The sequence below is a fragment of the Ruegeria sp. CH6 genome (assembly GCF_056537005.1).
In genome coordinates, this window is sequence record NZ_JBQFQS010000008.1 from 115,343 (window position 1) to 170,919 (window position 55,577).

Genomic DNA, 55,577 nt, shown 5'->3' on the forward strand with positions numbered 1-55,577 from the left:
ACTGATCCATGGCCAACCGTTCTCAGATACAGGCCCGCGCCGCGATGATGCGCGTCCGGTTCGAGGCCGCTGGTGCGCAGGTTGTCGATACGCCTTTGCTGCAACCGGCGGAAACGTTGCTTGATCTTTACGGCGAGGATATCCGCGCCCGGGCGTATGTGACCTCAGACGCTCTGCGCGGCGAACAGATGCTGCGCCCTGACTTTACGCTGCCCGTTGTGCAGATGCACATGACAGAAGGGGCCGAGCCGGCACGATATACCTATTCCGGTGAAGTGTTTCGCCGTCAGGAGCATGATCCGGACCGGGCCAACGAGTACATTCAGGTCGGGTATGAGGTCTTTGACCGCGATGATCCTGCAGGGGCAGACGCTGAGGTCTTTTCGCTCTTTGCTCTGCAATTGCGTGGATTGCCTTTGCGTGCGGCTACCGGGGACATTGGTATTCTGATCGCTGCGGTACAGGGCCTGCGCACGACTGACCGTCGTAAGTCCGCTCTGATGCGGCACTTGTGGCGACCCCGCCGGTTCCGCATTCTGCTGGATCGATTTGCTGGACGTAAGCCTGAACCGGAATTGCGCAGCGAATTGCTATCGGCGGCTAATCCAATGGCTTTCGAGGCTCCGATGATCGGAAAGCGACGTGCATCAGAGATCGAGGCACGCATTGAAGCGTTGCGCGAAGATCGGGACACGCCACCCATTTCCGACAACGAACTTGCGGGTCTTGAGTCGCTGTTAACCGTGCGCGAGACAATGCCTTTTGCGCTTGAACAATTGCGCGATGTAGCCGTCGATCTTCCTCAGATCACACCAGCCCTGGACCGGTTGGAGACGCGGATCGCTTCACTGCAGGCGCGCGGTGTCGATGTAGAAAAGTTGGATTTCGAGGCTGCCTATGGGCGTACGTCGATGGAATACTATGACGGGTTTGTCTTTGGTTTCTATGCCGAGGGTCGCCCTGATCTGCCTCCTATCGCCACGGGGGGACGGTATGACGCCCTGACTCGGCAGCTGGGTAACGGCGCGGAAATACCTGCGGTTGGTGGTGTGCTGAGACCGGACCTGATGCTCGAGATCGAGGAGGCGGCGCAATGAGCCTGAAACTGGGTGTGCCCTCGAAGGGCCGGTTGATGGAAAAAACCTTCTCATGGTTTGAAAAACGCGGGATTATCCTGTCCCGCAGCGGATCTGACCGCGAGTATGCCGGCAAAGTCGAAGGGATAGACGGCGTCTCGCTGGTCCTGCTTTCCGCTGGTGAAATCCCGCGCGAGCTAGCGGCGGGGCGCATCCACATGGGTGTAACGGGTACTGACCTTGTGCATGAGAAATTACCCCGATGGGAGCAGCAAGTCGAAGAAGTATCCCTTTTGGGCTTCGGTCAGGCTGACCTGATCATTGCCACCCCAGCCTGTTGGGTGGATGTCGATACGCTGGACGATCTGGATGGTGCTGCGGCTGCATTTCGCAGAACCCACGGGCACCGGCTGCGCATTGCAACAAAGTACCACAGGCTGGTGCGGGAATTCCTGACCGATGCAGGGGTGGCCGACTACACATTGGTGGATAGTCAGGGGGCAACGGAAGGCACGGTGGTCAATGAAACCGCCGAAGCCATCGCTGACATCACCTCAACCGGTGAAACGTTGCGGGCCAATCACCTGAAGATCCTGTCTGATGGTTTGATCCTGAAGTCGCAGGCGACCCTGTGGCGCAGCCGAGAAGCCAGCTATAGCCCGGCTGATAAAGCGGTACTGTCTGAGTTGATGGATCGGCTGAGCTGATCTTAAAGGACGCCGATCTCAGCCAGCGCCCGGTTTAGATCTTCGGGCAGAGCATCATCCTGCGACTTGCCTTTGGGCAGGTCTGCGGGGGTATCTTCGGGCTTTAGATAACGCCAACCCTGAAACGGTCGTTTCTGGGCGTTTTGGGTGCGATGCACTTCGGATTCCAACACGATAGCGCAACGGCGAATGCCATCGTCGCCGATAACCTCATCCAGTCTCAGGATACGCTGTCGGCACTGCACGACGCCTTTGATCACCCAGTAGATCGACCCGCCGTTCAGAATCTCTGCCTCGCGCTTGGGCCACATACGGGTGACATGGCGGGGCAAGCTGTCCTCGAACCGCTGGCGGTAGGTATCCTGCCACGCGATCAGGGTGTCGACGCTTTCCGATCCGACCGAAAGTTTTATGAGGTTTACGTACTTATCCACAGCTTTCCCACAGAGTCGTCCCTAGGCCCACCTTTATATTGTAGCTCATGCGCGATTGTCATCAAGCTGTTGTAGTCGGGCGTTGAAATGGTCTAATCTGGGTGCCTCTTTCAAGACAGGGAATCACCAATGAGCCGCTTTGCCGCCCCCATCGCCGAGCAGATCTGGGACATGAAATACCGCTTTAAACAGGCGGATGGCACACCCATCGACCAGACGGTCGAGGATTCGTGGCGTCGCATCGCGCGCGATCTGGCTCAGGTCGAAAATGACCCCGCACATTGGGAGCAGAAGTTTTTCGAGGCTCTGGAAGATTTCAAATATCTTCCTGCAGGGCGCATTACCGCCGGAGCGGGGACCGCGCGGCGCGTTACCCTGTTCAACTGCTTTGTCATGGGGACGGTTCCGGACAGCATGGGTGGCATCTTTGACATGTTGAAAGAGGCCGCATTGACGATGCAGCAGGGCGGCGGAATCGGTTACGATTTCTCAACCATTCGTCCGCGCGGCGCGGATGTGCATGGCGTGGCCGCTGATGCCTCGGGGCCGTTGTCGTTCATGGATGTCTGGGACGCCATGTGCCGCACGATCATGTCGGCTGGTTCACGCCGGGGTGCGATGATGGCGACCATGCGCTGCGACCATCCGGATATCGAGCACTTCATTACCGCCAAATCCGACCCTGCGCGCCTGCGTATGTTTAACATGTCGGTGCTGGTGACAGACGCCTTCATGGAGGCAGTCAAGGCTGACGGCCCATGGGAGCTGGTGTTCGGCGACAAGGTCTATCACACCGTTCAGGCGCGTGATCTTTGGAACAAGATCATGCAGGCAACCTACGATTATGCGGAGCCGGGTGTAATCTTCATTGATCGGATCAATCAGGCCAACAACCTGAGCTATGTCGAGACAATCGCGGCAACAAACCCCTGCGGTGAGCAACCTTTGCCGCCCTATGGTGCTTGTCTTTTAGGTTCGGTCAATCTGGCACGTCTGGTTGCGGATCCGTTCGAAAAAGACGCTCATCTTGATGAGGCGGCTATGCAAGAGCTGGTCGCAACCGCCGTTCGGATGATGGACAACGTGGTGGATGCGTCGAAGTTCCCGTTGCCGGAGCAAGCAGCGGAAGCCCAGGCCAAGCGCCGGATCGGTCTGGGTGTCACCGGACTGGCCGATGCCCTGCTGATGCTGGGCCTGCGCTATGGCTCGGACGAAGCGGCGCGCCAGACCGAGCGCTGGCTGCACGCAATCGCTCGCGCCGCTTATCTGGCGTCAGTAGACTTGGCCAAGGAAAAAGGCGCCTTCCCCCTGTTTGACGCTGAGAAGTATCTGGACAGCGGCACGATGCTGCAGATGGATGACGACGTACGCGATGCGATCCGCGAGCATGGCATTCGCAACGCCTTGCTAACATCAATCGCGCCAACCGGGACGATCTCGCTCTATGCTGGGAACGTGTCGTCTGGGATCGAACCGGTCTTCGCATATGCCTATACCCGCAAGGTTCTGCAGAAAGATGGTTCACGTACCGAAGAAGAGGTTGTGGATTACGCGGTACAGATGTGGCGCGACAAGTTTGGGGATGTTGAATTGCCGGACTACTTCGTCAACGCTCAAACGCTGTCTCCGTCTGATCACGTAAAGATGCAGGCCGCTGCACAGAAATGGATCGACAGTTCGATCTCCAAAACCATCAACTGCCCCGAAGATATCAGCTTTGACGCGTTCAAAGACGTTTACATGCAAGCATGGGATCTGGGGTGCAAGGGTTGCACCACCTACAGACCGAATGATGTAACGGGTTCTGTCCTGACGGTTTCTGAAAGTTCGGACAAAGTGCCCGGCGAAAGCGCGGATGCGCCTCATGAAGTTGATGGTGGCGATGTCATCTACATGTCCGAGCCACTGGATCGACCACAATCGCTTGAGGGGTCGACATATAAACTGAAATGGCCCGACAGCGAGCACGCGATCTATCTGACCATCAACGACATCGTGATAGGCGGGCGTCGCAGACCATTCGAGGTTTTCATCAACTCGAAGAACATGGAGCATTATGCCTGGACGCTGGCCCTGACGCGTATGATCTCGGCAGTGTTCCGTCGTGGTGGTGACGTGTCATTTGTGGTTGAGGAACTGAAAGCGGTGTTCGACCCGCGTGGTGGTGCCTGGGTTCAGGGCAAGTACATCCCATCAATTCTGGCCGCAATTGGTGGTGTGATTGAACAGCACATGGTCGCCATCGGTTTTCTCGAAGGAGAAGGGATGGGGCTGAAATCCGATCCGCAGGCGCAGGTGGTCAATATGGATGCTCGGCGTGGCAAGGCATGCCCATCCTGCGGACAATACGACATGGTCATGATCGAAGGGTGTATGACTTGCCGAAGCTGTGGTCACTCCAAGTGCGGTTAACCGTCAGCCTGATTTGAATTTGTGAAAGCCTGCATCAGTTTGCAATTTAACCAGCCAAAACTGCAACTTTGACCATAAAAACTTTGCCACCGCTTTTGAGGCGGTGGCAATTTCAATTGAGATGGGATGCCTTAGGAATGGTTAGCGCCTTGGCGCGCGCGCTCCCCAAAAAGCTGGCGTGTGCCAAGGCGCATCGGCCCGTTTGGGCCGATAACCTCATTGCTTACGTTCAAAACCGTGCGTTAGGTAGTTGAGCCTGGGTGTGCCCGTGGTCGCTTGCGAACGCTGAGTCCGCTTCGGTTAAGGAAAAAACTCCGAAACCTTCAACACAAGGCACAGTTCTTTGGAGCAGATCGTCGGTGCAATTGCTCAGAGAAAAACTCACACTTTGGAAGTTGGTTTCACGCCGCTATTGCCGGATCTTGCTGATAATTAAACTCTTTGGGTTCAACAATTGTGTCTCCAGCGAAATTCTTTGAAATTTCCACTGCTATAAGCCTGTCGCCTTCAAAGGAAGGGCTGAGCTCGAGTGTCAAATAATCGAAGAGGGCTCTTTCGTGAACTGCCACAACGATTTGGCGGTTCATACCTTTGGAAAGGGTCCGTAGCAGTGCAGCCAATTGGGTTATGTGTACGTCATCCATCGACTGCACAGGATCGTCAAGGACCAGCCATGGTTGCTTGATAGGCACGGAAAGGTGCAGTGCCAAAAACAGTGTCAAAGCTGCGGTGTTAAGATTGCCTTGACTCAGCATTGCTCCAGGAGATCCCGATGCCTCTCCAGATCGATGCAAGGTCTGTAAAACGGCCTCAACCTCTCCTTTGTCGTCAGTGGGCAACTTGAACGCAGGAACAAATTGCTCAGACGGGGCTAACCTTAAAAATAGATCTCGCCAGAGTGTGTTCAGTGAACTGCTGAAAACCCGTTTGACTATTGAGGAGCGCACTACGCTGGCAGCGGTAGATACTTTCTTTGCGTCTTGTCGAATGTCGGACACTCTCTGGTCTGCGGTCTCGATTAGCTCCAAGCGTTGCGAAAGCTGGCGATCTTCCGCTTCAAGTCTTGAGACTGATGCGTGCAGTTCTTCATAAGCATCTATGGTCTTTAGACATACGATCCTCATTGAATTGAATGCCTCAATTTCTTCGACTTTTTGCTCGATTTTGAGCTCGGCAAATTTCAATGCCTCGTCTACATCTTGGAAATCTGCAGGTAATTTCTGTGAAATTTTCAAAATCAGGTCCCATGCTTCATCAAGCAGTGTTGACGACAACTCTCTATCCTGCTGTGCTCTTCTAAGTTGAACGCGCGCGAGAGATGCCTGTTCCATCAGTTCGGTTCCCAGTTGAGCTTCCGGTTTCATTGAGGCCAAGGTAATTGAAAACTGTTGCATCGCCGCCTTTTGCGACCGCCACTGCACAACTTCTGCGGCGTCAACTAAAGCCTGTTCTACACTCAGTATTTCTCGTTGCGCGGTAGACAGAAGTTGACTCTCTGCAGCTCGTTCTTCAGCGACGGCCTGTAGTCGACCGGCTTCAGTTGTTAGCGTCCCAATTTTACTTGCTACATGTGACGCCAAGGAACCTGAGTTAAGTTCTGAGTAATCGCGATCGCAAACAGGGCAATTCTCACCGGAAATGTGTGGGGTCACACCTGCGAGAGCTCGTGCAAGCGCCTGAACGTCTCCTATCCCAGAATTAACTTGCTGATTAAGCTCACTTATCTTGGCGGTCGCACGCTCTATCTTAGAAGTCAAATTGTTGAAATTTGCTTCAACTTCGGCCGCACTTTGAATCAACGCTTCTAAGCGCTTCACTTCGTTAACAGCTTGTTCTTCAGCATGTGCTCTTGCCCGTTCGGGGCCTCGATCATAGGGTAAAATATCCGGAAAAATACCTTTCATGTCTTCGAGCACGTCGTCGAGTGCATTTCCTGGGCCATCTGACCAAGCCCGGTAGCGTTCGGTCGCCTTTCGTTCGTCGCTTGACAAACTCGAGACATTCTTCATGTCAGTCGAATCCGGCAGTTCTTCCCAGTTCTTTTGTAATGAAAGTAGCTTCGAGCGCAGTTTATGGGAATTTTGCAGTCGAGAGTTGTCATCCTGACTGAGCTGGATGATCTTCCGAGCTTCTCCGAGGTCAAGCTGCTCTTCTATGTTTACACCAAGTTCAGGAAGCACTTTCGCAAAAGAATCATTCAGATCGCTGCCGACATTGCTGAGCTCAGTTCTTCGGGCATTCAATTTTGTTTGCAATTCATCCTGTTGAGTTTGAAGGGACTTTTTCAAGTCTTCAACTCGTCGGTATTCTGGGACTAAATTCTTTAACCTTGAAACGTGAAGCGCTGGATGCAACCCATCCACCAAAGCGTCCAAAGGATCAAGGCCCAGAAGTTCTTTGACGAATAGGGTTAGAGGTGAGTTTGTTGAGGCTTTCTTTTCATCGTAGATTTCAAGTAGCCGCCCAAGTGTGGACTGCGGTAGAAAGCAACGCTCAGAAAAAAATCGTGCTTCGTCTTCTGAAAGCACCGCGTTGGCAGAAAAACTTGTGTTAGAAAACTCGACACCTCCACGGGTTTTGGTCTGACCATCAAGTGGAGAGGCCAAGTTCAGTTCGATCTTGCCAGACTCTGCCCCAAAATTCGTTAGGAACTTTCGATAGCCAAATTTGTCATCTCCAAGGTGAGCGAGGTGACCCGTCAATCCTAACTCGAGTGCTGAAAGAACGCTGGTTTTGCCCATGCCGTTCGAACCGTGGATTAGAACGACCTGCGCATTCATAGGAATTGCAATCTTTCCCCGAATGCTGCGGAAGTTCTCGATGACTATGGATTGCAGTTTAGGCGACATCAATCGTTCTCCTGCTCCTCGGCGAGCGGTTCTCGTACAGCTTCAAATATTGCTTCTCTCAGAATTTGTTTTATTGCAGCTTCACCACTTTCGGATCGACTGAGTAATCCTTGTACAAAGATTTCATCGTTCGGGTTGGTGATCTTCTCACCGACTTCGGCTTGCCAGTTTTCGATATCGCCAACAGGTGGGGGAAGCTTGAGGGGCAACAAAACCGACAACCAATCACGCAATTCTTGTTCGGCATCCGGGCCACTTGGTGCGCCAACTGAAAGCACACGGCAAACAGTTCCGAGAGATCTTATTATTTCCGGGTTAGCCTGCCCCAACGTCAAAACAACCGTAACAGAGCGTCGTGACTGCAAAACATCTAACGCTCTCGTGAGAGCAAATATCTTTCTGACGACTTCTGCATCATCAGAGGCGCTATTCAGCTCGATCACGATCACGAGATCGTTTGACTTTTCGCCGCCGACCAAAGCTCGCCCAAAATTAAAGGAAAGCGATCCAACCTTAAGCGGGCTCGGTAGCTCGCGGAAACCTCCTTCTTGAATCAGAATTTCCCGCACTTTTTCAGACGTCGTCATATGGCCACCTCCATGCGGAACTCACCATAGAGGTCATCGATACTATCACACTCCTTTAGCAACGGACCAAAAGCAACGTATCGCGGCTGATTGCGTGCACCTCTTAAGTTCGCGCTTGGGCTTCTCTGCTGCCGAGGGCTGACGCGTTTAGAACAAATAACTACGGCGTCCGGATCATCTTCATTGAATGCTCCGCAGTCGATGAGATCAGTGATCACATCATCATTGGCTGCAAAAAACACTCGTGCTTCTGCGTTCTGCGAGGATAGTTTGAGAACACCAGAGTTAGCTTCCAGTGGATCACCTATTGAAGTGACCCATTTTTGCTCCTTGTCGCCAACCCCGATTATTCCAAGTGCCGCAGAAGCTTCACGTAATCCAGTTGAAGCAAGCTGTTGTTTACCTTTCATCAAGTGAACCGGATCATTGTCTAAAGGATAGTAGCGCAATCGACCAGGTTCGCTAACGCCATCTTGAAGTTGGTGCCTTGCTCGAGCAATTGTCAGTGCAATGTTCCTAACGAGATTCATTCTGTTACTGTCACCTGCTTGTGCAACTTGACCTTTTAGATGTTGGAGCCCCTGATTGATCTTTTCAAAATCCTGTTCCTGAAAGCTTGGGGCCTTCACATCCTCTGACAGAGTGACAAGTTTCTTAGTTAAAACATCGAGTAAAAGCGCAGTTAGAAACGATTTGGAATAAGCAGGAAACTTGGCCCGATCCAATATCTCGTCTTGGTTGGCACCAAAAGCTTCTTCACCATAAGTTACGCCCAGTAAAGTTTGTTGGTGTGAACCGATGTTGAGAGAAGAAAATACTATCGGCGTCGGGTGGTTGTCCCACTGCCAAACTTTTCCTTCCCCATTTCCCCCGAACAGGTTTTTGATATTTGGATCTTGAGCCGACAGCCCTATCATTAGAGTTTTCTTCCGCTGGATAAGTGCATGAAGTTGTTCCCGGACCATTCTAAAGGACTCGTTGGTCATCCAGCCAATGATTTGAAGATCCCGGGCTACAAGTAGAGGCCTATACACGTCTTCATTCTCGATAGAGCGCAGTGCGCAACCGTGGAATTTGTAAAGTGTGGCGCAAGCCTCAGGTCCTTGAAAGTCCTTTCCCGTAACGGTGACCCGGTAACCTGTTCCATTGTGTCCGAGTTCTTCCATTGCTGCTTCAAGGAGCCCATCCCAGTTGGCGGTTGAGACGTCCTTAACAACGCCTTCGAGAACAAGCATACCAATTGCCAAGTGCTCTAAGTCTGGCTCTTGGTTAGCGAAAGTGGTCTTGAAATCTAAACCTTCCCAAAGAAGGTAATCCATTGGCTTTCCCGAAACTCTAACTGACAGGACTTCCGAGTAACTATTCCATAACTTGTCGACTATTGAGTCGATACAAGGCCATTCGGAAGCTGGTTTCGAAAAATCGATCTGATCTTGCTCTGCTTTAGATAGTTTTGCGATTTCCAAGACGTCGTTGAGGGCGCGCTGAAATGGACAGGCTTCTTCTTGTGTTGAATGTTCCCGCAGAAATTCAATTAGCTTACTCAGTACCCCGTCGAGGCCAATCACTCGTTCTTTAGAGATCGCTGAGCCTAACCAGAACGCATATTCCCCTTGGGCAAAATGCTCGGAAAGCTCTGAGAACTTGCCATTTAGTAGCTCAAGCGCGTCCAGCAGTGATATTTCATTTTTTTTCAATCTGTACTTCTCTTAAATCTAATTTCAAATCACACGGTTGGGTTGTGCTCGTCTCTTTGTGCTGGTTTTAGCCCTACCTCTGCAAGACCAAATATTGAGAAGTTGGGACCGATTCCGCACCTTTCGGTTTCACTTTTCCACTCAATAGCACAACTGATAGTGGAACGCTGAAATCCGGAACAAACTGCGAACCTCGCCGAACGGGTGTTATGTGAGCCGATCTCTGGTTGTATCTGCCTGTCAAAGGGCTGACCACCATTGTAACGGGCAGGGGCGTGGGTTGACCGCCAAGGACGCCCCGGGTTGATGTCGATGATCCATCGGGTCGAGTTTGAATGTTAAACGACTACCTTTGCGGAGTTGTTTGAAGGTTCACGTGAGTACGAGGAAGAGGTCACCGACCTTTTTCAAGAGCGTTTAGCGCCGGAACGGCTGTGCACGTTCGATCCGGACAACGGTTGGATGTTGACGGCCTTAAACTCGCCGACCCGCTATGAACGAGATGAAACTGCTGCCTAAGCTTGCCACATGACAATAGGTCGGACACCGTGAGTGAGAGAAGGGCGAAGGTCGAAAGAGCAGGCGAAACGGACTTTCATCCGGTTGCCTGCGTCTGGTCATCTACAACTGGAACAGATGCAAGGCGCTTATCACTTCCCGCCTTGTCGCCTCGGTGCGCTCTCGCGCCCGTTCCGTGCCTTCTTTGATCACATCAAGAATGTATCCCCGGTCCTCGGAGAGCTGTGCCCTACGCTCGCGAATTGGGGCGATGAGCTCCTGAAGGATAGCTTCCAGACGCGCCTTGATCTTGCTGTCGCCAAGCCCGCCTCTCCGATACTGAGCCTTGAGCTCGGCAAGCCCTTCCTGGTCCGGATCGAAGGCGTCGAGATAGGTAAAGACGACATTGCCCTCGATGCAGCCCGGGTCTTCGACACGCAGGTGGTTCGGATCGGTGAACATCGCCCTGACAGCATTTCGGATCTCCTCGGAAGACGCGGACAACGCAATGGCGTTGCCGCCGGATTTCGACATCTTGGCCTTGCCGTCGATACCGGGCAACCGGCCCGCCCGGGGGATGATCGCCCGCACCTCGGGCAAGACGGCGCCGCCTGCGGTTGCGTTGATGCGCCGCACGATCTCGTTCGTTTGCTCGATCAGCGGGGCTTGATCCTCACCGACGGGCACGACCGTCGCCTTGAAAGCGGTGATGTCCGCCGCCTGTGCCGCCGGGTAACATAGAAATCCGGCGGGAATATGCCGTCCGAACCCGCGCACGCGAATTTCGTCCTTGATCGTCGGGTTCCGTTCGAGTCGCGCGACCGTGACGAAGTTCAGGTAGAGCATCGACAACTCCGCCAACGCCGGAAGATGCGATTGCAGGCAGATGGTGGTGCGACAGGGATCAATGCCCACGGCCAAATAGTCCAGCGCGACCTCCATCACGCTGCGCCGCACCTTTTCCGGGTCGTGGGCGTTGTCGGTTAGGGCTTGGGTATCCGCCAGCAGCAGAAATTGTTCATGACTGTCCTGATAGCGCAGCCGGTTTGCAAGCGAGCCTGCATAGTGTCCGATGTGAAGCGGCCCCGTGGTGCGGTCACCTGTTAGAATGGTTGGTTTATTCATTTGCGTCTTCTCATGAAAAGGGAGGCGGCGCATCGGGAAGCTCGGAAAACAATAGGCCGCCCATGCGGCGGCCTCGGAATACGTTTGGTCATCCGGCCACCCCGTCAGGAGGCCAGCCACCAAGTCATTACGATGATCGTAGTGTTTTCCATGGAACACTGACTATCGTCTGCAAGACTACTGGTCAATCAAATGGTGGAAAGGGCTCGAGGCTGAACACAGATGCAGTTCAGCACGTTCGCGATCGGGGTCGCTATGCGATGCAGGGACGGCCCTTAGCTGCCCTTTGGCCCTTACACCTCATGCGGCTGTGCGTCCCTTCAGAGGAGACATTCGCCGCGAGCGCTATATCCACTTCAACCTGAACTCGTGGATTGCGGGGCTTTTGCCTGTCGTCGTATTGAGAACAGACACGCATTTGGCGACATATTTAAATGAAACGATGACCTCTGCTGAAACCATACCTCAATCTCCGGATCGCACCCTTGTCGGCGTCGCGCTGATGCTGGGGTTTTGCCTAACCGCTCCTTTGCTGGATGTGTCTGCGAAACTCGCGTCGACCAGTGTGCCGGTTGGGCAGATTACGGCTGCGCGGTTTGTGGTGCAATGCGCGTTGATGGCGCCTTTCATCTGGATAATGGGACTGTCGTTGCGCGTGGCGAAAGATCAGGTGATGGTGCTGGTTTTCCGCTCATTGCTGCTGGTGTTCGCAACATTTTGCTTCATTGCCGCAATCCGGGTGATGCCCCTTGCCGATGCGCTGGCAATCGTGTTCGTTGCCCCTTTCATCGTCTTGTTGGTCGGCAAGTTTTATTTTGGTGAAGATGTCGGCCCGCGTCGCGTCGGCGCGGCGCTTGTGGGGTTTGTCGGGGTGTTGTTCGTCATCCAGCCCAGTTTCGCAGCTTTCGGCGCGGTTGCCATTATTCCGCTTGGCACAGCAGTTGCCTTCGCTTTCTACATTCTTTTGACCCGGGAGTTGTCGCGTCGGGTGCACCCTGTGACCCTGCAATTCCACACCGGCCTGATCGCCAGCCTGTTTTGCATTCCAGCTCTAATTGTTGCGCAAGGTTCCGGCTCTAATTTGTTTGATCCCGTTTGGCCGACAGACATCGCGTTGTTGTGGCTTTTGGGCGCTGGCTTTTTCGCAACGGTGAGTCACATGATGATGACGTATGCGCTGTCTTTTGCGCCTTCCGTCACGCTGGCACCGCTGCAGTATTTTGAGCTGCCGGTCGCGACCTTGTTCGGCTATCTTGTCTTCAATGACTTCCCGAACACACTTAGCCTGCTTGGCATTGCCATCATAATCAGTGCGGGGCTGTATATGATACATCGCGAAAGGGTCGCGGCCAGACAGCTGGTTACAGTGCGTGCGGTACCTCCAATCTAAGGCTATACACTCGGCCCGGAGCTTACAATCGCGGCATGCATAGCGCATGTCGGCTTTAAGCTCAAAGCAGACATTGGTTGGGTTTGCGCTCGGTGCCGACGGAAATGTTTAGTTCCTCTTCTTTTTTGAGGTACTACCCCTCCAGCAATTTCACCGTCCCCGATGTTCCGTCCACCTCGACCAGTTGCCCATCTTTCAATTCGCGCGTGACGCCTTGTATGCCTACAACACAGGGTTTGCCGTACTCGCGGGCCACGACTCCGCCATGTTGCAGCATCCCGCCGATCTCCAAAACCACCGCTTCGGCATTGACGAATAATGGCGTCCAACCGGGATCGGTGGTGAACGTGACCAGGATGTCACCTTTTTCAACTGGTTTTTCACGCGGCTTCAACAGAACCTTCACACGCCCCTTGGCTTTGCCGCTGCTAATTCCGGTGCCAACCAGAGTGTTTGGATCACCTTCGGGGCGTTTCACTTGGCCAATCCGACCGCGTGAATCTATCAGATGCGGGAAGGTCACTACATGATTAAGCTTTTGGTAGTAGGGCTGTTTAGCATCTCTTAAGGCGCGCATGTCCAATTCTGGATCAGCATCGGCGGAGTCGATTTCGTCCAGCGTCAGCCAGAATATGTCTTCAGCTGAGTCCAATCGGCCGACCTCAACATAGTTTTTTCCTTCGCTCAAAGCGCGTCGCCGAACGGCGTAATTATTCAGCACCCAAAGGTATTTGGGCGTATCCCGCGCAGGTCCATAAATATCCATAAGCTTGTAGGATTTCTCGATTTTTCTCCGTGTTCGGCCGCTGGTCATTTGCAACAGTTTTTCATAAGCCAACTTACGCGCTGCCACATTGCGGTTCTGCATTGCTTCCGGGTTGGTTGAACTATTGGCCATGTAGGACATCTGTTCCAGCGCGAGACGCGGCTCATCGCCATAGCGCGGATTGGATAGTTCCAGCTCACTTGGGCCACGCGCGCCGAATTCGTCGATGAAGGCGTCCCACGCTGACATGAAGTTGTCGGGCAGTTTGCGCGACTTGATCCGAGCCGCCAATGCATCAAGATCGCCCATGTCATCGGGGGACAGCATTTTCGACATGCGATAGAGTTGTATGCCGATGTTGGCGGCTTCATTGCCTTCAAACCCGGTTGTTAGTGCCTGCACCATCTGCCTGCCCTCAACGCTGGTGGTGTCGACAACCTTATTCAGCAATTTCATAAACTTGCCCACAGCCATCAAGTAGGCCTGCCCGGGCGGGGCCGCGACGCCACCGATGATTGGCGTCTGATCCTTGTCCATCTGGGCGATCATCTTCCGCAATGATAAATGTTCATAGTTGGAGTTCTTTATGTCCCGTATGGCCTTTGCGATATCCGTGTCATAGTGGCCTCGGAATTTTTCCGGGTTACGTGTGGCAGCCAACACTTTGAGGCCAAACCGGCCCATCGAGATCATCGAGCGCGGGACGTGGAGCAGTAGGGACCCCCAGCGCAAACCGGGAATTTTTGATTCAGCCTTGTAGCGATCCACATCGATATTCGCGAACAGGCGCGCGGTGATATCGTCCATCATTGAAGTTGTTCCGCCGGATCCCGAAAAGCGGCGCACGTCCACCAATTTCAGAACTTGCGAAAAGTTGATGAAGGGGCGCCCGCCCGCGCCAAAAGCAAAACTTTCAGCAGGAGCGCCGTCTGCGCGTAGTTCGACCGGGCCAATATAGGGGGTCAGCCATTGGCCAAGAGATCCGAACATCCAGTCGATTGTCAGCGGGGTCATGGGCTGATTGATAGTCATCACGTCCACAAGACCGAAATCGAAATATAGCCGGCGTCTGGCGCCGGGTTCGGTCAGCATCTCTGGCGGAAGTGGAATTTGCGAAGTAATTGGACGGGCTTGCAGGAGATAGAGTTCTCCTTCGGAATAGGCCCATTCGATATCCATGGGCATTTCATAGTAAGCTTCGATCTTGCCCAGCATTTCAGTGATTGCGAGGACCTGATCGTCGGATAAGCAATAGTCGGCAGCATTCGGGTTCGGGCGTTCTTCGACACCTCCATCTGGCTTGAGGTAAACACCCAGTTGCTTGCTGCCTTTTTGACGTTCGACGATTTCGGACGAATAGCGGTTCACCACGAACTGATCGGGTGTCACCATGCCGGAAACCACAGATTCGCCAAGCCCGACATTCGCGTTGATAACCGCTTCATCATAGTCGTTGTTGAAGGGGTTTAGCGAAAACCCAACACCGGCCATCTCTGAAGCAATCTGCATTTGAACGGCAACGGCGATGCGTGGTGCATCCAAGGCAAACCCATGCTGTTGTTTGTATACAAAAACCCGTTCGTCAAAAGCCGAGGAAAAAGCGTCCTGTAACGCCTTGTGCAAGGTGGAGCGATTTACGCCCAAGTAAGTCTCGTACACCCCCGCAAAGGACGCCCCCGCCAAATCTTCTTCCGGCGAGGAAGAGCGGACCGCAAAGAGACAATCAACTGGGAACTCACGAAGGGCAGTTTCAAGCTGATTGCTCTGATCATCAGTCAAAGGCAAGCTTGAACAAATACCCTTTAGCGCCTCTGTGGGATCGTGAAGCGCCATGCCATTTTGGATCGCGGATTTAGTTGCAGCCCATTCTTCCGAAGCCATCATAACGTCCAGCCAAGGCTTGAAGAAATTGACGGAGCAAGTGAACCCGGGAGGAACCGGCAATCCAGCTTGTGTCATACGTGACAGGGAAAGCGCTTTGCCTCCTACCTGGACGAGTTCGGGAATTGGGGTTTCTGAAAACAGATGAACGGTATGAGTTGACATAAAGGGAAATCTCCAAAAACAACTGAAAGTTTGCGGCCTATTCTAAGTCAGATCAAGAATTTCAGTGGTCGCTTGGTTACATGGCGTTAGTCACTCGACGTGATCTGACATGACCTCTCTTGAGGAACGCTATGTGTGGCTGTTGCTGAGGGGGAGTGTTCTGGGTTTCAAAGTCCGCATTCCGCGCATCTCGGTCATTCATGCCGTAAGCAGCGAACGGCAGCTCTGAGCCCATTTTGCCCGATGCTGTGCTTTGCACATTTTGAAGCGATGTGCCGAAAGCCGTCTTTGCTTCACATCTGGATAGAAACCTTGGAATGATAGCCCCGTGAATACCGCATGTTTCGGGTCGAAGTGCCAATTCAGTGTGGGTAGTTTCACACTGAACAATCACAGGATTTCCCGATGCACGGACGCGACGCACTCTTCCCGGATTTTGATCAGTTAACGGATGCGGAAAACGCGTTGACTGAACGTTTGAGCCAGGCACGCCGCAACTATGCCAGTCGCAAGGCCACCTCGGCTGAGTTGACGCCTGACTGGTTGGAAGAGCTGCAGTCCAAACGGTTTGACCACGCAGAAGACCTTGAACCGCTGATGGACTGGGTGATTGATGCGCTCGACACTGGCAGCGTGCAGATGACGCATCCGGGGTATCTCGGCCTGTTCAATCCGGCACCTACGTTTGCCGCAGAATGTGCGGATCGGATTGCATCAGCCTTCAATCCGCAAATCTGCGTGTATTCTCATGCGCCTGCTGCTGTCGAAATCGAACAACATGTCATCAATGAACTGGCCCGGCGCGCCGGGTTTCCCAAGGGGGCCGGGGGGCATTTCACCAGTGGTGGGGCCGAGGCCAATTCGACGGCTGTTTTATGTGCCTTGCAGGCCAAATGCCCGGAGTACAGCGACAAGGGCATCTATGCGTTCGGTGGTCAGCCGACGATTTACGTCTCGAAGGAAAGCCACCTTGCATGGTTGAAGATGGCGCATTCAGCGGGCATTGGACGCAACGCCGTTCGATTGATCGCGACCGACGGTCAAGGGCAGATGGACGCGGGTTGTTTGGCGGCCGCCATTGATGAGGATCTGAAAAGCGGATGCGTCCCGGTCCTGATCGTGGCCACGGCTGGCACTACGAATGCCGGGATGATCGACCCACTCAAGGATTGCAGCACTCTGGCGCAAGAGCATGACATGTGGTTTCACGTCGATGCGGCCTGGGGTGGCGCGATGATTGCCAGCACGGCAGGACGGTCGGTGTTGAACGGCATTGAACAGGCGGATTCAATCACGATTGACGCCCATAAATGGTTCGCCACCACGATGGGGGCTGGCATGTTCCTGACCTCACGCCCCGACATACCGGCCCAAGTTTTCCGGATTTCGGCCAGCTACATGCCGGAAAGCGAGGCGGCCAAGGATTTCTATGTGAATTCCAACCAGTGGTCGCGCCGCTTCGTGGGGTTGCGCCTGTTCCTCGCCCTTGGTGCTGCCGGATGGGACGGCTACGGAGACCATGTTGAACGCTCAATTCGCCTGACCAACCGGTTCACGGAAAACCTTAGAAAGGCAGGTTGGACGGAGGCAAACCGGTCTCTCATGGGGGTGAGTTGCATGGTTCCGCCGGAAGGGAACGACGCTGTACAACGTTATGTCGATGCAGTTCATGAAGATGGCCGGTTCTGGATTTCCAAGGCGGTGTTCGAGGGAAAACCGGTTTTGCGGGCCTGCGTTACCAATGGACGCACGGATGAAGCGACCATTGATCAGTTGACGGCTTTCCTGACGACACTTTGAGGCAAGGAAATGCGCGCCCACCGCAAGTACCGCGGGCGCCTATCCAATTGGTCAACCGGCGCGCAGATGCGTAGTTGTCATGTCGATCAACAGCCGCCCCGTGTCGCCGCGAACATCGGTGCGAATGACAATGAGCTTGCCGCCGCGTTTGACCGTTGTGGAGGTTGCAATCAGATCGCCCGCCTTTTCGTTACCCGACAAGACCGTATGAAGATCAACGGCGAGCGGGAAACCTGACCCGTCTTCACCAATGCTGTCCAGGTCGCCGATGGCACACAAGGTTGCTGCGATATCGGCAAACCAGATCAGGGCGCCAGCGTGCATCGTCCCAAACGGATTCTTTGCGGCTTCGGTTACCGGCATTCTGGCAACCATGCGTTCCGGCTCGCGGCTTTCGATGGTAAAGCCGATTTCGCCCTTCCACTTGTTCTCAGCCAGTTTTTGTCTGATGTTCGTTTCCATACTCTCAGCTTTCAGTGGCAAGAGCGTGCTCGCATCTGAAAAACCTGAATTCGACCCAGAACTTGCGCATTTGGCCTTACCGGGGCGTGGTGATGAAAAGCGCTGCAACCGGACATTCGAGCCACTGCCGTGAATGTCCGGAAGGTCCGCAAAACAGACCTTGGTGCCGAGTGCAGCGAAGGTCTGCTCTCCCCCCTACTTGCCGTTCTGGTGCTTTCCGAAAACCCTTTCAGCCCCCTTGACCTCTTCGAAGACAAGTTCAGGCACAACGACTTCCCAATTAGCGCGTTTCATCAGGTGATGAAAACGCTCATCTGCATCTTCCTTACGCCAGTGAATGATGGCCGCGATCTCGCCGGTGACAAATTTCGTGCCCTTCGGGGGCGCGAATGCTTTTGCCATCCGCCCGAGGGCCCGCCCTTGAAGATCTTCGATCTGCCAACGATCTCCGACGCTGGAGAGCTTGATTGGCGCGCCGACCCGTGCTTCGGCGATCGCGTCACGAACAATGTGCCGATCATCTTGGCGTCCTGCAAATGACAGGTCGACCATCTTCATTTCGGGCGATTGAAAGAACCGGCGTGGGCCAGGGACTGTCGCCAAGTTGGGTACCACGTGCCGCGTGACGACGGAAGGTGACTCGGTGGGAAGGTATTCGTGATTGTCGTTGCTCATGACGATCAAATTTCGCCGTGCACGTGTCATAGCGACATAGAACAATCGCCTCGGCGCGTCCTGATCTTCGTTTCGCGAGGGCCGTTCCCAACCGCCATCGAGGATCACGACATCGTCGAATTCGAGGCCTTTCGCGCGGTGCGCCGTCAATAATTTGAGGCCGCGCTGCTCGCCCCATGAATCCTTCGACCATTCAGCAAACCATTCGATCACGTCAGGGCTCGGGAGCGCTTTACCATCAACTTCACGCGCAAGTTGGCCAAGTCCCTCGCCGATCCGGTCAGTCCAACGGCTTGAGGGTATCGTGTTCAGGATTTCGGTCAGGTCGCTCAAGCTGACCAAGGCTGCGCGCCTCTCGCGTAGGCCGTCGATGAATCTCCGCATCTCACGGGTACGCCAAACACTTGGCAAGTTTTCGTTCGCCATTTCGACTGGAATTCCATGCGCCTCGGCAAAGTCGCGGACTGGCATAAGCTTGCGCCAATCACGAGAAATGATTGCCGCGCCCTTCCAGCTCCAATCCGGGATCAGTTTTGACAGGCGGATCATCTCGTTGACCGCCGCAAGGGCCTGAGCGTCATTTCCGGCCGGGCAGCCAAGGATTTGAACCCGCCCCTGCGCAACCGGGTCGAGGCTTTCCATGATACCCCCGGCCGGGTCCTTTTGCCGCGATTTGTCGACGGTAATCCCATGCCCTGTTTTCATACGTTCCCGAGATCCTTCGATCACGGCGTTCGCGGCGCTGATGACGTTTTTCGACGAGCGGTAATTGTCGGTTAGAAAGACCGGCTTGGCTGAATAGTCCTGTTCGAATTGCCGGATGTGCCGCACCGATGCGCCGGCAAACGCATAGATATTCTGGTCGTCATCGCCGACCGCAAACAGGCTGATCCGTTGATCGGGGTCGTCGATACTGCGACCGGCCACCGCTGCGATCAAGGCGTATTCCTCGGGCCCAACGTCCTGATATTCGTCCACGAGAATCCATCGAAAACCTTGAATTAATGTCTCTCGCAAGGCTTCGGACTCGATTTTGTCCAGCCCGTCGCCACGCAAGAGACGTGCCGCATCGATCAGAAGCGTCTCGAAATCAGGTTCATCGGCCGCCACCCGTCCGGCGAAACTCGCGCCAACCAAACGCATGGCTAAGGCATGGATGGTCAAGACCGTCACGAAGCGAGCATCTTCGCCAATCAGTTGACGCAGGCGTTCCCGGATCTCGGCGGCCGCGTGACGATTGTAGGCGAGCACCAGTATACCGTTTGGATCTTCGCGCTTGATCCTGACCAGATAGGCGACGCGATGGACCAGCACACGTGTCTTGCCAGATCCCGGTCCCGCAAGCACAAGCACATTGGTCTGTTCGCGGTCGTCACGCACGATCTGCTCTTGCGTCAAATTCCCCAGATTGTTGACGATCTCGGCAAAGGACTGGGGCGTTGCCTGCCGTCTGAACTCCGAAATTTTTCCCGGCATCCAAGCTTTCATGAAGTCGGACTGCTCCATTGCGAAATAGTCATGCGCGAGCCGCTGAGCCTGATCGATATCGCCGATGCCTTTGTTCGCATAAGCCGCCATCACGTGGGTCTGGACGGTCTGTTCGGTGTAGTGGTCTTCGAGCGGCGCGAAATGTTGGGTGGTGAAACCGCCGCCTTTCGGATTGATATGCAACGTCATGGCGGAGCGGAACACGGACAATCCCTTACCCAGAGTCACCACCTGCTGTTCGTGCAGCCATAGAAGCGACCGGTCCATCAGTTTGGTTGGATCATTGACAGATGCCCTCAACAGCGCATCGCTGTTAATCGCTGCAAGAAGGTCGCCAAGCGTGGTCTCGACGGGAACATCTTTCCCACGTAGGCCGGCCTGAACCTTGTTGATCAAGTATGAAACCAAACGCTCTGCGGCCTGCCTGCGAAGTTGAGCGGTCTGTTCGATTATCCCCCATGATCTTTGGATTCGCACCATGATACTGCCTTTGGACACCTTGCGCAGGCCAATGTTGCCTTTTCCGCCGTCCATGTCGCGGCCATCCTGCGCAATCCCACGAAGCAACCCCTCGACAATATCGGGCCGCACGGAGGCGTGTCCCCGCTCCCGCAGGGCCTGCGCCACAGAGGCCAGATGGCAGGGCACAGCCTCATTGATGTCCGCGTCTGGCGCGTGCTCTCTAAGGATCGCAATCAGGTCTGCTTCCAACCGGGATGCTGCTTGGAATCGTTTCGGTGAGGCATTCTCGACGCGCACATGCACGAAGATGGTGATGTTGGTATCATCCTTTGCAATCCCCAAGGCCTCGAGATCCGCCAAAGCTTTGCGAACGCCCGACATCGTCAGCCCACTGACCCCGCAGAGCTCGTCCGTGGTGATGCCCTCTTCCTGCGGCGCGTTGATGATATGCTGCACGATGGCGGCCAGATCCTCGCGCCGCCGCTCGGTGATCTCAGCGGAGGCAAGGATTTCACGGACCTCCTTCATGCTTCTTACTCGGAGCGAGGCGGGGAACACCTGCACCCGGTTTTCTTCGCGATTCAGAAGATGTGCTTCTTCCAGCCAGGCGACGGCCGTCTTCACTCGCGTATCGTCGGTATTGCTGTCCCGCTGGAAATCTCGCTCTTTCTCCTCATGAACGATCTCACCGGGTGTAGCGACAATTTCACCGCCTTTTCCGGTCCGAGCATCAAGGCGCCGAAGCGCCTTCAGGATCGCGCCGATTTCGTGCCGCGCGAGTCGAGAACGCGCGCTGAGGCTGAACTGACGATCAACGTCTTCGGTATTGAACAACAGGACGCAGTTTGCAGGTTCGCGGTCTCGCCCGGCGCGACCCGCCTCTTGCAGGTAGTTTTCCAGCGACCCCGGCACGTCCCCGTGAACCACCAGACGGATGTCCGGCTTGTCGACCCCCATTCCAAAGGCATTGGTGGCCGCGATCACGCGCAGATTGCCGACGCGGAAGTCCTCCTGAATCTCACGTTTGTCATCGGGGCTGAGGCCTGCGTGATACCGTTCAGCGGCGATGCCCTGTTGTTTTAAGAACTCCGCCACGCGCTCGGTAGTGTTTTGGGTCGCACAATAGACGACCGCTCCCGACACGCCCTCACGCGGAAGCTTGGCCTCGATCGCGTCGAGGATATCGGTCATCTTGGTGGCCCGCTGCGTTGGCAGCACCTGGAAGCTCAGGTTCGACCGTGATGCGCCACCGTCGATCAACACCAGTTCGGACCCTAAACGCTCTTTGAAATGACTGCGGATGTCCTGCACGACGTCCGGCTTCGCTGTTGCGGTCAAGCAAAGCACCGGAGCCGGTTCGTCGCCTGAGCTCTCCTTTATAAACCGCGAAACGTAGCGATAGTCGGGCCGGAAATCGTGTCCCCATTTAGACACGCAGTGCGCCTCGTCCAACACCCACAGCCCTATCTCGCGCTGTGCCAGAACGGACCGAACTGTTGTGCTGCGCAGTTGTTCGGGCGAAATCAAAAGGATCGCAGCATCCCCAAGCCGCACCTTGTCGAGCGCATCCTGACGCTCGGGCAAAGACAATAACCCGTTAATCGTAACCGCCGAGGAAATTCCGGCCCGTACCAAGCCCTGAACCTGGTCCGCCATCAGCGCCACAAGCGGCGATATAACAACGGTCAATGCCCCGGTCTTGTCGAACCGAGACAGCGCAGGGATCTGATAACAGATTGATTTACCCGTGCCCGTCGGCAGAATGCCCAACAAATTGTCGCCTTCCATGGCCGTCGCCACGATCTTTTCTTGAAGCGGGCGTCCGTCCTCGTCGACTGGTTCCGGGCGGAAACTTGGAAAGCCGAACCAACGTTCGAGCGCACGGGTGGGATCGTTGTGCTCTGCGCAATAGGCACAGTTCGGATCACGACAATTCGTATCTCTCAGGTCTTTGACGAGCCGTGCTGCGTCACGGAATTGCGCCCGCACCCAAGGCGGCATGACAGAATCCCCACCAGCAACCGAAATCCAGGCAAGGGCATATGCCATCGGCCAACCCAGTCCAGTGTCCGAGAGCCGCTTGAGCAGAGCGTCCACCTGCGCGCCGCAGGCCAAGTCTTTTAGCAACTTCTGAATGGCCTCATGCGCCTCCGCCTCTGTCGGGATGGGCGCCCCGCGCACGTCACTGAATAACCGATCAAATCCGACGCTACCGGGACCTCGGCAGCACAGCCAGTGATAGGACATCATCGTTTCTGGCGACAACGTGTTCAGCGATACGAAGGCGTCGATCTGGTTGCGAAGCACCTCGAACACAAGACGCGCGTCGAGCTCGGGATCGTTTACGTGACCACTTTGAAGCCGCCCATCGCGGTAGTGTTTGACCAGATGATGGTAGGGATTGCGCGGGAACGCCAAGGGGTTGAGCCACAGCGTGTCAATCGGTCCGTCCGCGAGCTTAGCGAAGCGCGGCGAGACCGCCATGAGATGCGGCAGGTCATGGCGCAGAATATTGTGCCCAATGACATGCGCGAAACCGGCGCAAAACAAGTCGAGCTTTTCAAGCGCGGCCTTCGGATCACCTTTCCGATGAACGATCCCATCTCCATCGCCTTCTGGGACGGCAGCAAAGGCGAAAACCTGGGCTTCCTTGGGATCAACTTCCAAATCAATCGACAGGCAGCGCGACAAGATTTTGGATTGTTCCCGTGGCATTTGAGTACTCTTAATTTCCTCCGGAATAGCCCCTGAGTTTTCAAGTGGCTGTGGTCTGCCACGGCCAAGGGCCTTCGATATGCCGCGGGAAATTAAGTTTTTCATATTCGCAAGTTAATAATTATTCCCAAGGAGCGGAACCTTCGGCGGCCATTTGACAAAATATGTTGTCCCGATGCCATGCCAGTATCGCGGGGTGCAGCTTTTTTTCTTCGGGCTTCCAGATTTTCCTATCCGGTCCCAACATACGGTCGACGACATCACTCGACACCTCGTTGCAAGGCTGGAACTGGCAGGATCCAGACGGCTCTGTTGATCAAATTTCGCTTGTTCTCCGGTCCGTCGGTCTGTTGCGAACGCGGTGAACTACCGGTTTCCGCCCAAACTGCAGATCGGTATGTTTGCTTGGCGTTGTGGGACCTGAGAAGAGCTTGCAGAGATACAGTTCTTGAGCGGGATTGGTTTCAATTCACCGAATGCACTTGCGCTGTTCTAATCAGCTTTCCATAATCTGAGATCGTAAATCGCTTCTTGTCGTTTTCTTCGACAATCCTGTACAGCATCTTCGATGCTCAGCCGGGTGCCAGCGCGGTTCATGCCTTAGTATCTTCGCCAGTGTTTTGCTCGGTTTCGACATTTGCTTCTTCTGATTGCGGACCCACGATCATCTCAGCAAGCGGGTGCGTGTGCTGATTATGCAATTCCCCTCGCGTGGCAAAGGTGAAACGGTTTTCCTCGAGCCAAGCTTTTCGATATCGCTCAAGCCACGGGCCATTCTCATTGAGACGTCGGCGCTCTTCTTCAACGCCGATTCCGGCCGCTTAAATCCATTCTTTCTGATTGTTCATTGATTTGAGGCGTGAACGATACTTCCGCCTTCATCATGCCCGACACCAAGGCCTTTGCGACGCCTTTCAGCAAAGAAAGCCCCCTCTGCAGGGGTTGGATTCGCCATCTGTTGCATGAAAACGTCTGCCCAAATCCCATGTTCCTCGTCAGTGAGGTCGCTTGGTGCAAGGTGGCCCTCGAGGGCGGCCATCACACGTTTGTTTGTTTCTTCACGCATCAAACGATCCTCCGCTTGTTTTCTTTGGCGGAACTTTCCGAGCGCACACACGCGTTGGTTCTGTATACGCTCTCTAACAATCCATCTATGATATACAGAATTGAGTTGTCTGCATACCACGGGCGCAGGCTTTGTCGATTTCATGGACTCCGACTTTATGAACATCTTCATCGATTTTGAGGCGTCGTCTCTGAGTTCTCAAAGCTGGCCAATCGAGGTCGGAATGGCATGGCTCGAAGGCAGAAAAGTCGTCGTCAAAAGCCGATTGATCATCCCGCGCGTGGAGTGGGATCCAAACGATTGGGATCCGAAGTCAGAAATGGTGCATGGCTTGCAGTACTCAGCCGTTACTACCACCGGATCAGACGCGGATGAGGTGTCCGACTGGCTGCTGGATATCGTTCAGGAAAACACTCTGATCTCCGACGCTCCAGACTTCGATCAGAGATGGCTTGATCGTCTGCTCAGCCGATCCGGGCCACGGATCGGGGATTTCGACCAAGCGGCCTGGAATACGTTCTCAGACAGAGGCAATCGAGCATCCTCGGTGTTGTCTCGCGTCTACAAAACGAAATCGAACCGACCAACAACTCACCGGGCAGGACCTGATGCGGCTGATCTTGCATATGCATGGCGCGCCGGGATGGCGAAAGGGTAACGGAAAGACTACACCTGCGGCTAAGTCATATAGGCTTCACTACTGAACGAAAAAGCTCAGTAAAGTTTTCAACTTGGCTGCTTTCCGGTCCGGTTCAACAGGAAATCCATGAGAACCCGAACGTTAGCGGACAAGACGTTCGCTTTCGGTTAGACAGCGCGATGCGCAGATTTTCGGTAAAGGCGATGCTCAAGGTAGTCGAACAGAACCCAGTTGGTTGCCGCCGTCAGGGAAAGGCGTTGAGGCAATTCAGGTTGAGTTTTTTAAAAGGGGCGAGATGCCCGCGATAATAGAGATTGTTCGAGTTCGGAACCTGCGAAACCCAGGCGCCACGGGTGTCTGTGTGATACGGATCCCACAATTTGACTTGGGACTTCCCTATCTCAAGCCTTGACCGAAAAAAAACTGCGCAAGGCCTAACATGGGTCCCTGTCCAACATTCAAAATGCACCGGATAGCACGTGGATCTAAGTGTCTGTCTGCTGAACTTTAGCGGATCTGGCCTGAAGGGTTACTTGGTTAAGTAATGGTAAGAACAATTCTTTAAAGTCGACTGCTCAATCGGCTCTTGTGCGAGGCCATTACATTCCCAAGTGTTTGTACCTTGGAACTTCGCTGTGACAGGCAGGCGAAGAGAGACTTTTGACTTAAGTCAGTGTTTTCCGCTTGCGGAAAACCCCTATCAAAAATTTGATTTTTTATGGTTTTTCCGTACGTTTTTCTCGATTTGTGTGGTTCAAGCAACAATTGCGTCGGTAACATTATTGCTTTTTTTGCCCCGTCCAGAGTTGAAATGAATATTATGAACAAATCAGCTCAAAACATGCGTTTCAATGAGTAGCTATTTTAACCCATCTAAAGCTGGGAATAACGCTTTGATTTTTATTTGTTAAATTCCCCAGGGTGAGGTTGCGAGACCGCGCGAATCCCTGTCAAGGGGGGGATTCAAACCAAACTTATAAAGTCTTGAGATCACGGGGCGGTTCTGGGAATTTCTCCACGAACAACGGCTGCACGGAGAGCTTCAAGCAAATACAAAAAAACGCGTGAATTGCGCCAACAATCCACGCGTCTTTCGATCCGCCGAGGGCGTCTCATTGAGTGAAATCTGTGTGCCAATTGGGCTCCGGATGTTCAAGCGTCATCGGTATTCCAATTCAAATTTGTGATCCAAGCACCGCACCTCCAGTGCGGCGTAGGGATTTCTGTTACCAAAAGGAACGCACTGGTGCACACAGTAACAAAGGCATGCATGCCGGCGCCCTCATCGGCAGAACGCATGCCGCCAATTTCGTCTCGCGGTCACGCTTCTGGTCATCTCGTTGTCGCATGCGATGATGGTCAACGAGTGGTCGTTGTTGAATCAGATCTCGAATACAAGTGGGCAATAATCCTGGACGCCGATCCTAATGTACGGGAACTCAAAGAACAGGTCCGATTTGATTGGCGTGATAACGGGCGCACTCGCACCCACTTTTTTGACTTTGTCATTGGTTTGCAAAGTGGCAAGACCTCGGCATTGATCGTAAAGCCAGCCAAGCGAGCGCGACAACACAAGTTTCTATTAGAAACGCAAAAACTTGCGAGTCAGGCCATAAACTTTGGTTTCGTCGACGAGGTGCGAGTTTTAACTGACGAGTGCATAGACATCGTTGATCTACGGAATGCCAGGCTCTTTAGGAGTGTGCGAGAAGTAGACGATGCTGCCGATGCCGCAGCGTTAGAACTGGCAACTCAGTTGATTGGGGCTGTGGAGATGTCAGAGCTTGCATCACGCATTGGTCTCGGGCCACGGGGTTTTCGAGCATTGGTCCGCTTGATCATGGCTGGCGTTCTGGAGCGCGTCGACCATGCGGTAATTTCTCCCTCGTCCCTGGTGAAAGTGGGGCGAATTCAATGATTGCTGAAAGACAAGGCGAGCGCAGTAGTAAAGTTTTTTTGGCCCTCATGATCGCGTTCACATCGGCAGTGAGCCCCAATCTGCCGTTGGTCCTATTTCCACCTTTCGCACATGCAGCGGACAGCAAACCGCACATTCCGGACATTCAAAACCAAGTTTCAGATGGCTGGTGAGCGGACAAAGCGACTGTTCGAAGAGAGTGTTGCTCGAGAATTGAGATGTTCATTCTGGTTGCTTTTCGTCTAAGATGAGTTCTTGGCTTTCACAATGAACTTTGAAGCTGAAACAATGAGAATCCTAAGAGAGCGATTTGGACCACAGCCAGTATCGCAATTGCAATATTCCAATTTCTGTTGTTGTTGATCTCAGTCAGAAACGTACGGTGAAGTAGTACTGCGCTCGCCAATGCCCCTAGCGGGACTATCAAAAGTGGAGCGTTAACCAAAGATGGTATAAGCTGCTGAATAACTGCACTTAAAATCACAGCCGGTACGAAGCCCAATAGCATTGCCTTGAAAACGGGCCAAATTAATTTCATGGCTTTCCCTGGGTTGAATACTAGCCCATGCTGTCGGAATAAGTTCACAAAATAACACATCAAAACTGCGTTGAAGTATGCACCGGGAACTGACCCTAGAAATACACCTGCCATCAACTGTCCTTCTTAAATTTTCGCCGAAGTTATGTTGGTAGCTTATGGAGCACAAGCTGTGCCAAACCCACTTACATCGAATTTCTGATCGTGCACTTTGGGCTGATTTCGTAGCCGCCTATACAGCGCAAGCAGCGAACGCCCGCTTTGGTCCGCCCACCTGCCATCTAACACCGGAATTTGAACGTCCGGAATGTGCGGTTCGCGACTTGCTGCATGAGCGAAAGACGGAAGCTCGCTAAACGGCAGGAATGGGCTCAAACCACCTATCTGAACCCACAGCAGAGAATGTCCGCATGCGGTGATCTTGGATTGAAGGCAAAGGAGTTTTAGCCTACCTCAGTTGCAATGAGACCGATACCATTACTGCCAGGTCAGCCGATGAAAAGTCACCTTGAAACTCTCGCTCAATACTGCGCGAAGCTTTGTGTGATTGAATGCTGCGGATTGGACGCTTGCGACTTCTCTCCGATACACATTGCCTCCTATTGTCTAAGCCGCGAGCCTCGCTACCCATCACGCATTGCGAAGGAGATTATTGAACAAGCCAAGACATTGAAGGCTAATTACGGATCAAATGGCGCGAGCGCGCGTGGCATTACTATTAACGAAATCAATGAACGGCTGTCAGGTCAAAGAGTCGACAAATTGGCAGAAATACTTGAGCAACAGACAACTCTAGCTATTGCTGTTCTCGACACAGAGAAGGTGGATGACCGCCATCCAGTATTCGTTTGGGATAGGCTGCGGAATTCCTAGCTGCTTCTTTCAAACACTGAACAAAACAGCCATTCGCGCAATCGCAGCGAATTGGCGCTTTGTCCCGCTCACCAGCCATCTGAAACTTGGTTTGAACATCCGGAATGAGCGGTTCGCGACTTGCTGCACGAGCGAGACTTTGGGTGCTGTCAAAGGTCAGGTAAGGGCTCGGCGCTGCCATTCTCTGCTGGAGGTGTCGATAGAAGGATAGAGCCCTTAGCAGCCCCTTGTTCACCAAGATTTTTCGAGAACTTTTCGTCTTTCTCAGCACCGTAGACAACCTACAATGAGTCACTTGCAAGACGGTACTCAGGCCGAATCTCTCAATTTCATTTGGGGCTGCACTGAACTTGCGGAATATGTTCCACCCGTGAAGAGCCAACGGGGACCATTCGCACGACCTCGTCACAGGGGTCATACAAAACATACAAATCCGCGTTGCCGCCAAGATATAGCGCCTCCATCGGGTCAAATGTCCCATTCAAGTCCGTCAAAACGACCGGTCGTGCGGAAAGATCAAGCACTTTCGGAGCAAGAAACCCGTGCAATCCATCCTGCCGCAGATCTGGGCCCAAAAGAAAAACTTCGGCGCTCAATATAAGCAACAAAACTAGGAATAACATACCGTCGATAAACAGTGCCTTACCGATATGTTGTTTGGATGGGCGCAGCCAATCAGGTAGATAGTCGTCCAGCGAGAATAGATTTGCGAGCAACACCAGCGCAACGACTGCTCCTATGATGATGGTCAGGATTCTACCGCCAGAAAAATCCAGTGGAATTGTGATTGCAAGAACCACGGCAGCAATCGCCAACCACTGGACTCTTTCGTTCGCAGCGATGCTTCCGATCGTCGTTCGACCAATCTTTATGGGCTTCAGGTCTTTGCCCAACTTACGAAGTCGGGCGCGACGGTTTGCCCATGAACTTAATGCATCTTTCCAGTTGTTGACAAAATGGAGCGGCCCGAGGATTCCCAGTAGTACGAGAAATGTGAGTACAAACTCGGTTACGCGGGTGCTGGCATCCACACCGATGTCCACCACACGAACACCGATCTGCCCCCAATACTCGCGCCACAGGAAACCGGTAACTGCCGCGATAAGCCCTGCGGCGGGAATGAACCCGAGCAACGCCTGGAACATGAAGTTCAATCGCTCTTTGGCGGAAGCCGCGAGCTCGGGAGCAACGTCCTTAAAAACATCCATTGTGGTATCGGTGGGAAGATAAGGCTCGCCTTTGAGCACTTCAGCCACGGCCCCTTGAATTTCATCGGCTTCAGCATTCCTACACACATACCCAAGAGCACCTGCTTGAATGGCTAAGATGACACGATCATGAGGTGGATCAGCCGGACTAAGCGCGAGTATCTTGAGATCTGGCAGTGTTGTGGAGGCGTAAGAAATCACGTCGATACTGCGAAGTCCTTGAAGCATGACATCCACCAGAAGTAAGTCGGGCTGTGTGCGGTCAAGGATCTGCTTGGCTGTTCTCAAATTGTACGCGACGCCAACGATTTCAATTCCTTTGAGCTGCGACGCAAGTTCTTGAATGGTCGATCGCGCCTCATCCGGTGCAACAATTAGGGCACGAATTGGGTTCATGGGTTCGAGCTTTCTTTCAACGCCGTGCGAGATGTCGGTGACGGGCATGTTCATTTTAGTTGCTCCCAAGACACTCCAAGTGTCGGTCCTTCCCGAAACTGGACTGCTGTTTGAATTGCATAGGGTGAGATGGAAGGTTTCGGACGGGCTTGCAAAAGTCGCCATCGAACCAGCAAGAACGCGCAGCCAAAGGCCAATCCCAAAGCGACAGCATTGGCGAAGAAGATACCGCCAACTAAAGTCGCAGCCGTACTTCCGACCTGTTCAATGACCATTCCGTCAGCGAGTGATACCCAGTCTTGAAGGTACAATACGAACAGGACAGACAGGCCTACGGGCGACACAATGAGCGCTGTGCTAAGACAGGCCAACCCTCGCCCAATAACGGCCCTCCAAGTCGATCCTCTCAATACAATTGCCGCTGCGGCGGAGAATACGACTAGTGCCGTGAAAAACACTAACCACACATCCAAAAGTGGCGTGAGGTCATTTGTAAAGGCATCAGGCAAGGCCGACGTGAAGGGCAACAGAACCAAGGTCACAAGTCCGGCAGACAGCAGCCCGGCAGATAACCTTGGTAATCGGCCCGGCGAACGGCTGTGGCTCTGGTTTTGTTCATTGAGCGCCGAGAGCGTTTCAGGAACAATCTGATTCCAGTGCTCTGACAAGTTGTTTGGACGAGAAAGCACAAGAGCCCCCAATTGTTGTTTACGAAGAGACGACCCAGCGGGTCGACTATCCTTAGGAATTGGGCGGACAGGGGTCGGGTTTCTTTTGACGCTTGGACAAATACTTGTGGGAGCTGGACAAGCTAGGACATGAGAACTGGCTCCCGTAAGTTCCCTTGAAATGAATAATCTGATTGTGTGTGCGACGAAATCTGGGGACAAAACGCTGCAAACATGACCTTGGTGCGGCCGCAGCGAAATGGTGCTTTTGTCCCGCACTACCAACTTTCAAGAACGCTGCGGCGAACGGTGGCTCGCCGGATCATTGATACGCCGCTTCTATTCAGATTGTTGGTTCGGACTCTAGCAAAGCCTAGAGCAACCGAGTGACGATTTGCTGTTCAAGGAGGGGCGGCGAAGCCTTCGATCGCTTCACTAAATGAAGGTAATTCATTCTGAAATTTTTGGTTAGTTTACCGCGCCAATGTGATAATAGTGTGTTGATACAAAAAGGTTTTTCATGTGCGGATAGGTAATGTCAGATGGAACGCCACATGACCTAAACGTTTTAATAGGTCATTTGGGCTGGTGATATGAGAAACGGCCTCGGATTTCTTCCGGGGCAGTTCGCAAGTCTGACGCAGACGATTTGGCTTGCGCTGGGCTGAAGACACTTTCAGGTGTTGATACGGAGCGCAAAGCCGACTTTTGCTGCAAAAGGGATCAAGGTTCTTTTTTTTGCTAAACTACACGGTTGGTTTGCTTACAAGCTTAGTCTACCTGCCGTCGACTAGGCTTCTATTCTTCGCATATGCGGCGCGCTGTAGACCACGCAAATCGGACATTGGACATACTGACGACGAAAGGCGAGTGCGCGCAACAAAGCTGCCATTTGGAAAATCAGGTCGCTTCCCTATCTACTGATATCCGTCTGGGTCGTTAGGGGTGTGTAGCAATGTGCCTTCAAACGCGTCGAGTTCATCAGTCATTTGCAGCCAAGGCAACTTGCTTTGCTTGTTGACGTGAAAAGTCGGTTTGAAATCTTCCGGATTTTCGAGCGACGCAGCGTAGAGGTGCATACCGCCCGGATAGTGATCAGCTTCAAATCCAATGGGTGATCCGCACGTCCCGCAAAAGTGCCTGAAAACGCCTTTGGAACTTTCATAAGTATGAGGTTTATCGCCGGTCCATTCAAAGGCCTCTATTGGCACACCGAACCACGCAACCACCGGCGCGGCACAATTCCGGCGGCAGTCATCGCAGTGGCAATAGCATGCCCATGTTTGATCACCCCGGTAGATCCAGCTTGTTTTTTTACACAGACAATACCCACGCGTCGCCATTCGATTTTCCTCCAAACCTCCGGAAATATAGGACGCAGGCGGTTTTTGAGATGGATATTTTGGGACGTTTCATCAGCGGAAAACGTCGGAATTTAAGGTCGATTTGGGCTCGACGCCGCTGCTATCTGCAATGCGCCCTGACTGGCCGAAAGAGCCCAAAGTCGCCTTTGATCAAGCTTCGGTCTTTCGCGCGTGCAGCAAGTCGCGAACCGCAGATTCCGAACCTTCACTTCCGCCAGGTGAAGGTCGACTTTGCGGGATGTCGCCGTCGTTGAAGCTTTGTTCTCAATGGTGGCTTTGCACGCTTCGCGGCACCAGCTAACAACAGAAAAGATGAATTTCAGAATCTTGCTTGAACAGGTGCGCGTATGATTGCCAAATTCCAAACGGTCGTGATTGACGGAGTGTTTTTAGGAAAGGTTCGAGAACGTTGGCAGGGCCGGCCACCTTCCGCCATTGGCAAATCTACTGTCCATGGGCGGCAGAAGATCGACGAATTAGGTTTCACGGGCGATGCGCAAGCAGATCTAAAACACCACGGCGGCCGCGATAAAGCTATTCATCACTATGCAACAGATCATTATCCGCTCTGGATTGCGGAAGGAGAGATTCCCGATGGCACAATTCCAGCAGCGTTCGGCGAGAACATTGCGACCCATGGCCTGACGGAAGACATCCTCTGCATAGGCGATATATTGAAGCTGGGAAGCGCAACCGTTCAGATTAGCCAGGGCCGTCAACCTTGTTGGAAAGTGTCCGAATATACCAATAACAAGCGCATGGCCTATCGGTTTCAAAAGACCGGCCGCACGGGTTGGTACTACCGGGTTTTGGATCACGGTGCGGCGGGTGCTGGCGACGAGGTGACAGTTTTGGAGCGCCCTCAACCTGATTGGACCGTAAAGCGAGTTACTTTGGCACGATTATCCAGACAGACCTCACAAGGCGAAGCGGAAACCCTGGCTTTGATGCCAGAACTGGCGGATGGATGGCGCCAAGCATTTGCGAAAATGGCATCGGGAAACCTGCTGGAAGATCAGAGCAAACGGCTGGAAGGATGAAAGACGGAGTAGGAGGAGTTGAACTATACACGCCAGCTGGCGATCGCTCTCTCTCGTTGCGATGTGAAGCGAGGATGATCAGGATATTTGAGCGATAAGCCTCACATTCAATATCCGATTTCTGTACTTCCCCGCTATTTGTTCCACCTACTGCATTGGGTACGTCGGGGCTCAGAGCGGACGTTTTGTGCAGCAGGTATAGACGGGTAATTTAAGCCCTTTTGCTAACCTCCATTAAACCTTGAGAATTCGCGAATGCAGCAAGTTGCGAACTGCGTATTCCTGGCGGTAGGACCGCGGTCCGCCAATTCTATTCAAGTGCCATATGGACTAAGCCGCTACTAAACACTAGCAGCGGCTCAGTCCAACCATTCTTGGGGTGACCCCAGAAAGGCCGTTTGAGCCCTTACATGACTTTCGTCTATCAAGCCGCTTGGGTAGTGCGGCAATTGACGACCAGTCCACTTTGACTGGCGCTCCGGATGCCGCGGTCGCAACCCACATCGCTCCCGTTTGCGGACACGAGTATGGGGTTGGAAATCGCTCCACAAACAGAGGAAGGCGTTTTGCAGAGTTCAGATTTCAATCTGGCTTATGATCTGAGCAAATGATGCCCCGTGCATATCCCGGTCATATACGGTCCCCTGAATTGCGGGGCGGGGTATGCTGATCTTCACTACATTCAGATCAGCTATGTCGAAACGCTTCAGGGTATCGGCGTCAGATTGCAGACAGGATGCCAGTACATCGGTGTCGAGACCGTTGCTGACACGCTGGAACACCTCAGGCGAACCACAGAAAACATCTATGGTCAGCCAGAACGGACCCGCGTTTTTGGACCGTACCTTGTAAACGATGTCTCCAAGCTTGCTCATCCGCCGATCTCCTCGACTTGAAGGCTGAATGCCTGCATCGGGTCGTCCAGATTTAGAACGTGATTGATGCAGAATTCGTAGATTTTGCCACGTGACATTTCGGCAGGTGAAAAGGGAAATGCGAAGGTTGGCATTTCTTCCTGTTCAGTCAGCGGGTGATGCAAAAGATATGGGTTCAGCATCTTGGCGACTTCGCGGCTCAGGGTCTCTGACTCTGCGGTTACAATGCCCAGAACTCCTACTTCAGTTCCTGCTACACCGTCGGGCTCCAACTCACCCAGTGTTGCGTTTTCCCCGATACGCCGAAGTTCGATAGTGAAATCTCCGTCCAGACGCTCTTTGGCCTTTGAGGTGCAGCGCGATTGAATATCGTTACACCACTGTTGGATATGGGCAACGTATCGCGGGTCACGCACTAGTGCGAGAGAAACGGTCTGATAACCGGCCAGTTTCGCGCCCTCCAGCTTGACCGTGTAGTCGGGGCTTTCGACCCAGATGCTGCCTTCGACCCTTACCTGACGGTCATCGATCGCGTCGTACTTTGCTTTCGTCACATCGAGATAGCCGCCGGGTTCATGAAGGATGTAGGGGTCCGAGTTTTCATAGAGCATATGGGCGGAAACCGTGTGCGGCGTAGCACGTGCCTCGGCACCCATTGGTGTTACCGTAAATCCGGACGCGTCGAACTCGATCAGGATGGTGCCTGAATTCGGGCTGGTTGTGGCCAGCGCACCGCATTCGCCGATCTTGGCGCCGTGCCATGCGCCTCCGGCGTGGCAACCACGTGCCAATGGCAGCGCCGAGATTATCGCGGTGTCTGTCGTGCGACCGGCGATAATAATATCGGCCCCTGTGTCCAGAGCGGCCTGAACCTGCTCGGCCCCTGCAAGTGCCACAATGTTACTGCACGCGGCAAAGGTTTTCTCGTCAATTTCCGGCGCGGCGGGAAGGGCGCTGATCCGACCTTCGCGGAAGGCCTGTGACATCTCTTGCGGATTTTGCCCACTCTTTAGGATGGCCAGATTAAGATGTTCGCCGGTCTCCGCTGCGATCTCGCGCGTAATATCGACCAGCCAATCTACTGCGTCATCTGCACCGCATGTCCCTGCAGTGCCAATGACCAGCGGCACGCCGGCCGTGGCCCGAGCCGCCATGAGCTCTCGCCATTCAGCCTTGGTGGACCCGCGCGAATACTTCGACGTCCCCGTTCCAAGGTAGTGGGGTCCACTGTCAGTGGACCCCCCATCGATTGCAATGATATCAGGTTTCTGAGTGATGCCCCGAGCAAGTGCAGCCGGATCATAACCAAGCCCAAGCGCACCGCAGGGGATGAGAACCTTAACCATTAGTCGGTGATCCTTTGTGGTTTCTTCAGAACATTGCGCAGGAACATCGGGGCAACGAAACCAAGCACGGCCACAACCCATAGCGTGATCGCGATGCCCGAGCTGAACAGATAGGTCCAGTCACCATCCGACAGCACCATGGCGCGGCGTAGGCTATCTTCCATATGACCACCGAGCAGGATGCCCAGAATGATCGGCACCGTGGGCACATCCAGCTTTCGCAGGATCCAGCCCAACACACCAAAACCCACCATCAGCAACAGATCGAAATAGCTGCCGGACAGCGAGTAGATGCCTACAAAGCTGACCATGGTGACACCCGGCAGCAGAATCCAGGGCGGAACGCTCAGGATCTTTACGAAGATCTTCACCATAGGAACGTTCATCAACAACAGCACAAAGTTGGCAATCAAAAGTGAGGCGATCAGCCCCCAGACCACTTCGGGCCGTTCTGTGAACAAGGTCGGACCTGGTGTGATGTTGAGTGTCATCAAAAGCGCCAGCAGAACAGCGGTGGTTCCGGACCCGGGAACGCCCAGGGTCAGCATCGGAACCAGAGCGCCACCCGCAGCGGCATTGTTGCCCGCCTCAGGTGCCGCAACACCTCTGGCAACGCCTGTTCCGAACTTGCCCTCTTCGCCGGCTACCGACTTTTCGGTCATGTAGGCAAGGAATGAGCCAAGCGAGGCACCTGCACCGGGCAAGATGCCGGCAATAAACCCGATCACTGATCCGCGAAGCTGGGTCATCTTGGTGGACCAGATTTCCTTCCACGGAACCGTAACCTTGTCGAGCTTCACGCCGATTGAGGTGTTTTTGCCATGGCTTTCGATAAAGAAGAACACCTCGGCAATGGCGAACAGACCAACGATGGCGACCAGAAAGTCGATGCCATCAAACAGGTGCATATTGCCAAAAGACAGGCGCGGCAGGCCGGAGTTGTTGTCCACTCCGATCATGGCGATGCCCAGACCAATGCACGACGCAATCGCCGCCTTGGCCTGATTGTTCGAGGCGATGCCGCCAAGGGTTGCGAAGGCCAGAAGGTATAGAGCAAAGTACTCTGCCGGTCCGAATTTGAAGGCGACTTGCGCCAGCATAGGGGCCAGCAGCATCAAGCCGATGGTCGACAGAAAAGCGCCGGTGAACGAAGCCACACCGGATATGACCAGCGCGTCGCCCGCCCGTCCGGCCTTGGCCATCGGATAACCATCAAGCGTCGTCATCAGCGCCGGTTCGTCGCCCGGAATGTTCAGCAAGATCGAACTGATCCGGCCACCATACATGGCGCCATAGTAAACTGCGGTCATCAGCACCAGTGCACTGGTGGCATCCAGTCCCATTGAGAACGTAAGCGGGATCAGGATCGCAACGCCATTTGACGGACCAAGGCCCGGAAGCGCTCCGATAATGGTTCCGATGAAACAGCCGAAAACGGCCAGCATCAGGGTGAATGGGCTTAGGGCTATGCCAAAGCCCGTTGCGAGATTTGTAAAGAGATCCATGGGGTAACCTCAGCCGTGCATCACGGCAGGCAGGGCGACAAGGCCAAGGCCAAGCGCGAACTTGAATATTGCGAACAGTCCGACTGACAGACCGACACCGGCTATCGCTGCAGGGCCAATACGCGGGCTGATCTGATAGCTCAGGATCGCAGCCGTGATTGCTGTTGGCAGCAGAAAGCCCAGCGGTTTCAGTGCGTAGGCATAGCCGACCAGAACCGCGACGGCGATGGCCAGGGCCCCAAGGGTTTGCAACGCGGGCCACTCGGGGTCTTCATCCGGGCGTAGCGCCACTAGAATTCCACAAAAGGCGGCGATCGAGCCGACGAGGATCGGGAAAGTGCGGGGGCCGACAGGATCGGCCAAGAAGCTGGTCTGGATCTGAGTGGCGCTGGCAACATATGCCAGCGACACCAGGGTCACGACCGCTCCGAAGATGCGGTCAGATACCATTATTGAATTACCCCGATTTCCTTGGACAGGGTATTGATTTCCGCAACCACGTCATTCACGTAGTTCTGGAAGTCGGCGCCGACCAGAGTAAACGGTGCAAGGCCGTTGGCAGCCATGGCTTCGCTCCACTCGGGGCTGTCAGCAACCTGCTGCAGGCGTTCAGCCCACATGTCAAAGGTCTCGTCGCTGACACCTTTGGGCACATACATGCCACGCCAGTTTACGGCGACCACATCGATCCCCTGTTCCTTGGCTGTCGGAATGTCGTCAAAGCCGGGCACGCGTTCTTCGGTCAGAACCGCTAGGGCGCGCACGTCACCAGATTTCAGGAAGCCAACAATCTCGGACATATCGCCGGACATTGCTGCGGTAAATCCACCAACCGTCTGGGTGATCGCGTCTGCGCCCCCGTCCACACCTATGTATTTGATAGCCTGAACATCATCGACCCCAGAACGCTGCAGGATCATCAACGGCTTCAGATGGTCAAAGCCGCCGACGGCCGAACCACCTGCAAAGGCCAGCTCGCCCGGGTTGGCTTTGATCGCGTCAACCAGATCATTCAGCGACTGATAGGGGCTGTCGTTGGCAACAACGATCACGCCCGGATCAGCGCCGATAGCTCCGACAAACCGAACCTGATCCGCTGTCATCCCGGCATAGGCATTCTGAGCCAGACGTGTGGTTGTGGCCGAAGAGGCCGCGACGATGAGGTCATCGTCATCGTTCCGCTCAGATACGACATGGTTATAGGCCAGACCACCACCAGCACCGGCCATGTTGGTCACCTGGATAGGTTTATCAACTGCACCGATATCGTGCATGATCTTGCCAATTTGACGGCAGGTGAAGTCCCAGCCACCACCAGGGTTGGCCGGTGCGATGCATTCAGCGGCGTGTCCAGCCGTGACGCTCACACCCAAAAAGACGCTGGCAGCCAGCGCCTTGAACATACGATTTGTCATGTTTTCCTCCCGTTTGACACATCGATTTGTCTCGTTCATGCTCAATCGAAACGCTCAAACCTGACACCAACCTGTCATGCTTTAAAAAAGGTCGCCGATGCGGCTCCTTCTGATCGAGGACAATCTGAAACTGGCACATGCCATCGCAGAGCGGCTGCATCTGGATGGTCATGCCGTCGATCATGCTGAGTCGCTGGATGATGCTTCAACATGTATTGCGGTTGCAGATTACGATTTGATTTTATTGGATATTATGCTGCCAGATGGTGACGGTCGCGATTTTCTTGCCCAGCATCGCAAGGCCGCAAATCGAACCCCGGTCATCGTGATAACTGCGCGTTCAGCGGTGTCCGACCGGGTCGGATTGCTGGACCTCGGTGCCGATGACTACATCACAAAACCCTTCGATTTTTCCGAGCTTCAGGCCCGCTGCCGCGCCGTTCTTCGACGGCAGGGTGGCGTAGCGGTCAACCAACGAAGCTTTGAAAGCACAGTGCTTGATTCTACCGCCGGCGAGTTGCGGTTCGCGGGTAAATCTGTGGCTTTAAGAAATCGAGAGCTTCGCCTGTTGGAGGTGTTCTTCAATGCCCCGGGTCAGGTGTTTTCCAAGTCCTATCTGCTGGACCGGCTGTTTTCACTGTCTGACGAAGCCAGCGAGAATGCGATCGAAGTCTATGTGGGCCGATTGCGCAAGCGGTTGGAAGGTTCGGGTGCAACAATTGAAACGGTGCGGGGTCTTGGCTATCGGATCGTAGCTGCGTGAAGTTTCATGCCTCGATACGCCGCCGCCTGTTCTTTCAGCTTGCAGGTGTTGCTGCGCTGCTGTCGCTGACTTTCTTTTTTGTCGTCCGCGGTGTTGCCGAACGCGCGGCGGAGGGAACTCAAGATCAGGTTCTTGCAGCTTCGGCGATCGCGATGGCCGACAGCCTGCGGAACGAGGGTGGGGGCGTCACGCTGGATTTGCCCTACTCGTCACTCTCGATGCTGGGAACCGTGGGGCAGGATCGCGTGTTTTATCGCGTTGCCGTCTCGGGGCAAACGCTGACAGGATATGATGATCTTCCGGTTCCGACTGCCCTGCCACAACCGGGTGAGCCGGTGTTCGAAACCCTTATGTATCGAGGAGATGAAATTCGTTCTGTAACCTTGTTGCGCCCCATGGGCAGTGAGGCGAACCGGGCGCAAGCGTTTGTAACCGTTGCGCAAACCCGGGAAGGTCTGGAGACGATTTCCCGGCGGATCACCACACTCGCGACTGGTATTGGTGCCGGTTTCTTTGTGCTGGCGACTGCACTCAGTTTATGGGCGGCGGGATCGGCTCTCGCGCCGATCAATCGTCTGACCGGGGCCGTTACCCGCAGGGGGCCCAAGGATTTGCGTCCGGTGACAGCCGAGACCCCGCGCGAACTGTTGCCGCTGGTCGAGGCGCTCAACAGCTTTATGGGGCGCCTGCGGGCCTCTCTATTGCGTACCGAGGATTTTATCGCCGAGGCGGCACACCGGGTTCGTACGCCTCTTGCTACGGTGCGGGCGCAGGCAGAAGTCACTCATTTGAAGCTACGCAAACCGGAACACAAGCAAGCTATTCGCGAGATGATCCGAGCCATCGACGAAAGCGCGCGATCTGCCGGGCAGATGCTGGATCATGCCATGGTCACTTTTCGCGCTGACAGCCTTTTGCGAGAGGAACTGGACCTGAATGCAGTGGTCGAGGAGACTTGTGACAGGCTGGATCCGACCGCTGACCTGAAAGACATAGTCATCCATCGCGATTTGCCCGATCATGCGGTTTCGTTTCAGGGCGACCGTATTCTTTTGCAGGCGGCGGTGATGAATATTCTGGACAACGCTATCAAGTATTCTCCGGCAGACAGCGACATTACAGTTTCGGTGGTTGAGGGGGCAGAAACAAGTATTGCTGTGACCGACGAAGGGCGAGGGTTTGCAGATACCGATCTGTCGCGTCTGGTCAGTCGATATAAAAGGGGTGCCAATGTCGGGGATGTCGTCGGTTCGGGACTTGGTCTGACCATTGCCGCCGATGTCGCACAGGTACATGGTGGCAGACTATCCATCAGTTCAAACAAGGAGGGTCCAGGCGCATGCGTATCGCTGCTGTTACCGCGCTGATCCTGTTGTGGGTGTCACGTGCAGTCGTCGCGTTTGAAGTTGAGGATCACATCACCTATCCCGCAGCCAATGAAGGGTCTGTTCTGCGGATCATCTCTACCGCCGACCGCGAAGCCTTCGAGCCCATTATTACGGCCTTTCAGGCACAGCACCCGGGGGTGAAGGTCGAATACACGATCACCGGCACGACTAGTTTGATGCAGGCAATTGCCGAGGAAGAGGCAGTGTTTGACCTCGCTATCTCTTCGGCGATGGACCTTCAGACCAAACTCGCCAATGACGGTTTCGCCCAGAACTACGATGATGCCGAAACCGACCACCTGCCTGAATGGGCAAGCTGGCGAAATCAGATCTTCGCGTTTACGCAAGAGCCCGCCGTTTTGGTCGTGTCAGACGCCTTTTTCCCGGATGGAGATGCCCCACGCAGTCGCGACCAGCTAATCGCGCTGTTGCGTGAGAACCCCGAGCTTTTTCAGGGGCGCATTGGTACATACGACGTGCGGCAATCGGGTTTCGGTTATCTGATGGCCACGCAGGACAGTCGTAACAGCGAGTCGTTCTGGCGGCTTATGGAGGTGATGGGCAGGCTGGATGCCAAGCTCTATTGCTGTTCCGGCGATATGATCCGGGATGTGGCAAACGGAGAGTTGGCATTGGCGTATAACGTGCTGGGCAGCTATGCGAGTTCGCAGCAAAGCGGCGTCGATGGCTTCCAGATCATAGAATTCGAAGACTACGTGAATGTCATGCTGCGGACCGCGCTGATCCCCGAGACTTCTCCGAACCCTGAAGATGCCAACAAATTCATCGATTATCTGCTGGTGTTTGGCCAGAATCCGGACCTCGTGCTTGCATCCGGTCTGCCCGCGATCAATCCATCAGTGCTTCGAGATAACACCGCATTACGCCCTATTCGGTTTGGTCCCGGACTGCTGGTGTTTCTGGACAAGATCAGACGGGATAACTTTCTGAAAAACTGGGAAAGCTCCCTGTTTCAGGAATAACGGATTCTGCGAGAAGATGAATGTTCAGCTTAGGTGGACACAGGATTCTGAACTGTGGCGGGCCGGGATAACAGGGCGCGTTATCTACTGTTCGTTTGCCGCTTAGTCGGCAGGTTCTGTTGCAGTTCAGGTGACAGCACGCAAACAAAATCGCGCCAGAAAACTTGTTGAGACCCGGATCAGGTATGAATGTGAGGTGGCGCTGAACGGTGATACTAAAATAACTTTGTTTTCGTAGACAAAGTTAGGCCCACAACGCCTTTTCAATCACTTTCGTTGGTAGTAAGCATTCCACAAATCACTGTCAGAATTGCCGTATCAGGCATTTGGTGATGTGCGGGCGTGATGGAATGGTAGACATATCGGACTTAAAATCCGAAGGCCTTAGTGCCGTGTGGGTTCGAGTCCCACCGCCCGCACCAAGCTTGAGCTAAACCGGATAGCCAAGCTGAGAAATCAGTTTCCAGATATCTCGATTGGCCTTTGATAGCTGTGCAACCACGTCTTCGATTTCTTGCAGAGCGTTGTCATCTACGGTGTCTTCGCGCCCTAGCTTGATGTCGGTCTTTCGGTCGGCGATGCGCATCAGAATTGTCTTTGGGTTTCCGCTTTCCTGATCGAACGAATATATGCAGTGGTTATACTTGTTTCGTATCCCCGAAAGCTTTGTCAGGCGTTGAGTGTGTTCCAGGATGGGGTCGCGAACCTCTTCGGGTCGTCCTTCCATTTTTGCCAGACGCTCGACCAAGTCTATACGCGCACGTGTAGTATTCAGAGTCAGGAAAATGATCACTGCGACGTCCTTGTTGGTCCCGCTTAAGCCAGCGATCAGATGAATGAGCAGGCTTTCGGTATTGGTCCACATGTAATTTAGCCGCCCGACGAGCAGGATCAGACGGTCAAATTTGGTTTCGAAGTCGTCAGTCACAAGATATCTGCTGCGCCTCTTCTGGCGCGACCTCAAAGTAGAAATGTGCAGCGGCCGTGCGATTGTTGACACCGATTTTCCCTGACACATTGTGCATATGGAGTTTTACAGTGTGCTCCGTGATCCCCAGCTTGGCCGCAATCGTCTTGTTGCTTTTCCCCTGAGACACCAGGCGCAGAACTTGTTTCTCTCGCCGAGTGAGCTTTGAATAAAGAGGGTTCTTTCTGCTTGATGGGGGCGCATCTGGTTGTTGCGGAGATGCTCGATCGCGGTTGCGCGACTCAGAGGGTGAGCGAAGAACGCAATCGGCCAGGAAACTTGGCAAATACAGTTCCTCATGCATCAGCAGACGCAATATCGCACGCCACACATCCGGAGCAACATTCATCGGCAGGTATCCGATGTCGCCATATCGTCCACGATCCCAGTGTTCGAAAAGAAAACGGGCCGAATCGTCTTTGCGATATGCAAAGGCAAGACACCCAGAAGGTACGGCTTGCTTGTACTCGGATGGCCTGTTCAACAGGTCTTCGAGGTTCATCTGATCAACGACCAGAACCTTTCCGGATGTTGAGGCAAAGCTGGTCGGAGCTTTCACCGCATCAAGGCTGTCGCTGCGATAGGCTACAACTCCGAATTCATTTTGAACGCTTCTTAGGGTTTGATTTGAATAGAATAATTCTTTCCCAATGAAGCTTATTGACAGATCATCAGCACTTTCAATTTTGCAAGGAATACTGTTTTGCATAGAAATGCTCATTTTCCTTTCCCCCACTAACAAACTGCACCAATTCTTGCGCCCAAAATTGGCGGCATTTTTTTGTGGTGCGAAACTATTACAGACTCAATAAAATTACCCGGAACCATACCCGAAAGTTCCAATTTCAGCAACAGATTGTTGCTAAAAGCGATCCAAAATTAGAACTTTTGTATAGGCTGAATTTCAGTTTCTTAGGTTTAACCCCCGGAAAAATCATATTTTCCTGCTGTAGTCATAATGAGACTTCATGCGAATGACATTCTCCGAAGTGCGGCAGGTATTTTTCAATATTATATAATAAAAACAATTTAATAGAGGAAGTAGTACTTTCGGTTATCTATTCATCCCACAAATCTGCTGCAACCATGACAGGGCTTCAATTCGTGAAGTTTACTTGTACCTGACGTGTCTGCGGCCCGCGTATTTCCGCGTGAATTTGAGTGGTCACGTAATCGGCTTAGCCGAGAAAGGGGGGTGACAACAAATCTAGCTGAAAGACAAGGCCGCAGACATGCGCAAGTTTCGCGGGTGGATGCCAAATTCTGTTTCAACCGTGCCAAATATCGCTTTGTAGATGAATGGCGGTCTGGCGCATCAAAAATGGATAATTGTTATGCGACGCAATGTTAATAATACAAATGTAACGACCGTTGACGAAATTAATGTCGAAAACCTTGACGCGGACGTTGATGCCGAATTTCAGGTTGACGAAGCTTCAATCGAGGCCAATCTGAACGCTCAGCAGCAGGGTCAGACTGTAGAAAACACCAACGACAACCAGGATGAGCAAAACCAGGCTCAGGCTCAGGCGACCGAAGTCGCGAATGAGCAGGGTCAGGACCAAGGTCAGGATCAGGACCAGGGTCAGGCTCAGCAGCAGGGCCAGCAACAAGGCCAGCAGCAGTCGAACGTCAATGGTGGTGATGACAGCAACACTATCTCGAACAGCATCAACATCGATTTCGGTGAAGGTGAATGGATCCCGCGCGATGATGACCAGGTCGATCTGGACATTGGTGATTCAGCGTCAATCGGTGACGTAATTACCGCAGGTCGCGACCTGAGCTACGATCCAGGTGATGACATGAACCTGGATATCTCGTTGGATGGTGACGGAAACGATATGTCATCAGTCAACAATCAACTGGCAAATCTGAGTGACGATGACACTCTGGATTCACCGACCGTATCCAACAATGCCGATTTCAATCAGAACGGTAACGCCAATGGCGGCACCGCACATGCGGAAGAGGGCATTGGCTCATCGGCAGATGGCGGTAACTCCGGCGCCGGCGGCACCAGCTATGGTGGAGCAGCAGCTTCGGAAACCAATGGTAGCAATGCGTTTGCCCTTGGTGGTCACACCGGTAACGCAGGTGCAGGCGCACAGGGTGGCAACGGTGCCAGCTCGGGTAATGCCAACAACACCAGCTTGGGTCTGGGGCTGTCCGGCGCAGAAGCCAGTGGCGATAGCACTGCAGGTAACGGCGGAAACGCCAACAGCACATCAAGTGCCAACAATACCGGCACCTCGAGCGCTAGCGGTCAGGGTACTGGCGGTAATGGCGGCAGTGCGGATTCGTTCGGTCTTGGTCTAGGACTGGGTCTGTCTGGTTCAAATGCCGAAGGTAATGCGAATGGCGGTGAAAACGCCTCGGGTTCGCTGGCAGCTGGCCTTGGTTTGGCTGGAAATGACACTGACGCAGCAGGCTCAAACGGAGGAAACTCTGGCTCGTCGAACTCTGGCTCAGCGACGAACAACAGCACGGGTACGAACGAAGCCAATGATGCGACGGCTGGCAGCAATGGTGCCTCAGGCGCAGCAGGAAGCTCGGCTGGTAGTGGCGCAAGTGGTTCCGGTGGATCCGGTTCCGGCGGTTCGGGCTCCGGTGGTTCGGGTTCTGGCGGCGGCGGTACTGGCGGTGGCGGCACCGGTGGTGATGGTTCCGGCGGATTCTCGGGTATGGTTGAAGCGGCAGTCGCCGCGTTGAACCAGGAAATCGCAGATAGCCTTGGCGCGAATGCGGGATCCTCTGATGCCACAACCGGTGGCGGCGGAACTTCTGGCAATAACCCAGGTACCGGCGGCTCAGGAACTGGTGGCACAGGTACTGGTGGTGCAGGAACTGGCGGTGCCGGAAGCGGTGGCGCGGGATCCGGCGGTCCAGGTACTGGCGGTAATTCAGCTGCGAACTCCGGTGCGCAGGGTGTTGGCGATCAATCGGCAAGTGGCCCGAATATCGGTCAGAACCCAGGTGCTATCAGTGGCGCGGCAAATAACCCGCAAACGGCTGATTCAGCTGGCGGTGCCGGTGGTTCGAACGCTGCAAACGGTGCGGCGAACGGGTCGGGTAGCGGCACGTCAACAGCCGAAGGCGCAGGTGGCGCAGGCGGTACGACAACGCCGACAGCAACTTCGACCGGTAGCGGTGGTGGTTCTGCGGATGCGGCCAATACTGCCGGTGCGGGTGGCGCAGCTGACGTGTTTGCCGAATCTGCAACCGATGGTTCTGCCGATAGTCTCGCCGAAGCGATCGCCGGATACGGTGGCGCTGCAAACAGCGACAACGACGCCAACTCGACCGGTTCCGGTAGCGCGACAGGCGCGGCCAATACTGGTGCAGGTGGTGCCGGTGGCGCAGCAACGGCAACTGGCGGCACCAGCGGCTCGGCCATGGGAACAGCCACATCCGGCGATACCATGGGTGGCACGATCACCGGTGGTAGCGCAGCAGGCGCCTATTCGGGTGACGGCGGCGCTGGCGGTAACGGTGGTACGTGGGGTTCCAACAACGGTGGCGACGGTATCGTGACCGGAGAATCCTACGCCTCGGCAGCCGCGGTGGTTGATACGTCAGCATTCAACCAGTCGATCGTCATGGGTGCCAACGTGCTTGGTAACTCGGTTGACACGACCATGGTTGGTGGCTCGATGACTTCGACTTACTCGAGCGACGACACCGAAGCATAATCAAATATCGGGGACCGTATTGCGATCCCCGTTTCTGTTCTACGAAAACGCCGGGGCCGTTATGCGGCCTCGGCCCAACCAAGCCTAAACCGGAAATTTTCTGCCGGGCAGGGTGATAGGGATAATCGATATGGCACTCGACAGTGTTACAGAAACGATTGCACATTTTGTTGGAACTTTTGAGCTAACAATTGAACAAGCCCGCCTGAGGGATCAGTATGAAGAGTTCACCGCACTCAGGCGTAAGGCCGAAGTCGAAGAGCTGGAAGATCCGATTACGATACGGGTCAAGGCTGATTTGAAGCTTGATCCGGGCGAGTACGATCCTCTTCCCTACCGTTTCAAGACCCCACCCTCAGAGCCGGTATTACCGCCCCCGGTCGATGGACCGGTCAAGGAAACCATCATAGTGTTAGGCGAGCCGACGGCGGAAGGGCAGCTGGTCCCTGACAATCAATTAGGCCAGTCCGGTAATCTGGATTTCGTGATTATTCAGCAGCAACCGGAAATCGGAACACACGGATCTGCTGTCACCTACACAATGCAGACGCTGACCCTGAGCGACAACGATACCGTTGGGCAGGGAGATTTCAGAGATACAGAGACAATGATTGCCGAGGCAGAGGAAGCTCTGGACATGGCCCTGTCTCTGCACGCCATGTCGGCACCTTCGCTGGCGATTTCCGACTACATGTCATCTGACTATGTCGAGGGATTGGCCGAGCAGATGCAGACTCCGATGAATTCAGATGTCGAGGGTGTCACCATACATCAGTTCCATGGCGGTGACGCAATGGGCATCATCGTAAATGGAGAGCATGTCGAAGAGGCACCGGTCTGGTCGGAACTTCTGCCAGAGCATCATCAACCGGAAGAGGATGCAGAAGCGGAAGCAACCGCACATCTGCCTGATGAGTGGGATCAGTCCGAGGACCCGGAGTTTGACGATGGTCATACTGTGATCGTCGGAGGCAATTTGGCAATTAACGAGGTCGCGGCAAATGTTGCTTGGGTCGACGCTCCGTTTATCGCCGTTGGCGGGCAGGCCATTAGTCTCACGATGGTCAGTCAAGTAGCCGTTGTTTCAGATATGGATCAGGGCAATGCGGGGAGTGGCTCGGGGACCAATGTGGTCCAGTCCGCTCAGATCGAAGTCGAAGCCAAGGCCGCGCCCTGGCTGGCCCAGAGTACTGACGACGCAGAGCAACCCTCATTCCTGTCAGTGGATTGGATACATGGCGATCTGGTCGTGGCCAATTTTGTCAAACAGATGATCGATGCCACGGATATTGATCATATTCAGACCGAAATCTCAGCGGCTTCAACGTTATATGCGATGGGTGACAACGAGATGGTCAACGTCTCGGACCTGATCCAACTGGGAAGTTTTTATGATCTGATCATGATCGGCGGCGACATGATCTCGGTCGATATGTTGTTCCAGACATTGGTCTTGATGGATGACGACGTCGTAACCGGCGGCATGGCAGCTGGAACTGGTGGCGGAGACGACAATCTGGTCATGAACCAGGCCTCTTTGACCACAATTGGTGAGGACAGCGAAGGAGAGCTGAACGATAATCTCACTGAGGCCATGGCCCTGAGTGACATGGATCTCGCCGCTCTTGAGGAAGCACTGCTGAACGATCCCATGTTTGCGGGAATGGAACAGATGCGCGTTCTCAAGATCGACGGCAATCTGCTGCAAGTTAATATCGTGGAACAGGTCACAATGCTTGCAGATCAGGATGATGTGCATCTGTCTGGTCCAAACGGCGCAGAAACCGAGGTTCTTTCCGGAAGCAACGCAATGCTGAATGCAGCGAATATCACCAAGATCGGCGTCGACTCGACTGTTATGGCGGCCGGAGGCACGTATTCGGATCTGTTGCTGCATCAGGCCAGTTTGATCGAAATGCCCGAAAATGAGGAAAGCGAGGAACTTGCAAACGAGGCAATCGCTCTCCTGATGGAGGAAAGCGCCGGTGTTGCTGGTCAGGCAGGAATGGGCACTCAGGGTCCACAACTGACACCTTCAGAAATGCTAAGTCCCGATGATGGCCTGCAAAGCATGCTGGTCTGACTTCCCTGTTTGTTACGAGTGACCGGAAGGTTTATTTATGTCGATCGTTTTTTCGTCGCGCCGTACCCGATATGCCAGCCCGCTGGATCGGCACGGTGGGGGCGGTCCATTAACTCTCAGAGCCTGCGATCTGGTTAATCAGACAGATCAATCGAAATTCAAGCTCAGAAAGTCCAGGCTGAGGCTGACGCGGGAGATGCGCTTGCCAGAAACGGAGCAGACCCTGTCAGCATCGACCTGCGATGAAAGGAAACCTGAGCCCGATGAGGTTCAGGAAACTATCGAGGCTCATGAGCCTGAGTCGCCGAATGCGGCTACTGAATTAGAAGAGAAAGTAATTGCGACGAACTCACGATCAAGCGCCGAACCTCCCCTTCGGCGCGGACCGTCGCAGCCCGCGCCCAATACTGAAATGGCGGGCGGCGACAATGGGGTGGCCGATGCCGACAGCCCCGATCCGAAGACCGTGGAACAACCGACTGCGCGTATGACCCCCTCGTCCCAGTCGGCAGGAACGGATCGCATAGGCACCACTATCGAGGCCAAAGCAAATCAGCCTTTGCCCCGCACCGAAACGGGCGGTGGTGATGGCAAAGGGCCACCCCAAACCTTTCACAAGCGCACTCCGCCCGAAGATTTTCAACGGACGCTGCGCACCTCAATGCGGGCAATCTGGCGGAACCTGGCGTTTGTTCTGGTTCTGACTTGCGCAACCAATGTCCTGATCCTTGCGATCCCGATCTACCTGTTCCAGATCAGTGACCGTGTTCTGACCAGCCGATCGCTGGATACTCTGATCATGCTGACCGCGATTGTGGCAGGGGCGGTGATATTCCAATCGGCCTTTGATGCCGTACGCCGCTTCATGCTGATGCGCACCGCTGTTGAGGTCGCGGCCCGACTTGGCGCTCCGATCCTGAGCGCAGCGGCCCACGCGTCTTTGCACGGAACGGGCCGTGAATATCAGACTCTGGGTGATTTGCAGCAGGTACGCGGATTTCTCGTGTCGGGCACTCTGATTTCATTTCTGGATGTCCCCTTTGCGCCGCTGTTCATCCTGATGATCTTTCTTGTTCACCCTCAACTTGGAATGATCGTCATTTTTACAGCATTGCTGTTGATGATCATTGCGCTGATCAACCAGAAAATGACAGCCAAACCGTTTGCCAAGGCCAACATGGCGCAATCGCTGGCAAACCAGCATTTGGATTCGATGTCACGCAACAGCCAGATCATCAATGCGCTGGCCATGATACCCGAAGCTGTTCGTATCTGGGGACGGGACACAGCCCAGTCTCTGACGTGGCAGGTGAAAGCGCAGGATCGTAACGTTATCTTTGCAGCGATTTCGCGTGCAGTGCGTCTGCTGACCCAGATCGGAATTCTGGGCTGGGGCGCATTTCTTGCACTTCAGGGCGAGATAACGGGCGGTATGGTCATCGCTGCCTCAATCATTGCGGGACGAGCGTTTGCCCCGATCGAAGGATCGATTGAGGGATGGAACAATTTCCTGCTCACGCGTGGTGCGTTCGATCGGATCAATGCGCTGCTGAAAAACTCGGCGCTGCAATTCGAAAAACTGCGTCTGCCGCGTCCTGAAGGTCGGCTGGATGTCGAACGCCTGCTCTACGTACCGGGTGGTACCAAGCGGGTCGTTCTGAATGGAATTTCGTTTTCGCTGAATCCGGGTGAAACACTTGCGATTATTGGCAATTCCGGCGCAGGAAAGACGACACTGGGTAAAACTCTGGTTGGGTCGATCCTGCCCACGTCTGGCAGTGTCCGGTTGGATCTGATGGATATCCGAAACTGGGATCCGCGGCAGTTTGGTGAAAGCATCGGATATCTTCCGCAGGATGTGCAGCTGTTCCCGGGGACGATCAAGGATAACATCGGCCGAATGCGCAATGATGCGACGGATGAGCAGATCCACGACGCAGCTGTGCTTGCCGATGTTCACAACATGATCGCCACCTTACCGCAGGGATATGAGACCGTTGTAGCTGCCGACGGGACGCCGCTGTCGGGTGGTCAAAAACAGCGCATCGCACTAGCCCGAGCGTTTTTCGGGAACCCGCGTATGGTCGTGCTGGACGAGCCGAATTCGAACCTCGACGTCGCCGGTGACAAGGCGCTGGCCAAGGCTATCGAACAGGCCAAAGAAAGCCAGATCACCGTCGTGGTAATCACGCAAAAACCGACGCTTCTAAATGTGGTGGACAAGATCATGCTGCTGACAGACGGGCGAGTGGCTTTGTTTGGCCATCGTGAACAGGTTCTGCAGCAACTGAACGGTCCGCGTAAGCAGCCGGAAATTCAAGGATAGACAGGGGGAGAAGATGAACGAACTGGTTCGAGTTGAAGACTCCGCTGTCTGGTATTCTGAGGTGCCGAGATCAATAAACAGATTGGTCTTCATCGGGATCATAATGTTGATCGTTTGTTTTGGCGGGTTTGGTGTCTGGTCATTTCGTGCACCGCTCGCGGCGGCCGTAATTGCCCAGGGAAGCTTTGTCGCCACGGGTCGCAACAAGATCGTTCAGCATCTGGAAGGTGGGATTATCGAGGATATTCTGGTTACCGAAGGAGAGGCAGTACAAGCTGGTCAGGTATTGATGACACTTGATCAGACTTCGGCTGAGGCCAATGAACGCGAACTGTTCATTCGTAAAATACGTCTGCAAGCGATGGTGGAACGCCTGTTGGCTGAGTATGGCGAGCAAGAGAAATTGACCTTCTCAAATGATCTTGTTGAAGCCTCTGATGATGTGGAGGTCATGACCATTCTGGACAGCCAGCGCCTGAGCTTTGAAGTCTCACGCAAGACACTTTTGAACGACATCGCTTTACTAGAGCGAAACATGGAAGCCCTTAAAATTCGCGCAAGCGGGTTCGAGGCACAGCTTAGCAGCATGCAGCGGCGCCAGGATATCCTTCAGGAGGAATACGACACAAAGAACTCGCTGTTCGAAAAGGGTTTGGTCCGCAAAGGTGATCTGAACACGATCCGTCGCGTTCAGGCCGAGGCCGATGGACAACTCGCGCGGCTAAAGGCCGAAACAGCCGAGGTGAATCAGATGCTGCTGAAGTACGAAGAACAGATCTCGCGTACTCGATCAGCTTACAGAGAGGCGGCACTGGATGAGTTGGGCGTGATCGAAGCCGATCTCGAGAGTGTACGGGAAAAGGCTCGACAGGCGCGTAGTGTTCTGGATCGTGCCGTGGTTCGGGCACCGGTTACCGGAACTGTTGTGCGGCTTCATTACCACACGCCCGGTGGTGTCATCGAAACGGGTGAGCAGATCGCAGAGATCCTGCCAGCCGATGCGCCACTGATCATCGAAGCACAAATTCCGCGTACAGAAATCGACAGTGTTGTCACAGGGCAAAATGCCACCGTCCGTCTTGTCGCGTTGAACCAGCGCACAACCCCAGTGCTGAGTGGCGAGGTCTTCTATGTTTCAGCAGACGCATTGCTGGAGGAGGCCGCAGGGGTTCCGCAGGAAGTGTATCTGGCACGCATTTCGCTAACTCCGGATGAGATGGAGCGGGTTCGTGGCTTTGTCCCGACGCCAGGGATGCCGGCCGAGATCATGATCCAGACCGAAGAACGGACCTTTGCCGCCTATATCGCCAAACCAGTGGTCGACAGTATGTCACGTGCATTCCGTGAACATTAGTCCGACCTGTAGGCTTACAACAGCTACACCTTCAAAAAACGGCATGTTAGCATCTCGCGAATCCAATTGGGAGAGCAGGACATGCCACTGACAGTCAAAGACATGATGGAAGCCGCCAATGCGGTCGTCGAACGCATCGATATTTCCAAGGCAAGGGATTTGTTGGCGCAAGGTGGGCTGTTGCTGGATATTCGCGATGCGCCCGAACTCGAACGGACGGGCAGGGCTGTCGGTTCTCATCATATTCCACGGGGAATGTTGGAGTTTCGGGCCGATCCAAATGTGCAGTCCCATGATCCGGAATTGCGTAAAGATCGTCCGATCATTCTGCATTGTGCTTCGGGTGGACGGGCTGCGCTGGCCGGCAAGCTCTTAAAAGACATGGGGTATGAAAAGGTCTACAACCTTGGTGGCTTCTCGGACTGGGCCAATGCTGGCGGCGAGATCATTGGACCTGTCGATGCAGGGATGTAGCATTTCGATCTGATACAAATCAAAGCCAGATGTATTCGCGGGTTCTAATGTGATGGTCAGAAGTCAAGCAATGGGACGACTGACCATGATACGCCTCGCAGCCATACTATACTCACTGATTTCAACCGCACTTGCCGGGTCTGCCGTTATCGCAGTTCTGTCAGCCGGATTGGTTTCGACCATGGCTATCGTTTCAGCAGCGGCCGTCGGCTTTGTGGTGGCTGCACCGGTCTCATGGCTTGTTGCGCGGCGCCTGTATCAGGGTAATGCATCCTGATCAGGCGTTCAGGAATGTCCTGACAGCTGCTTCGAATTCTCTTGGTTTCTCGGCGTGAAGCCAATGGCCTGCGCCGGGAATTTTGGCAAACCGCGCATTTGGGAATAGTGCCCGGATAATCTCGCGATGTTCGGGCATCACATAGTCTGAATCGGCACCTGACAGAAACAGCACAGGTCCGGTCCATGAGGTATCGATTTCCGGGAATCCCATGATGTTCGGCATCTGGTCCGCCAGAACATCCAGATTCAATCTCCATCGCTTACCAGAGACATCCAGAGATTGCGTGAAGAAACTCTGCAGTGCCTTTTCAACACCAAGCTCTGCCAGTTGTGCTTCGACGTCTGATCGACGCTCTACGCGAGACATGTCCACTGCACGCATCGCTTCGATGTATTGTATTTGGCTATGACCGTAGCTGACCGGGGCAATGTCGGCGACCACCAGTTTATTCACCAATGCCCCATGCTGCAGAGCCAGCGTCATTGCCGCTTTGCCGCCCATCGAATGGCCGATTACGTCCGCCTTGCCGCCAATGCTCTCAATCACTTCGGCCAAATCCTGTGCCAGATGAGGATAGTCATGGTGGCTGTTCCACATGCTGTAGGCATGGTTGCGCATATCAACCGCTACGACCTGACGTTCATCAGAAAGACGGCGGGCAATGACGCCCCAGTTGCGGGCTGATCCATAAAGACCATGAGCGATAATCAAGGGCGGGCGATCTGTTGGTTCGCCATGAATGATCGTGTTCAGCATGGTTTCGTGATACCTGCCGCCGAGCGGAACAACCAGCCCCATTGTCGGCACTTGTGGGCGAGGTTAAAAGACCTGACAGGAGGCACCTCATGTCGCAGGAAACCGATATTCAGACCCAGATCGCTGAGACGATCGTTTTGCTGCGCAAAAAGCTTGGGGTGCGTGACAAGACATTGGCGGCTTCGGTGAGGCGTGCCAAACGGCGTCTTCCGCGCAAAATCTACAAGCAGGCCATGCTACTGGCCGGGGCCGAACAGATGTCGGAACACCCCAAATTGCGCCTGACACTGGATACCCCAAGGTTGGAACAGGCTTCTCATGACGTTCAGACGCATTTGCGAGCCATCAATCTGGCTGATCGTAGATGGGGTTGGTTCCTTGGATTGCTCGGCAGTCTGGCTTTCAACATGCTGGCGCTGACGACACTGCTGCTTGTTTTTCTGTGGTGGCGCGGGTTGATCTGAGCATATCTTTCGGCCTATCCGCATCCTTGTGAACAAAGTTCAAGGTTGAGGGCGGCATGTCATCCAAATCCCAGATCAGACGCGAGCAGTTGCGCGAAAAGCTGACCGAAGCGGCTGAGATTCGTATCGCACGTGATGGAATCTCGGATCTGAGGGCACGGGATCTTGCCAAAGATGCCGGGTGTGCCTTGGGTGCGATCTATAACGTCTTCGATGATCTGAACGCCATCGTGATGGCCGTGAACGGCCGTACGTTTAAACGCCTGGGTGAGGCTGTAAGCGGTTCCTTTGATGGCAGTGAAGAACCCGTTCAGCGGCTGATTGTCATGAGTACGGCCTATCTTCATTTTGCGGATCAAAACACATTGCTCTGGCGCGCGCTTTTTGATCTGCAGATGTCAGAGGATGGTCCAGTGCCTGATTGGTATCGCAACGCGCTCAAAGGCCTGTTTGCATTTATCGCAGAACCAGTGGGGCAGTTGTTTCCCGAATATGACAATGTTGAGCGTGAGCTGATGACACGCGCGTTGTTTTCGTCGGTGCATGGGATCGTGACCCTTGGTTTGGAAAACCGGATATCCGGAGTACCTCCGGAACAGATCGAACGGATGATCACACAGGTCCTTTCCCGAATTGGAAACAAATAGTTTCCTGAACATCGTTCAATAAAATACTTGAACGATGTTCACGTGTTTGCTACATCCAAATTGTGAACGATGTTCATGAATTGGAGGAACGCATGTTCGGTACATTGAAGACCTTGATAAACGGTGCAAATGCCCGGGCCGAAGACCGCCTGCGCGACACTTACTCGATTGAATTGATCGACCAGAAGATCCGCGAAGCGGACCAAAATCTGAAGGCGGCGAAACTGACGCTCGCCAGTCTGATCCAAAGAAAGCGTAACGAAGCGCGGCAAGTGGATGTGCTGCAAAGCCGCATCGACGATTTAATGGCGCGTGCTGAGCAGGCTTTGGCCGATGGTCGTCAGGACATGGTGCAAAGTGCGACTCAGGCTGTGGCGGATCTGGAAAACGAAAAAACCATCCGCACACAAACCGTCGATCGGCTGGAAACCCGGGTTCTGCAGTTGCGCCAGACAGTCGAGGCTGCGAACCGCCGCATTCTGGATCTCAAGCAGGGGGCAATCTCGGCGCGTGCGGTCAAGCGAGAGCAGGGTTTGCAGAAGCGATTGAACCGTCATCTGGGTGGTGACAGCCCTATCGATGAAGCGGAAGGCCTGATCAATCGCGTAATGCAACAGGACGATCCGTTCGAACAGTCGGAAATCCTGCGGGAAATCGACACCGGGCTGGATCACACCAACGTTGCCGAGCGCATGGAAGAGGCAGGGTACGGGCCAAAGACCCGGTCCACCGCCGCCGATGTACTGGCTCGCCTCAAATCAAAATCGAACGACTAAGCCTTTCAACCAACTCATACTGAAAACGGAGAATTCAAATGACTCATCAAAATGAAAACGGCCTGATCCTGATGCTGAACGGTGCTGGCGTTGTTGTCGCCTACGCGTTGTTGGGAATTTCGCTGTACCTGTCCACGGAAGTTCCTTTGGCAACCAAAGGCTATTGGGGCATGGGCATCGTTCTGCTGACGCTGAGCCTGATCAACGTGGTTAAGTATCGCTTTGACGCACGTTCGGCAGAGGACCGCATAAATCGGATTGAAGAAGCACGTAATGAGAAGCTGCTGGAAGACGTTCTGAAGGACCCGACCTCCGACGTTTGATCCGGAGCTCTGATCAATACCCCAAGAACAAAAAAACGGCGCCGGAGTGGCGCCGTTTTCTTTGATTGATCGTAGCCCTTAAAGGTTTGGATATATAGGGAAACGTTTGCAGAGTTCTGCGACCTCGGCCTTGACCTTGGCCTCGACCGCGCCGTTGCCGTCTTCGCCATTGGCGGCCAGACCGTCGACAACCTCGATGATCCAGTCCGCGATCTGGCGGAATTCGATCTCGCCAAAGCCGCGGGTGGTGCCGGCGGGGC

42 protein-coding genes, 1 tRNA gene and 1 pseudogene (1 of these 44 cut by a window edge) are annotated in these 55,577 nt (G+C 54.1%); 24 read left to right on the forward strand and 20 right to left on the reverse strand.

The features are described from left to right. The 3 genes in view from hisS to hisG are tightly spaced (at most 3 nt apart) and all read left to right on the forward strand, a layout consistent with a single transcriptional unit that may run on beyond the window. On the forward strand, positions 1-5 hold the final stretch of the coding sequence (gene hisS, locus ACR0CW_RS16120; RefSeq protein ID WP_480788579.1) for a histidine--tRNA ligase. 1,483 nt of this gene lie to the left of the window's left edge; only the last 5 of its 1,488 coding nucleotides appear in the window; the start codon falls outside the window, past its left edge; its stop codon occupies positions 3-5. Between the two features lie 3 nt (positions 6-8). Continuing rightward, positions 9-1,097, forward strand: a complete 1,089-nt coding sequence (locus tag ACR0CW_RS16125) for an ATP phosphoribosyltransferase regulatory subunit (RefSeq protein WP_480788580.1) — start codon at positions 9-11, stop codon at positions 1,095-1,097. Further along, on the forward strand, positions 1,094-1,783 hold the full coding sequence (gene hisG / locus ACR0CW_RS16130) for an ATP phosphoribosyltransferase (RefSeq protein WP_480788581.1): 690 nt from the start codon (positions 1,094-1,096) through the stop codon (positions 1,781-1,783). The genes ACR0CW_RS16125 and hisG overlap by 4 nt, the downstream gene beginning before the upstream one ends. 2 nt (positions 1,784-1,785) lie before the next feature. Here hisG and ACR0CW_RS16135 read toward each other — a convergent pair whose 3' ends face one another. Then, positions 1,786-2,217, reverse strand: a complete 432-nt coding sequence (locus tag ACR0CW_RS16135) for a DUF1489 family protein (protein WP_480788582.1) — start codon at positions 2,215-2,217, stop codon at positions 1,786-1,788. 129 nt (positions 2,218-2,346) lie between these two features. Here ACR0CW_RS16135 and ACR0CW_RS16140 point away from each other — a divergent pair, with 129 nt between their 5' ends. Continuing rightward, on the forward strand, positions 2,347-4,629 hold the full coding sequence (locus ACR0CW_RS16140) for an adenosylcobalamin-dependent ribonucleoside-diphosphate reductase (protein WP_480788583.1): 2,283 nt from the start codon (positions 2,347-2,349) through the stop codon (positions 4,627-4,629). Between the two features lie 401 nt (positions 4,630-5,030). On the opposite strand, the gene ACR0CW_RS16145 is transcribed toward ACR0CW_RS16140, so the two are convergent. The 4 genes from ACR0CW_RS16145 to trpS form a co-directional block, all read right to left on the reverse strand. Beyond that, positions 5,031-7,478, reverse strand: coding sequence for an AAA family ATPase (locus ACR0CW_RS16145; protein WP_480788584.1), 2,448 nt, complete (start codon positions 7,476-7,478; stop codon positions 5,031-5,033). Beyond that, the gene (locus ACR0CW_RS16150; RefSeq protein ID WP_480788585.1) at positions 7,478-8,065 is read right to left on the reverse strand and encodes a hypothetical protein; all 588 of its coding nucleotides are present in this window, start codon (positions 8,063-8,065) and stop codon (positions 7,478-7,480) included. Before ACR0CW_RS16150 ends, ACR0CW_RS16145 begins: the two co-directional genes overlap by 1 nt. Next, positions 8,062-9,762 (reverse strand): SIR2 family protein, encoded by a 1,701-nt coding sequence (locus ACR0CW_RS16155; protein WP_480788586.1) that lies wholly within the window; start codon positions 9,760-9,762, stop codon positions 8,062-8,064. The genes ACR0CW_RS16150 and ACR0CW_RS16155 overlap by 4 nt, the downstream gene beginning before the upstream one ends. Positions 9,763-10,383: 621 nt before the next feature. Beyond that, positions 10,384-11,385, reverse strand: a complete 1,002-nt coding sequence (gene trpS / locus ACR0CW_RS16160; protein ID WP_480788587.1) for a tryptophan--tRNA ligase — start codon at positions 11,383-11,385, stop codon at positions 10,384-10,386. Between the two features lie 442 nt (positions 11,386-11,827). Here trpS and ACR0CW_RS16165 point away from each other — a divergent pair, with 442 nt between their 5' ends. Continuing rightward, complete coding sequence (locus ACR0CW_RS16165) at positions 11,828-12,775, forward strand: DMT family transporter (protein WP_480788588.1); 948 nt, start codon at positions 11,828-11,830, stop codon at positions 12,773-12,775. A 133-nt stretch (positions 12,776-12,908) separates the two neighbouring features. On the opposite strand, the gene ACR0CW_RS16170 is transcribed toward ACR0CW_RS16165, so the two are convergent. Continuing rightward, positions 12,909-15,587 (reverse strand): PEP/pyruvate-binding domain-containing protein, encoded by a 2,679-nt coding sequence (locus tag ACR0CW_RS16170; RefSeq protein WP_480788589.1) that lies wholly within the window; start codon positions 15,585-15,587, stop codon positions 12,909-12,911. A gap of 405 nt (positions 15,588-15,992) precedes the next feature. Here ACR0CW_RS16170 and ACR0CW_RS16175 point away from each other — a divergent pair, with 405 nt between their 5' ends. Further along, positions 15,993-17,387, forward strand: a complete 1,395-nt coding sequence (locus tag ACR0CW_RS16175; RefSeq protein ID WP_480788590.1) for a pyridoxal phosphate-dependent decarboxylase family protein — start codon at positions 15,993-15,995, stop codon at positions 17,385-17,387. A gap of 51 nt (positions 17,388-17,438) precedes the next feature. On the opposite strand, the gene ACR0CW_RS16180 is transcribed toward ACR0CW_RS16175, so the two are convergent. The 3 genes from ACR0CW_RS16180 to ACR0CW_RS16190 form a co-directional block, all read right to left on the reverse strand. Continuing rightward, positions 17,439-17,849, reverse strand: a complete 411-nt coding sequence (locus ACR0CW_RS16180) for a PaaI family thioesterase (protein ID WP_480788591.1) — start codon at positions 17,847-17,849, stop codon at positions 17,439-17,441. A 195-nt stretch (positions 17,850-18,044) separates the two neighbouring features. Then, positions 18,045-23,189, reverse strand: coding sequence for a RecQ family ATP-dependent DNA helicase (locus ACR0CW_RS16185; RefSeq protein WP_480788592.1), 5,145 nt, complete (start codon positions 23,187-23,189; stop codon positions 18,045-18,047). 844 nt (positions 23,190-24,033) lie between these two features. Continuing rightward, positions 24,034-24,255: a hypothetical protein gene (locus tag ACR0CW_RS16190; protein ID WP_480788593.1), complete on the reverse strand. Its 222-nt coding sequence runs from the start codon at positions 24,253-24,255 to the stop codon at positions 24,034-24,036. 142 nt (positions 24,256-24,397) lie between these two features. On the opposite strand from ACR0CW_RS16190, the gene ACR0CW_RS16195 reads away from it, so the two are divergent. The 3 genes from ACR0CW_RS16195 (at position 24,398) to ACR0CW_RS16205 (ending at position 28,224) form a co-directional block, all read left to right on the forward strand. Continuing rightward, entirely contained in the window at positions 24,398-24,913 is a 516-nt protein-coding gene (locus ACR0CW_RS16195; RefSeq protein WP_480788594.1) for a hypothetical protein, read from the forward strand. Between the two features lie 1,228 nt (positions 24,914-26,141). After that, positions 26,142-26,813 (forward strand): PDDEXK family nuclease, encoded by a 672-nt coding sequence (locus tag ACR0CW_RS16200; RefSeq protein ID WP_480788595.1) that lies wholly within the window; start codon positions 26,142-26,144, stop codon positions 26,811-26,813. Between the two features lie 1,033 nt (positions 26,814-27,846). Beyond that, positions 27,847-28,224, forward strand: a complete 378-nt coding sequence (locus tag ACR0CW_RS16205) for a DUF6331 family protein (protein ID WP_480788596.1) — start codon at positions 27,847-27,849, stop codon at positions 28,222-28,224. A 329-nt stretch (positions 28,225-28,553) separates the two neighbouring features. Here the strand turns inward: ACR0CW_RS16205 and ACR0CW_RS16210 are convergent, their stop codons facing one another. Together ACR0CW_RS16210 and ACR0CW_RS16215 are read right to left on the reverse strand one after the other, a co-directional pair. Further along, positions 28,554-29,882, reverse strand: coding sequence for a response regulator (locus tag ACR0CW_RS16210; RefSeq protein WP_480788597.1), 1,329 nt, complete (start codon positions 29,880-29,882; stop codon positions 28,554-28,556). Between the two features lie 1,531 nt (positions 29,883-31,413). Beyond that, complete coding sequence (locus ACR0CW_RS16215) at positions 31,414-31,839, reverse strand: GFA family protein (RefSeq protein WP_480788598.1); 426 nt, start codon at positions 31,837-31,839, stop codon at positions 31,414-31,416. 368 nt (positions 31,840-32,207) lie between these two features. On the opposite strand from ACR0CW_RS16215, the gene ACR0CW_RS16220 reads away from it, so the two are divergent. Next, positions 32,208-32,900: an MOSC domain-containing protein gene (locus ACR0CW_RS16220; protein WP_480788599.1), complete on the forward strand. Its 693-nt coding sequence runs from the start codon at positions 32,208-32,210 to the stop codon at positions 32,898-32,900. A gap of 575 nt (positions 32,901-33,475) precedes the next feature. Here the strand turns inward: ACR0CW_RS16220 and ACR0CW_RS16225 are convergent. From ACR0CW_RS16225 to ACR0CW_RS16245, 5 genes are read right to left on the reverse strand one after another with little or no spacing between them, the layout of a single operon-like run. Continuing rightward, positions 33,476-33,775 carry a DUF4387 family protein gene (locus ACR0CW_RS16225; RefSeq protein ID WP_155148168.1) on the reverse strand — a complete coding sequence of 100 codons (300 nt, stop codon included), beginning with the start codon at positions 33,773-33,775 and terminating at the stop codon, positions 33,476-33,478. Further along, positions 33,772-35,121, reverse strand: a complete 1,350-nt coding sequence (locus tag ACR0CW_RS16230; RefSeq protein ID WP_480788600.1) for an acyclic terpene utilization AtuA family protein — start codon at positions 35,119-35,121, stop codon at positions 33,772-33,774. Before ACR0CW_RS16230 ends, ACR0CW_RS16225 begins: the two co-directional genes overlap by 4 nt. Beyond that, positions 35,121-36,626 carry a tripartite tricarboxylate transporter permease gene (locus ACR0CW_RS16235; protein ID WP_480788601.1) on the reverse strand — a complete coding sequence of 502 codons (1,506 nt, stop codon included), beginning with the start codon at positions 36,624-36,626 and terminating at the stop codon, positions 35,121-35,123. Before ACR0CW_RS16235 ends, ACR0CW_RS16230 begins: the two co-directional genes overlap by 1 nt. A 9-nt stretch (positions 36,627-36,635) precedes the next feature. After that, entirely contained in the window at positions 36,636-37,076 is a 441-nt protein-coding gene (locus ACR0CW_RS16240) for a tripartite tricarboxylate transporter TctB family protein (protein ID WP_155148174.1), read from the reverse strand. After that, entirely contained in the window at positions 37,076-38,041 is a 966-nt protein-coding gene (locus ACR0CW_RS16245; protein WP_480788602.1) for a Bug family tripartite tricarboxylate transporter substrate binding protein, read from the reverse strand. The genes ACR0CW_RS16240 and ACR0CW_RS16245 overlap by 1 nt, the downstream gene beginning before the upstream one ends. Positions 38,042-38,138: 97 nt before the next feature. Here ACR0CW_RS16245 and ACR0CW_RS16250 point away from each other — a divergent pair, with 97 nt between their 5' ends. From ACR0CW_RS16250 to ACR0CW_RS16265, 4 genes are all read left to right on the forward strand, one after another. Next, positions 38,139-38,804 (forward strand): response regulator transcription factor, encoded by a 666-nt coding sequence (locus ACR0CW_RS16250; RefSeq protein ID WP_155148178.1) that lies wholly within the window; start codon positions 38,139-38,141, stop codon positions 38,802-38,804. Next, entirely contained in the window at positions 38,801-40,171 is a 1,371-nt protein-coding gene (locus tag ACR0CW_RS16255; protein WP_480788603.1) for a sensor histidine kinase, read from the forward strand. Before ACR0CW_RS16250 ends, ACR0CW_RS16255 begins: the two co-directional genes overlap by 4 nt. Beyond that, positions 40,144-41,175, forward strand: coding sequence for an ABC transporter substrate-binding protein (locus ACR0CW_RS16260; RefSeq protein ID WP_480788604.1), 1,032 nt, complete (start codon positions 40,144-40,146; stop codon positions 41,173-41,175). Before ACR0CW_RS16255 ends, ACR0CW_RS16260 begins: the two co-directional genes overlap by 28 nt. 336 nt (positions 41,176-41,511) lie before the next feature. Beyond that, a tRNA-Leu gene (locus ACR0CW_RS16265) sits at positions 41,512-41,597 on the forward strand. Positions 41,598-41,605: 8 nt separating this feature from the next. On the opposite strand, the gene ACR0CW_RS16270 is transcribed toward ACR0CW_RS16265, so the two are convergent. Both ACR0CW_RS16270 and ACR0CW_RS16275 read right to left on the reverse strand, forming a co-directional pair. Then, positions 41,606-42,103, reverse strand: a complete 498-nt coding sequence (locus ACR0CW_RS16270; RefSeq protein WP_170335371.1) for a hypothetical protein — start codon at positions 42,101-42,103, stop codon at positions 41,606-41,608. Then, positions 42,096-42,863 carry a helix-turn-helix transcriptional regulator gene (locus ACR0CW_RS16275; protein WP_480788605.1) on the reverse strand — a complete coding sequence of 256 codons (768 nt, stop codon included), beginning with the start codon at positions 42,861-42,863 and terminating at the stop codon, positions 42,096-42,098. The genes ACR0CW_RS16270 and ACR0CW_RS16275 overlap by 8 nt, the downstream gene beginning before the upstream one ends. 613 nt (positions 42,864-43,476) lie before the next feature. Here ACR0CW_RS16275 and ACR0CW_RS16280 point away from each other — a divergent pair. The 6 genes from ACR0CW_RS16280 (at position 43,477) to ACR0CW_RS16305 (ending at position 52,348) form a co-directional block, all read left to right on the forward strand. Further along, a complete protein-coding gene (locus ACR0CW_RS16280; protein WP_155148183.1) occupies positions 43,477-45,834 on the forward strand; it encodes a hypothetical protein in 2,358 nt (785 codons plus the stop codon). Between the two features lie 130 nt (positions 45,835-45,964). Further along, on the forward strand, positions 45,965-47,917 hold the full coding sequence (locus tag ACR0CW_RS16285; RefSeq protein ID WP_480788606.1) for a type I secretion protein: 1,953 nt from the start codon (positions 45,965-45,967) through the stop codon (positions 47,915-47,917). Between the two features lie 37 nt (positions 47,918-47,954). Further along, the gene (locus ACR0CW_RS16290) at positions 47,955-50,243 is read left to right on the forward strand and encodes a type I secretion system permease/ATPase (RefSeq protein ID WP_480788607.1); all 2,289 of its coding nucleotides are present in this window, start codon (positions 47,955-47,957) and stop codon (positions 50,241-50,243) included. A 13-nt stretch (positions 50,244-50,256) separates the two neighbouring features. Continuing rightward, positions 50,257-51,597: an HlyD family type I secretion periplasmic adaptor subunit gene (locus ACR0CW_RS16295; RefSeq protein ID WP_170335360.1), complete on the forward strand. Its 1,341-nt coding sequence runs from the start codon at positions 50,257-50,259 to the stop codon at positions 51,595-51,597. Positions 51,598-51,678: 81 nt separating this feature from the next. Then, a complete protein-coding gene (locus ACR0CW_RS16300; RefSeq protein WP_155148191.1) occupies positions 51,679-52,071 on the forward strand; it encodes a rhodanese-like domain-containing protein in 393 nt (130 codons plus the stop codon). Positions 52,072-52,156: 85 nt separating this feature from the next. Beyond that, a complete protein-coding gene (locus ACR0CW_RS16305) occupies positions 52,157-52,348 on the forward strand; it encodes a hypothetical protein (RefSeq protein WP_155148232.1) in 192 nt (63 codons plus the stop codon). On the opposite strand, the gene ACR0CW_RS16310 is transcribed toward ACR0CW_RS16305, so the two are convergent. Beyond that, positions 52,349-53,149, reverse strand: a complete 801-nt coding sequence (locus ACR0CW_RS16310; RefSeq protein ID WP_480788608.1) for an alpha/beta fold hydrolase — start codon at positions 53,147-53,149, stop codon at positions 52,349-52,351. Positions 53,150-53,196: 47 nt separating this feature from the next. Between ACR0CW_RS16310 and ACR0CW_RS16315 the strand changes: the two genes are divergently transcribed. The 4 genes from ACR0CW_RS16315 (at position 53,197) to ACR0CW_RS16330 (ending at position 55,317) form a co-directional block, all read left to right on the forward strand. Continuing rightward, the gene (locus ACR0CW_RS16315; RefSeq protein ID WP_155148194.1) at positions 53,197-53,571 is read left to right on the forward strand and encodes a hypothetical protein; all 375 of its coding nucleotides are present in this window, start codon (positions 53,197-53,199) and stop codon (positions 53,569-53,571) included. A gap of 56 nt (positions 53,572-53,627) precedes the next feature. Further along, a complete protein-coding gene (locus ACR0CW_RS16320) occupies positions 53,628-54,218 on the forward strand; it encodes a TetR/AcrR family transcriptional regulator (RefSeq protein ID WP_155148196.1) in 591 nt (196 codons plus the stop codon). Positions 54,219-54,310: 92 nt separating this feature from the next. Then, positions 54,311-54,994, forward strand: a complete 684-nt coding sequence (locus ACR0CW_RS16325; protein ID WP_480788609.1) for a PspA/IM30 family protein — start codon at positions 54,311-54,313, stop codon at positions 54,992-54,994. Between the two features lie 38 nt (positions 54,995-55,032). After that, positions 55,033-55,317, forward strand: coding sequence for a YiaA/YiaB family inner membrane protein (locus tag ACR0CW_RS16330; RefSeq protein WP_155148199.1), 285 nt, complete (start codon positions 55,033-55,035; stop codon positions 55,315-55,317). Positions 55,318-55,395: 78 nt separating this feature from the next. Here ACR0CW_RS16330 and glyA read toward each other — a convergent pair. Beyond that, positions 55,396-55,577, reverse strand: a pseudogene (gene glyA, locus ACR0CW_RS16335) (serine hydroxymethyltransferase); the annotation flags it as partial.

Coding starts and splice junctions, on each gene's coding strand:
- ACR0CW_RS16300 (WP_155148191.1), top strand. CDS start 51,679: ATGCCACTGACAGTCAAAGACATGATGGAAGCCGCCAATGCGGTCGTC.
- ACR0CW_RS16140 (WP_480788583.1), top strand. CDS start 2,347: ATGAGCCGCTTTGCCGCCCCCATCGCCGAGCAGATCTGGGACATGAAA.
- ACR0CW_RS16240 (WP_155148174.1), bottom strand. CDS start 37,076: ATGGTATCTGACCGCATCTTCGGAGCGGTCGTGACCCTGGTGTCGCTG.
- ACR0CW_RS16210 (WP_480788597.1), bottom strand. CDS start 29,882: ATGAACATGCCCGTCACCGACATCTCGCACGGCGTTGAAAGAAAGCTC.
- ACR0CW_RS16285 (WP_480788606.1), top strand. CDS start 45,965: ATGGCACTCGACAGTGTTACAGAAACGATTGCACATTTTGTTGGAACT.
- ACR0CW_RS16250 (WP_155148178.1), top strand. CDS start 38,139: ATGCGGCTCCTTCTGATCGAGGACAATCTGAAACTGGCACATGCCATC.
- ACR0CW_RS16230 (WP_480788600.1), bottom strand. CDS start 35,121: ATGGTTAAGGTTCTCATCCCCTGCGGTGCGCTTGGGCTTGGTTATGAT.
- ACR0CW_RS16235 (WP_480788601.1), bottom strand. CDS start 36,626: ATGGATCTCTTTACAAATCTCGCAACGGGCTTTGGCATAGCCCTAAGC.
- ACR0CW_RS16215 (WP_480788598.1), bottom strand. CDS start 31,839: ATGGCGACGCGTGGGTATTGTCTGTGTAAAAAAACAAGCTGGATCTAC.
- ACR0CW_RS16280 (WP_155148183.1), top strand. CDS start 43,477: ATGCGACGCAATGTTAATAATACAAATGTAACGACCGTTGACGAAATT.
- ACR0CW_RS16195 (WP_480788594.1), top strand. CDS start 24,398: ATGGACTCCGACTTTATGAACATCTTCATCGATTTTGAGGCGTCGTCT.
- ACR0CW_RS16205 (WP_480788596.1), top strand. CDS start 27,847: ATGAAAAGTCACCTTGAAACTCTCGCTCAATACTGCGCGAAGCTTTGT.
- ACR0CW_RS16185 (WP_480788592.1), bottom strand. CDS start 23,189: ATGCCACGGGAACAATCCAAAATCTTGTCGCGCTGCCTGTCGATTGAT.
- ACR0CW_RS16245 (WP_480788602.1), bottom strand. CDS start 38,041: ATGACAAATCGTATGTTCAAGGCGCTGGCTGCCAGCGTCTTTTTGGGT.
- ACR0CW_RS16145 (WP_480788584.1), bottom strand. CDS start 7,478: ATGTCGCCTAAACTGCAATCCATAGTCATCGAGAACTTCCGCAGCATT.
- ACR0CW_RS16315 (WP_155148194.1), top strand. CDS start 53,197: ATGTCGCAGGAAACCGATATTCAGACCCAGATCGCTGAGACGATCGTT.
- ACR0CW_RS16225 (WP_155148168.1), bottom strand. CDS start 33,775: ATGAGCAAGCTTGGAGACATCGTTTACAAGGTACGGTCCAAAAACGCG.
- ACR0CW_RS16150 (WP_480788585.1), bottom strand. CDS start 8,065: ATGACGACGTCTGAAAAAGTGCGGGAAATTCTGATTCAAGAAGGAGGT.
- ACR0CW_RS16220 (WP_480788599.1), top strand. CDS start 32,208: ATGATTGCCAAATTCCAAACGGTCGTGATTGACGGAGTGTTTTTAGGA.
- ACR0CW_RS16330 (WP_155148199.1), top strand. CDS start 55,033: ATGACTCATCAAAATGAAAACGGCCTGATCCTGATGCTGAACGGTGCT.
- ACR0CW_RS16170 (WP_480788589.1), bottom strand. CDS start 15,587: ATGTCAACTCATACCGTTCATCTGTTTTCAGAAACCCCAATTCCCGAA.
- ACR0CW_RS16165 (WP_480788588.1), top strand. CDS start 11,828: ATGACCTCTGCTGAAACCATACCTCAATCTCCGGATCGCACCCTTGTC.
- ACR0CW_RS16175 (WP_480788590.1), top strand. CDS start 15,993: ATGCACGGACGCGACGCACTCTTCCCGGATTTTGATCAGTTAACGGAT.
- ACR0CW_RS16190 (WP_480788593.1), bottom strand. CDS start 24,255: ATGCGTGAAGAAACAAACAAACGTGTGATGGCCGCCCTCGAGGGCCAC.
- ACR0CW_RS16180 (WP_480788591.1), bottom strand. CDS start 17,849: ATGGAAACGAACATCAGACAAAAACTGGCTGAGAACAAGTGGAAGGGC.
- ACR0CW_RS16325 (WP_480788609.1), top strand. CDS start 54,311: ATGTTCGGTACATTGAAGACCTTGATAAACGGTGCAAATGCCCGGGCC.
- ACR0CW_RS16320 (WP_155148196.1), top strand. CDS start 53,628: ATGTCATCCAAATCCCAGATCAGACGCGAGCAGTTGCGCGAAAAGCTG.
- ACR0CW_RS16260 (WP_480788604.1), top strand. CDS start 40,144: ATGCGTATCGCTGCTGTTACCGCGCTGATCCTGTTGTGGGTGTCACGT.
- hisG (WP_480788581.1), top strand. CDS start 1,094: ATGAGCCTGAAACTGGGTGTGCCCTCGAAGGGCCGGTTGATGGAAAAA.
- ACR0CW_RS16275 (WP_480788605.1), bottom strand. CDS start 42,863: ATGAGCATTTCTATGCAAAACAGTATTCCTTGCAAAATTGAAAGTGCT.
- ACR0CW_RS16290 (WP_480788607.1), top strand. CDS start 47,955: ATGTCGATCGTTTTTTCGTCGCGCCGTACCCGATATGCCAGCCCGCTG.
- trpS (WP_480788587.1), bottom strand. CDS start 11,385: ATGAATAAACCAACCATTCTAACAGGTGACCGCACCACGGGGCCGCTT.
- ACR0CW_RS16305 (WP_155148232.1), top strand. CDS start 52,157: ATGATACGCCTCGCAGCCATACTATACTCACTGATTTCAACCGCACTT.
- ACR0CW_RS16295 (WP_170335360.1), top strand. CDS start 50,257: ATGAACGAACTGGTTCGAGTTGAAGACTCCGCTGTCTGGTATTCTGAG.
- ACR0CW_RS16310 (WP_480788608.1), bottom strand. CDS start 53,149: ATGGGGCTGGTTGTTCCGCTCGGCGGCAGGTATCACGAAACCATGCTG.
- ACR0CW_RS16125 (WP_480788580.1), top strand. CDS start 9: ATGGCCAACCGTTCTCAGATACAGGCCCGCGCCGCGATGATGCGCGTC.